Consider the following 57,671-nt stretch of genomic DNA (forward strand, 5'->3'; position numbering starts at 1 on the left):
CTCTCATGGTGTGACGGGCGGTGTGTACAAGGCCCGGGAACGTATTCACCGCGGCATGCTGATCCGCGATTACTAGCGATTCCGACTTCATGTAGGCGAGTTGCAGCCTACAATCCGAACTGAGAACGGCTTTAAGAGATTTGCTAAACCTCGCGGTCTTGCGACTCGTTGTACCGTCCATTGTAGCACGTGTGTAGCCCAGGTCATAAGGGGCATGATGATTTGACGTCATCCCCACCTTCCTCCGGTTTGTCACCGGCAGTCTTGCTAGAGTGCCCAACTAAATGCTGGCAACTAACAACAAGGGTTGCGCTCGTTGCGGGACTTAACCCAACATCTCACGACACGAGCTGACGACAACCATGCACCACCTGTCATTCTGTTTCCGAAGAAAAAGTCCTATCTCTAGGATTGTCAGAAGATGTCAAGACCTGGTAAGGTTCTTCGCGTTGCTTCGAATTAAACCACATGCTCCACCGCTTGTGCGGGCCCCCGTCAATTCCTTTGAGTTTCAACCTTGCGGTCGTACTCCCCAGGCGGAATGCTTATTGTGTTAACTGCAGCACTGAAGGGCGGAAACCCTCCAACACTTAGCATTCATCGTTTACGGCGTGGACTACCAGGGTATCTAATCCTGTTTGCTACCCACGCTTTCGAACCTCAGCGTCAGTTACAGACCAGAGAGCCGCTTTCGCCACTGGTGTTCTTCCATATATCTACGCATTTCACCGCTACACATGGAGTTCCACTCTCCTCTTCTGCACTCAAGTCTCCCAGTTTCCAATGCACTACTCCGGTTAAGCCGAAGGCTTTCACATCAGACTTAAAAGACCGCCTGCGTTCCCTTTACGCCCAATAAATCCGGATAACGCTTGCCACCTACGTATTACCGCGGCTGCTGGCACGTAGTTAGCCGTGGCTTTCTGGTCAGATACCGTCGAAACATGAACAGTTACTCTCATGCACTTTCTTCTCTGACAACAGGGTTTTACAATCCGAAGACCTTCTTCACCCACGCGGCGTTGCTCCATCAGGCTTTCGCCCATTGTGGAAGATTCCCTACTGCTGCCTCCCGTAGGAGTTTGGGCCGTGTCTCAGTCCCAATGTGGCCGATCAACCTCTCAGTTCGGCTACGCATCATTGCCTTGGTAAGCCTTTACCCCACCAACTAGCTAATGCGCCGCGGGCCCATCCGAAAGCGGTAGCCGAAACCACCTTTCACATAAACACCATGCGGTGTTCATGGTTATGCGGTATTAGCACCTGTTTCCAAGTGTTATCCCCCTCTTTCGGGCAGATTGCCCACGTGTTACTCACCCGTTCGCCACTCAACTCTTTATCGGTGAGTGCAAGCACTCGGTGATAAAGAAGTTTCGTTCAACTTGCATGTATTAGGCACGCCGCCAGCGTTCATCCTGAGCCAGGATCAAACTCTCAATTTAAAGTTTGTGACTCTTTATTTTTACTAGCGAATTGACTTCGCAAAATGTTTATTTGCTCTTATCTCTTAGATAAGAGACCCTGCACATTTGCTTATCGAAACTTTGTTCAGTTTTCAAAGATCTACTTGATAGATACAATCAACATAATCATTATATCATATCATCAATTGTCTGTCAAAAACTTTTTAAAATATTTTTAAGAAGTTTTTTCAGACGACTTATTTATCTTATCAAAAGCATTAACTCTTGTCAATAAGAAAATAATTTATTTGTTATGCTGTAACAAGTCAGCTTAAATATAATATCATGTGATCAAACTCAATGTCAACATCTTTTAATTATATTTTTGATAACTGCTCTGTATCAGCAACTTTTATAGTATAACAAGCTTTTATAACTATCGTCAATAATTTTTTCAAAAAAAGTAAATTTTTTTATTTTCTCATCTACAATAGGTGTCATATCATCAAAAAGAATATTAATTTCTACACTCTATTAGTAGTTGATCACTGTTCCAACTGCATTTTACCATCTAAAAATGACCTCTGAGCACACTACTATTCGCTCAGAGGTCATCGACCACTTTATTTTAATTCTGGCGCATCTGTTGTATATAGATCTTGCGTTGACTTGCCATTATTTTTCATCAAGACACTTGTCGGTGTCTTTTTTTGCGTTTCCTTGAGTTGTTTCATAACATCACTATACTTGTAGTTGTATTGTGTTTTATCGACTTTCTTAAAGTCTGATGGTGTATAGAAACGTAAAAGGTCGCCAGTAACGATCTTATCTGAAAGTGATAGCTGCTCATCAACAAAAGCTGTTTGAGCTTTTACCTCTTGCTTTTGTTCTGCCGTCAATTTGTCTGTAACATTTTCACCTTTATCATTATAGATCGTACTTCCGATCTTCGTAAATGTTGGCGAAACAAAGTCACCATTTCTAAAGGCAACGGTTTGATTTCGATCTTTAGCCAAAAGATCATTTCCAAGTTGGATCGTGTCTGTATTTTTGATACCTAATAGATCTAATAATGTCGGCATTACATCGATCTCACCACCATAAGTGTGATCGATCCCACCCTTTAAGCCATCCATATGGATCATAAACGGTACTTTTTGGAATTGTGCAAGATCATAGCTATTTACACTTTCCTTACCTAATAATTGGGCGATCGCCTTCTTATGGTTATTTGAGATCCCATAATGATCACCATACATCACGATCATCGAATTATCATATAAGCCTGCTTTTTGCAAATAAGCAATAAATTCACCAAAAGCATCATCTAAGTATTTCGCTGTTTGAACATATCCATCGACCGTACTATCTCCAGTCGTCGTTTTTTCGATCGTTTGGTTTTGTTTATCTAGCTCATACGGATAATGATTCGTCACTGTGATCAACTTAGCATAGAACGGTTGAGGTAATTGTTCAATATATTTAACAGATTGTTGTAAAAACAATTTATCTTTTAGGCCATAGCCAATGCTATAGTTTGTCTTGTTTTTATAGTAGTCTTCACTGAAGAAATATTGATACCCCCATGATTTATAAGTATTATCACGATTCCAAAAACTACCAACATCTCCGTGAAAAGCTGCTGTCGTATAACCTTGTTGGTCTAGGATCGCAGGCATCGCTTGGAAGGTATTACTTGTCCCATAAGATGTCATGACCGAACCAGACGGAAGACCATAAAGTGAGTTCTCTAACATCGTCTCAGCATCAGAAGTCTTTCCCTGCCCAACTTGGTGATAAAAATTATCAAACGACAATGTATTTTGATCACTATAGAACTTATTGATATTTGGTGTGACCTCTTTACCATTTACTTTATAGTTGATCATAAACTGTTGGAAACTTTCCAGATGGAAAACAAAAACATTTTTCCCTTTGGCTTTACCATAGTACTCTGGATTGACTTCGGTCTTGTTTTCCTTAATGAATTTAAGAACTTGATCAAGGTCACTACTACTTGCACTTGCTCGTGTCGCACTTTGTTTATGTGTTTGGTAAGCATTATAGCCAGCATAAAAGTTCAGTCCTAAGTATTTGACGATATAGTTATTATCAAAAGTTCTCGTCAATAATTGTGGACGATCTTTTTCAGCCAGACCTAGATTGACTGCAAACAAAGCACAAGCAAGCCCTGTTATCCCAAGTGGATAACGATATTTGACTGGACGCTTGTCGATCTTGATGATCTTAAATGCTAACAATAAAACAAGCACGATCACGTCTAAAAAGACTAATAGATCGCTAGCATGCAAGATCTCACCAATACTCAAAGTTAGGTTATTTGAGACTGAACCAGATGACTTGATGATCCCTAAGGACAAGAAGTCTGAGAATTCACGATAATATAGAATATTAGCAAATAACCAAAGAGATGCTAATAGATCCATGATCATCATGATCCAATAGGACTTTTTCCCTCTAAAATAAAGGGCGATCCCCAAGAGCAAGATCCCTAGTGGCAGTGGATTTAAGATCAGTAGTAATTTTTGGGCGCTGTTTGTGATCCCTAGACTGAACTTGTTTACATAAACAGCATAAGTCTTGATCCAAAATAGTACCAATGTTAGCACAAAAAAACCAGTGCGTGTATTAAGTCCGTCACGAACTTTCCTTAGTACTGAACGCATCTAATTGCCTCCAATTTTGATATTTAATTGTCTCTGCGTCAAATTATAGATAATCTTCTAAAAAAAGAAAACCTCTTATATGAAACTTAAATTAAGTTTAATCATTTAAAAGGTCATAGATCTCCATCGCTGCTAGATCAATATCATCAAAATCGAATTTTTGTTGTGTTGCTAATTCTTCTAATTCGAAAGTATTAGTTGCTGGATCGTATGTCACAAAGCCACGTTCTTGGCCATCACGTTCAAAACGACGAGATTGCACTTCGTTTCCTTCGACTTTGGTCATCGCATCTAATCTTTCGATAATTGCAACAAGTTGTGAATTTTCCATAGGTATGTTTCTCCTCTTCATTAAATGGGCTATCTGACCCATCATTTGATATATCTTAGCAAATTATATACTAACACACCAGATATGATGAAACAATTCAAAAACAGAATTATCATCCAATGTTTGAACTAAATATTTTTATTATATTTTTGTGGTGTGATCACTAAAGCGACCATGCCCCCAAACATAGCTAAGTAATAAGTGATCACGCGCCAAATGATCATCGCTAAAACGAGTTTGCTCCCACTATTGACAAAAGTTGAAAAAATCAAAGAAAAGCTATACTCAGCTCCACCAGCCCCACCAGGGATCGGGAACAAAGAGATGACCATCACGATCAACACATGTAAAGTCATCACTAACAAAATACTAGCGTGATCAACGTGCAAGGCTAATAAAATAAAGTACGGAATGATGTAGTAGAAAAACAGTTGCACTAAAGTCACTAGACTCACTTTGAATAACAGCCGATAATTTGACTTAAGCTCCAAACTTTCAAGATAAAAAGTATCGATCTTTTCATTGACCAATGTTTCGATCCGCGCATATCTTTCACGCGATATAAACCTTTTGAACGGCTTCAAACAAAGATTGAGCGCCTTTTTAGTAAAATCATACCAATACATCACAAGTAAAAGGCCCAAGATCACAGCTAAATGGATCAAAAAACCAAAGATCAACAAAAAGCCCATCACATGTAATTTATCAGCGATCAGATGAAATCCTAAAAAAAGACAGACGATGAAGTTCAAAACGATCATCGACTGATAAACGACAAATTTCATCAATAAGATCGAAGTTGCCCGCCCTGCATCTACACCTGATTGGAGCAAAGCAAAGAGTTGTGCTGGTTGCCCTCCAGAAGAAAAAGGTGTGATCCCGTTGAACAAAGCTTCGATCAACGGGATCCGAAGCGCATCTTTTAGTGAATATGTTGGGAATTGTCTTTTTAACAAGATCTTAACAACAAAACCTTCACATAAAACCGACAACAACATACAAATAAGCGCTACTGCTAACCACCCATAATGTAAGTGAGCTAATTCTCCCAAGATCGTACGATATGAGATGTCGCGGATCGAATAAAAAAAGATCCCGATCCCGATCAATATCATCGTCGCAAGCGCAAACTTATTTTTTTTAGACATATTTTATTTCCCCACTTGTTTTTGATAGTATTCAAGCCAGATCTTTGCTAAACGATCTTCAGAGTAAAATTCAGCAGCAGCTTTAGCTTTTTGTGTCAGATCAACCAATTTTGTTTGATCTGTTTTCAAAGTCAACAGTGTCTTTTCCATTGCGATCCGATCTTTACAACCAGCGTAATAACCTGAGATCACACCTTGATAGAGATCTAGTTCTCGTAAAACAACTGGAGTCTCGCAACTAAATGCTTCCAAAACACTCATCGGAAAAAGTTCATTGTACGAAGGCAACAAAAAAACATCAGCTAAATTATAGTATTCATTCATCGCTGTGCGTTCAACGATCCCAGGAAAACTTAAATTTTCAGGCGGATCAGCGATCACTTTTTTTAATTCGGCATATCCATCAGTGATCACTCCAAAAGAAAAACCTCCGACCCAGATGAATCGTAATTCTGGATTTGCCTTAGCCAATTCGATGAAATCAAAAACACCTTTTCGTTCTTGAACTTGACCGACCCCTAAAACAACAAAGTCATCTTCCTTAAGGCCTTGTTGTTTGCGCAATTGTGCTTTTTGTGTTTGCGAAAGTGGATAAAACTCTTCTTTAGATACAAAGTTAGGGATATACGTGATCTTTTCACGTGCGATCCCGTAGGCTTCTAGTTTAGGAATAAAAGTCGGATTAACAACGACTAATGCATCCATCCGCTTGTAAAAAGCGATCACATAACGATAAAGGATCTTTCGCGCAAGCCATGGGAGCTTCAAACTTCCCTCTAACGTTTCAGGCAAAAAATGAACATAACCGATCTTTTTCCCTCTTTTCTTTGAAAAAGTCGAAAAGAAAAAATTTAGATCGATCGTATGGTAATGGCTGATATCAGCGCGTCCTTTTTGATTAACAGTGATCTTTAATTGTTCAGGATAGTACTTATTCAATAACTTGATCAGCTCAGTATACGCACTTCCCACACCTTGACCTTTGACCTTTGTCGCAGATGAATACATGTGAACGTTTAGCATTTGACTTACTTCCCACTTCCTTTAATATTTCAACTGAGTTCTTTAGAATGGTTTGAACGGCTCATCTTAAGATATTGACTCCTGCTTTGCTCATAAAATTCAATGATCCGTTCTCCAAAGTTATCAGCCGAGACCTCACTTAACTTTTGCTCTAAAACTTCAGAATATCCTTTTGAGACAGGCGCTGATAAATATGCGCCCGTTTTTTCGATAAATTCTTCATCCGTTTCAAAAACCGCTCCTAAAGCTGGATCATCTAACAACTTCTCTGTATAGGGGCTCTTATACGCAATGACCCTCGTTCCAGCAGCTAGCGCTTCGATATACGTCAAACCTTGTGATTCCGAAATAGAAGTCGAAACAAACAGATCTGCCGCACGGTAAAACTCACCGACATATTTATTTTCGATCTCGCCCGTAAAAATAACATCTGTCGTCAGTCCCAATTCTTTGACCTGTGCTTCTAAACTCTCACGCGCAGGTCCATCACCAACGATCAAAAGCTTGACACCTGTGACCTTTTCTCTGATAGTCTTAAAAGCTGTGATCAATTTATCGATATCTTTTTCAAAAGCTAGCCGACTCAATGTCAGTAATAGAGGCGTATCAGCTGCGATCTGATATTTTTGCCGAATGCTATTTGAGGCTGATGTTTGCGCTTGAAAACGCGTTAAGTCTACTCCAGTCGGAATGACTGTGATTGGTTCTTTGACGCCATAATTTTCAAGTGTCGTCAAAACACGTTCACTTGGAGCAACGATCCCGCTCATTTTTTCACAAAATGAACACGTCATCAAACGAACATGGACTGGTTTTAAAAGTTTTCCTTTTGCAACATAATGTAAATAATCTTCATACATCGTGTGATAAGTATGCACACACGGTATCTTTAAAGCCTTAGCTACAAATTTCCCGATCAATCCCATCGAAAACTCTGTTTGTGTATGCACGATATCTAAATTCAATTCTTTTGCAACTTGATAGGAGTGAAATAACCCTCGAACTGCAATGCGTCTATCGGTAAATGAAATAAACGGAATACTAGCAAAACGGAAAATATTTCGTTCATAAACATTTTTTTCCACTTCAGGATCAGTCGTTGTAAAAATATATACCGTGTGGCCTTTACGTTCGAGCTGTGCCCTTAGTGTTGCTATCGAGGTCGCCACACCGCTGACCTGGGGATAGTACGTATCTGTAAATATGCCGATATTCACAAGCATCCTCCTTAATTAGTTTATCAGTTTTAATTATATGTTTTTGATAATTCCTTTGCAATGTTCTACCTTTTAGCAGTAAAAAACATAGCTATTCTTAATATTTTACCAAAAATTATTTTTAAAACCACCTGATTTGCCATTTCACCAATAAAACAAAAAGAGGCTAGAAAAAACTCTAGCCTCTTTTTGCCAACGTCTATGTCGTTATTTTGTGTATTCTTCCACTAAAGCAACGACTTCTTCAGTTGTTTCACAATCTTCAACTGCTTTAGTTGCTAATTCTTTCATCTTGTTAGCATCGAGTTTCTTTAATAAACTTCTTGTCTTCAAGATCGAAGTAGCACTCATTGAAAATTCATCTAGCCCTAAGCCAAGCAAAAGTGGTACTGCCACTTGGTCTCCAGCCATTTCACCACACATACCAGTCCATTTACCTTCTTTATGTGAAGCATCAATGATGTTCTTGATCAAGCGAAGGATCGATGGATTGTATGGTTGGTACAAGTAAGAAACGCGTTCGTTACCACGATCAGCCGCCATCGAGTATTGGATCAAGTCATTTGTACCAATACTGAAGAAATCAGCATACTTAGCCAACTTATCAGCGATCATTGCAGCAGCTGGGATCTCCATCATCATTCCGACTTCAATATCGTCTGAAACTGGTACACCAGCCGCGATCAAGTTTGCTTTTTCTTCTTCAAAGATCGCCTTAGCATCTTTGAATTCTTTGACGGTCGCGATCATTGGGAACATGATCGCTAGACGGCCGTAGTGTGAAGCACGTAAAAGCGCACGTAATTGCGTTCTAAAGATATCTTGACGATCAAGCGAGATCCGGATCGCACGATAACCTAAGAATGGATTTTCTTCTTCTGGTAATGGTAAATATGGCAGATCTTTATCTCCACCAATATCCATCGTCCGAACAACGACTTGCTTGCCATTCATACCTTCAACAGCTTCTTTATAAGCTTCAAATTGTTCATCTTCAGATGGAAGCTCACTTGCATCCATGTATAAGAACTCAGAGCGGAAAAGTCCCACTGCTTCAGCGCCGTTTTCGACCGCACCGACAACATCTTTTGGTGTCCCGATATTTGCACCTAAAAGAACTTCTTTGCCGTCTTTTGAAACAGATTTAGCATCTTTTAATTGTTTCCATTCTTCTTTTTGAGCTTTGAAATCAGCTGCTTTTTGTTCATATTGAGCTAATTGGTCAGCACTAGGATCAACGATCGCATCGCCTTCGATCCCATCAATGATGACCATTTGCCCTTCGGCGATCTCAGTTGTTGCAGAACCAGAACCTACAACAGCTGGGATCTCAAGTGTCCGCGACATGATCGCAGAGTGCGATGTTCGCCCACCGATATCGGTAATGAAGCCTTTAACGAAGTTACGGTCTAACTGAGCTGTATCTGAAGGTGTCAGATCATGAGCAACGATCACGACTTCTTCATCGATCAAAGCTGGGTTAGGTAGAGTGACTCCTAATAAATGACTCATCACACGTTTTGTCACATCACGAATGTCACCAGCACGTTCTTGCATATAAGCATTATCAGTCATGCTTTCAAACATTGAGATGAACATATCCGTTACGCTCTTTAGAGCCGCTTCGGCATTAACTTTTTCATTTTGGATCTTGTCTTTGATCTGACCAAGCATTTCTGGGTCAGCTAAGATCGTTAAGTGCGCTTCAAAAACTTCCGCTTCTTCAGCACCTAAGTTTTGAGCCGCTTTAGCTTTGATGGCTTCAAGTTCGCCTTTTGATGCTTCAACTGCATCATCTAGACGTTTGATCTCAGCTGCAGGATCATCAATGCTTTTTTCAGAAAATGAAAGATCGGGTTGAACGAGCATATATGCCTTAGCAGCTGCGATCCCATCGCTTGCTGCGATCCCTTTCAACATTTTCGTCATTATTCAGCAAGTCCTTCCTTAGACATTGTTTCTGTAATAGCTGCGATAGCTTCAGCTTCATCAGCACCATCAGCTGTGATAACGACATCAGCGTTTTGACCAACACCTAATGACATAACACCCATGATGGACTTCAAGTTAACTGATTTTCCTTGATATTCTAATGTGATATCAGAGTTGAATTTGCTTGCAGCTTGAACTAAAAGTGTAGCTGGGCGTGCGTGGATACCTGTTTCTGCGATTACGTGAAATTCTTTTTTTTCCATTGTGGATCATGCTCCTTTAAATATAAATAAGTTTGTGAAGTTCTACAACTTATGAAAATAAGCCGTTCTCATGCGTAGTAATTCGCTTACATTAGCGAGAACCTAAAAGCGCTTCACTTGCTATAAAAAATAATACCATGAATTATTTAACAAGACAAGCGCCCACCTCAGTAATATTTAAAAATATTTTTAGGCTTTGTTATTCCGAGCGTTCGTAGTGATAACGTGCACCCCCGCCTCGCTTAGCTGTACCAACGACATTTTTGCGGTAGTTAAAATTCATTAAAATTTTTTGAAACTCCATAAACTCATCCGTATCGATCTCAAATTCCTCGATCTGACCAGTGTGTAATTCTTCAAGTAGCTTTTGATAATCTTTTGCCATTTTCACTTTACCCCCTGTACAAGATATTATCATATTTAGCTTGATTTTTTTACTTGCACTTCTTTAAAAAATTTGTATAATAGAGCCATAAAGGTCAAAGTTGGTCAAACTTTTTTTGACACTTGCCCAAAACTATCTATAGAAAGGTCGTGTCTGACTTTGTTATGTCAAAACTGCCATCAAAATCCGGCAACACTGCATTTAACTGCTAATATCAACGGTACAAGAACTGCGGTCGATCTTTGTCAAAACTGTTACCGCGACTTGAAAGCTCGTTCTAATAGTAATGAACGTTTAAATAATATGATGCAAGATCCATTTGGATACGATCCTTTTGGCGATCTCTTGCGTAATTTCAATCAAGAAAATCAAAGAAATATGGAAGCAAAACGAGCTGCTCAGCCAAAACCGGCTGGAGCAGACGGTAATATTTTAGACAAATATGGACTCGATCTCACCAACGAAGCGCGAAACGGTAATATCGATCCTGTCATCGGCCGTGACAAAGAGATCGCCCGCGTGATCGAGATCTTAAATCGGCGCACAAAAAATAACCCCGTTTTGACTGGGGAAGCTGGGGTCGGAAAAACAGCTGTCGTGGAAGGCTTAGCGCAAAAGATCGTTGACGGCGACGTTCCCCAAAAACTTCAAAACAAAAAAGTGATCCGTTTGGATGTCGTCTCCTTAGTACAAGGTACTGGGATCCGGGGTCAATTCGAAGAGCGTATGCAACAGCTGATGGATGATCTGAAACAAAAACAAGATATCATCCTCTTTATCGATGAGATCCATGAGATCGTTGGCGCTGGGAACGCTGAAGGTGGCATGGATGCTGGTAACGTCTTGAAACCCGCTTTAGCTCGAGGCGAATTCCAATTAGTCGGAGCGACGACTTTAAATGAATTCCGCACGATCGAAAAAGACGCCGCTTTAGCCCGACGCTTACAACCAGTTCAAGTGGCGGAACCTTCAAGTAAAGAAGCACTTGCGATCTTACATGGGATCCGCGATAAATACGAAAAATATCACCAAGTCAAATATAGCGATGAAGCTCTCCAAAGCGCCGTTACGCTTTCAACACGCTACATCCAAGATCGTTATCTTCCCGATAAAGCGATCGACTTATTAGATGAAGCTGGTTCGCGGAAAAATCTCACTTTACGACCTTTTGATCCAAGCGAGTTGCAAGAAAAACTTGCTGATGCTGAATTGAATAAACAACGCGCGCTCGACGCCGAAGATTATGAAAAAGCAGCCTTCTTCCGTGATCAAGCTGTCAAATTCAAAGAACATTTAGCTAACAACGAGCAAAATGGTGAAGCTCCAACTGTGACTGGCAAAGACATGGAACAGATCGTCGAAGAGATGACCAAGATCCCAGTTGGTGAGCTCAAAGAAAAAGAGCAACAACAATTGCGCACTTTAGAGCAGACGCTCAAAGAAAATGTGATCGGCCAAGATCTAGCGGTCGAACGAACCGCTAAAGCGATCCGTCGCAACCGGATCGGGTTCAATAAGACTGGGCGTCCGATCGGTTCGTTCTTATTTGTTGGCCCAACTGGGGTCGGAAAAACTGAAGCTGCGAAACAATTAGCCCTTGAACTCTTTGGAACAACAGATGCGATGATCCGCTTTGATATGAGTGAGTACATGGAAAAATTCTCAGTCTCTAAATTGATCGGTTCACCTCCTGGATATGTCGGTTACGAAGAAGCTGGGCAACTCACCGAACAAGTTCGGCGTCATCCATATAGTTTGATCTTGCTTGATGAGATCGAAAAAGCGCATCCCGATGTCATGCACATGTTCTTACAGATCTTAGACGACGGGCGTTTGACTGATTCACAAGGTAAGACAGTCAGCTTTAAAGATACGCTCATCATCATGACAAGTAATGCTGGTTCAGGCGATCCGATCGCAAGTGTCGGCTTTGGGGCTGGTAATGAAAAAACAAACTCTCAGATCTTAGACAAACTGACTAACTACTTCAAACCAGAATTCTTGAACCGTTTTGACGATATCATCGAGTTCAACGCTTTGACAAAAGCCGATCTCAGTCAGATCGTCAAATTGATGTTAGCCAAAGTCGATCAAACACTTGTCGACAATGGCATGTCACTTCACGTCAGTGATGAAGTGATCGAAAAACTCGTCGAACTCGGTTATGATCCAAAAATGGGTGCTCGTCCTCTACGTCGGACGATCCAAGAAGAGATCGAAGACCGGGTAGCTGACTATTATTTAGATCATCCAAAAGAAACAAATTTCAATGCTACTTTAGTCGATGGTCAGATCGTGATCAACGCTTAAAATAACTAAAGAAAACGTGACATAAGTAAAAAGACATCTTCAAATTCCAACATTCGGAATTTGGAAGATGTCTTTCTTTATTCTGAAAATACTAGTTTTTAAGACTTTGCAATGTAAAGTAACAATGAATAATAATGATCTAGCGGTAGTTTTTATTATATAATATGAAAAACTACTTATGTCACAGACCCTTTTACATATTAAAAAATAAGGTCCCAACTCCAAAAAGCACCATCACTAAAAATAAAAAAATACTACCTCGGCGATCACGCGCTGAAAGTTCATAATAGCTAAAGGTCCCAACTCCAACTTGAACTAAGATCGGCGACCAGACAAAAGTCATTTGAAAAAGGTCTAGCGCTAACAAGTCAGCGGTATTAGCCAAGCTAAGTGCCAAAGATAGCGCAATAAATAATGCTTCATTATTGCCTTTTTTTGAAAGTTTCAATACTAGGCTACAAACTAAATAGATCACTCCAAAAGAAATAACTGAATAGAGTAAAACGAGCAAGATCTGGAAGATCAAAAACTGGAGTGAACTCAGCGCAAGTTTGTTCTGCACATAAAGAAGCTCTTTTTGGGGGCGAACTGTGAGCAACATAAAATACGATACGAGCTGCGTGAAGGGAACACTTGTAAAGATTATGAGTTTATACCATAGATTTAATTTTTCTTCAGCCATGCTTTTTCCTCCCTAAGATGTCGTGAATATCAACTTGAAGAGCCTCTTTTAAGGTAAGCGCATGCGAAACTACGATGATCGGACAGCATTTCTTTTCCTGTAAAATACATAATTGTTCTAAAATAAGTGCAACACTTTCACGATCGATCCCATTTAAAGTTTCATCCAAAACGATCAGGCTATATTGCGTTTCAGAAAACAGCAAGGATAGCCCCACCTTATTTTGATTTCCAAGTGAACTTTGCGCGTATAAAGTTTCTAGATATTTTTCTTCTCTAAATAGAGGTAAAAAATTCTCTTCATTTAAATTGACCCCTAAGATCTGGGCACTAAGCTCGATATTATCTCTTAGATCTAAATACGGCAAGCCGATCCCAACATCAGTCAAAAATAAGAGTGGCCGTTTGGCATAACTATTTTGTACTTGACCTGTTACCTTACGATCGAATCCAGCAATAATTTTTAATAAAACTGACTTGCCACTACCATTTTCCCCATTAAGTTGATAGAGCCGATCTGAAAATTCATAATTGACGTGTGTGAAACTGAAATCTTTAAGTTGTTTTGAAACATTTTCCAACCTGATCATATGTTGCCCCTCCTTTTTATATCAACTGACAAACCCTAATAACGAAACTAGAACTAAAAGTAGATACTCTTCCCAAAAATACGGACGCTTCTTTTTTAGAACGCTGATATCTTTTTCGAGATAAGTAGCGTAACTCAAAAGTCCTACTAGATAAGTTAAAACTAAAATAAGTTGTCGCATGTAAAAAACTTTATAACAGACTAAAATGAATACTGTGATCCCAAGTAAAACAATGCAATGTAGCGTTTGATACATGACATTTCCATAAAATAGCTTTAACCATTTGTGCTTACTTCCTTGTAAAAATAGCGCACGGGCACAAAAATTTGTATCTTTAGTAAATAAGAGCTGCAAATAAAGCAAACATTCAAATAAGAAATATAGGGCGACAAGTGGTAAGACACTATTAATCATTTTAAATTTATCCGTTAACCAGATATATATGAGCACTAAAATAAACTCAAATAATTTATCTAAAGTTTTATCTCAAAATGTACTTGTGATAAAAGCCAAGCTCAAAGTGGGCATCTTTTTTAAAGCTTTTTCTCCAACGTCCATCTCATCTTTGTCAAAGATCAGATATATCGCGACAAGTAAAGCCACAAACGCTAAACAGCGGATAAACGTCAAATTTTTAGGACTGACAAACTGCAAATATAAGCTACCTGCGATAAACACGTAGGCACAAAGCTTTAAACAATAACGTTTAAAAGATACTGTTACGGCTACCAAAACTAAAGAATAAGCCCCTGTAACTAAATAAAATTCCCAAAAATATGCTGTGTCTGGTGTAAGTAAGCCCCAAATACAGTAGCTACCTATAAACACAAAATAGCTCGCTAATAGCGGATCAAATATCAATACTCTAAAAAACGGTATTTAAAATAGCTCCGATAATTCTGACGATATATCAGTGGCATCCGGATGGTCATTCTCTGGACCAGCTGCAGTTCATAACCTAACAAGATATATGTTATTCCTAAAGTTACAAGACTTTTAGCATAGAGCTTAGTAAATAAAGTTACACTAAAAGCCAAACTCACTCCGATCAAGCCCAAACAAAGAAGGTATCCATAAAACAACCAGCGCAGATCACTACGTTGCTTTAATTTATAGCGCCAAGCAAAACTTTGAACTAAAGCCCGTCTCATATTTCCCCCTACTACACAATTAGAATAACTTTAATATTTTAATTATAATCAAATTTATTTTATGTATATCCGCATTTTACAACACCAAAACAGCGTACGCAACTTATTTTTACTTAGAAACATCAACGATCTATAAATTATATATTTATAATTTAAGATACCATTCACCCTACACTGATCTTTACTTTTCATAAGGCAAATTTTTCAAATAATCATCTCAATAATTTTTTAGCTATTTCAGTTTTTTTCTTTTTATTATTACTAAATGATAGTTTATAATTAGTATTGGAGAAGAACTTTGTTGACTTTAGTCGACAAACATTTGCAAAGGGGGAAATTGATTATGATGCAACTAATAGACGTAACTAATAGTTATTCGCGGATGATCCACCGCGAATTGATCGAATCACCCGCGCATTTCATCAAAGTCTATACGCTTGGGAATTCAAAAGTCGTCTATAAAAAGAAACACGCCTTTTCACAGATCGTGATTACAAATAAACTACGACCGATCACAAATAAAGAGGTAGACCTTGTCAAAGAAAAATTATTAAAAGATAAAGCATCCCAAGCAACTGTAACGCGTGGTGAAAAAGCTGTTGAAATAGTCGTAGACCACTGATCGAAGTCACTTGCTTTCAAAAAAGGAAAGTGAGTGGCTTTTTTTTCGTTATCTCAAAAATTACGACATAATTTTGTGCAATCATTTTTGAGATACGGTATAATTGACGTGATATAGTAAAGGGATCAGTGAATAATTCTTCTTTTTTGAGCATATTTGGATAAAAGAAAAAAATGTGAAATCCGATATGTTTTAACATGACCTTAGTCACCATCCCTTTGAGTAACACCTAAACTTTTAGGTTAGAGTCTAGAAAATGATGATCAGCATCATTTTCCTGCACTATCAGAGTTAGCCTCTTTTATTTTGTGCGCGCGATGCTGGTAGTAATAAAACTAGGAAAGGAAAAGCTATATTTCTTTTATTTATTCACATGATATAGTAGGCGAGCAGAGTTGGCACATAGACCTAAATCAAAACATAAAAAAACATCACCACGCTCACGTTATGCTAAGCGCAGTTCTATCGCCCCCTTTGATCCAGTTGGGCTGATCAGACCAGCTGCTCTTCCACGCGAAAAAATCGCGCCAGCTAAAGAAGATATCGCACCTGAGCCTTTAAAAAAACAAACGACTCCGATCTTAGAAGAAAAAGTCAAACAAACGACAACTTTACGCAAAAAAGCCACTTCACAAGATTCAACTGTGATCCTCATCTATCAAGATGAAGATCAAAAGTTTTTAGCTTCCCCCCAGATCATTTCTGGTAAGCGCCATGAACCGATCAAATTCACTTTTAAAGATTTTGATGGTTATAATTTTATCCGCGTCGATGGCTTTACCCGCGATTTTGTTTTACCTTACGCCGCGATCACATTTACGTACCGCAAAAAAGATGCTGGTAATATTTGGATCTTTTGCCAAGATATCGATGACCGCCATTTTTTGCAAAAACCAACTTTTGTCAAAGGTAAAGTCGGTGAATCCTTTACCCTTTCTGCCCCAGCGATCAGAAACTATACGCTTTTGCGTGCTCGGGGCTTGACTAGTGGGATCTTCACATATGATCAGCAAGTCGTAACATATTTTTATCGGCGTGACGTTTGGAAAGAGGTCGAATATACACCACGTTATCTCAGATTCAAGACTGCCGTCCAAAGTCTAGATGCGCCTGATGGGCATTTGACAGAAGTCGTTTTAGCCCCAGGAACTGTTTGGCAAACATTTGAAACGATCACGACTGATAACGAGCAACGTTGGTATTGCCTCGGAGGTAATCTTTGGGTCAAATATGACATTGAAGCGATGGAACTTCTTGATAAGAAACCAACTACTTTAAAACCACCTGCTTCTGACCTCAAACTACCCAACACGATCACCTTACAGCATAATGCCATGATCGACTTTATTCCTGAAGGTCAGTTAGTCTTATATGATAAACCGTTTGGGCAAAAGATCGGCACGATCTCAGACGGACAGATCGTCAATTTAACTGGTCGGATCAGGATCGATGGAATGCTGTGGTTTGAAGTCAATGGTCTTGGTTGGACGATCCGAGAGTATTTAGACCTTGATCCGTGATAAAACTAAAAATGCTAGCAAACTTTAAAAAGTTGCTAGCATTTTTTTATAGTTTAGCTGTCAGTTTAACGTCTGGATATTTGTCCATGAACCACCGTTCGGCAAATTGATTTTCAAATAAGAAGAGTGGCGCACCAAAACGATCTTTTACAAGTAAGTTCCGCGAACTTGACATCTTTTCATCTAATTGTTCTGGTTCGATCCAGCGGGCGATCTTATTGCCCATCGGCGTCAGCACGACTTCTGAATTATATTCATTGGCCATCCGGAATTGGAAGACTTCAAATTGAAGTTGTCCAACTGCACCTAAGATGTAATCGCCTGTGCTATAGCTTTGATAAAGTTGGACGGCTCCTTCTTGAACTAGTTGTTGGACACCTTTATGGAACGACTTTTGTTTCATCACATTTTTAGCGGTCACGCGGGCAAAGAGTTCAGGCGTAAATTGTGGTAATTTTTCAAAAGCTAACGGTTTTTTCCCTGTATAGATCGTATCTCCGATCTGGAAATTACCTGTATCATATAGCCCGATGATATCCCCTGCAACCGCTGTTTCAACTGTTTCACGTGAATCAGCCATAAATTGCGTTGAATTTGATAAGCGGATCTTCTTGCCACTGCGTTCTAAAAAGACATCCATCCCTCGGTCAAATTCACCAGAACAGATCCGGACAAAAGCGATCCGGTCGCGGTGATTTGGATTCATATTCGCTTGGATCTTAAAGATAAAGCCTGAGAATTTTGGATCATCAGGTGCGATCTCTTCACCACTTTGCGTCTTATGCGCACTTGGTGCAGGCGCAAATTCTAAATAAGCATCTAAAAAGGTCTTGACCCCAAAATTAGTCAACGCCGAGCCAAAGAAGACTGGCGTCAATTGTCCATTTGCGATCTTTTCGGCATCAAATTCATTACCAGCATCTTTGACAAGTTCGACTTCTTCTAAAACTTGTTGGTAAATGCTATCTTCTTTGAGGGGATCATCACCTTTGATCTCACCTGTTTCATCGAGCTCTAAAAATTGTTGACCTTGATCTTCGCTACGGTAAAGTTCGATCCGGTTATTGTAAATGTCATAGATCCCTTTAAGACCTTTCCCCATCCCGATCGGCCAGTTCATCGCATAAGCATCGATCCCTAAAACTTCTTCTAATTCAGCTGTTAATTCAAGTGGTTCACGTCCATCACGGTCGAGCTTATTGATGAAAGTAAAGATCGGGATCCCCCGCATCTTACAGATCTGGAAGAGTTTCTTTGTCTGTGGCTCGATCCCTTTAGCTGAGTCAATGACCATCACGGCTGAATCGACCGCCATCAATGTTCGATACGTATCTTCGGAAAAATCTTCGTGCCCCGGAGTATCTAAAATATTGACTCGTTTGCCTGCATAATCAAATTGCATCACTGAACTTGTAACTGAGATCCCACGCTTTTTTTCGATCTCCATCCAGTCAGATTTAGCAAAATTTCCACTTTTTTTAGCTTTAACAGTTCCTGCTTGTCGGACAACGCCCCCAAACAAGAGCAATTGTTCTGTGATCGTTGTCTTCCCGGCATCAGGGTGAGAAATGATCGCAAACGTGCGACGTTTAGCGACTGCTTCCTTTAATTCTTCTTTATTCATATTGACCTCACAGTATATTTTAAATATCAAATATTATCTTACTTGAAAAAAAGGCCGGTTTCAACACTAAGTGCTAGACCGACCTCAAGCTTATTCTTCTGTTGCAGTAAAACACGCAAGAACTTGCGTGATCCGAGCATCATCTACGATCTCTTTGGTTTTTAGCGTCAATGTCTCATCGACTTTAACTGTTAAAACTTCACCGTCATCAGGGATCTTTCCTGTTTTAGCGATGATATAGCCTGCGATCGTATCGACATCATTTATCGAAAGGTCTGTGCCAAATTCATCATTGAATTCATTTAGCGTCATCTTTCCTTGGACAAGATACGTTTTATGATCGACTTTTTTGACGAGTTTGTCTGGTTCATCTGACTCATCATCGATCTCACCGACGATCTCTTCTAAAAGATCTTCTAAAGTCGTCAAACCCACGACACCACCGTACTCATCTAACAAGATCGCCATCTGATTTTGCGTTTTTTTCATTTGATATAACAATTCATCGATCGGCATCGTTTCAGGGACAAAGAATGCCGGGCGCATGACTTGACGGATCGTTAACCGCTCAAAGCCATAGCGACGAGCATATTTCAAAACATTTTTAAGATGCACGAGCCCGACGATATTATCCTTATCTTCATGATATACGGGGATCCGCGAATAATCCATTTCCAAAATACTATCGATGTTACGATCGTTATCATTTGTGATATCGATCATAAATGCATCTGTTCGTGGGACCATGACCTCGCGGGCCGCTTTATCGTGTAAAGATAAGACCCCACTGATCATTTCATACTTATCCGGATCAAGTGCGCCTTCGCTCCGCTGTTCTTCAAATGTTGTCACTAATGTATCCAATAATTCATCTTCTGGCGCACCAGCCTTAGCTGCTTGAGCATTGAGCTGGTCTTCGAGCAGCAAAAGCGGTCTAAAGATAAACTGTGCACTTGTCTTGAGCCAGCGTGTACGTTGCAAATAGCACCTATGATTTTTCTCAGTCAGCATCTGGGCCAATAAAGCCTGCCACAAATAAAGTCCTAGACAACTACCAACTAAGCTCAAACATATTTTTAACGGATCTTTAAAAACAAAAGATCCATTTAAACCGCTGTAAAACACTAAAGCCCAGGTAAATTGAGCAAAAGTCAATGCGCGCTTAGCACTTAACTCACTAAACTCGCTTTTTTCAAAATTCAAAGCAAATTTACTTACTGTATTTAAACTAAAAAAGATCAGAGCAATAAAGCTCAAGACGCCCCATAGAAAATTCACATCGGGATCTTCCATTAAAATTCCCCCTATTTTGGTACATATAAAGTTTCACCAGCTGTCAATTCAGTACTCGATCCAAGGTTATTCAACTCTTGGATCTTTTCCACAGTTGTCGCATATTTAGCTGCTAATGACTCAAGCGTATCACCATCTGCCACATTGATCGTTTGTGTGTTAGCCCGCTCAGAATCTAATTTAGCTTGGCTTTCGCTACTTGCTTTTTTTGCACTTTCTGAAGCTTGCTTACTTTTTTCACTTGCTTCAGAAGCTTTTTTAGCACTCTCTGAAGCTTGACTTTCGCTAATACTTTTACTTGCAGCTTGACTTTCACTTGCTTCCTTAGCACTCAAAGCTTTACTTTGACTGATACTATTGGAAACTTTAGCTGCTGAACTCGCCTTAGCCTGACTTGAACTGACTTTATCAGCTTGACTAAGTGTTTGTTGTCTTTCACTTTGATACCAATAAGCTCCACCCAATAATAGCACTAAAATAAGTAAGATCGCCGCCAAAAGTGGACCTTTTTTCTTCTTTTCTAGGACTGTTTCTTTCCCTTTATCTAAACTAACAGGATCATCGCCTCGGTCAACAAAAAATGCTTTACGCATCCGCGGTTCGTCTTTGCGAGTATATCCATGTTTAAATTGTTCACTTTTGAAAATTTCATAGATCTTATTGACATCAAAGCGCACTTGATCACGTTGCTTTTCAGCTAAGTATTCATTTTTCTCTGGTAATGATAGATTGATGAACCAATCACACGCATACTCATATTGGCGCACCACCTCAGTCGTAGCACCAAAATCTTGTAAAAGTCCAAACTGTAACCAAGCGGTCTGTTCACAAAGCGTTTCGATGATCACTGGTCGAACTTCGGCGATCATAAACGAAATTCCAGCATCTTTTAACTCTTGGATCTTTTGGACGACTTTAAAATAAAAATTACGATCAAGTGGTGATAAAACTTCATCTAGCAAGACTAATTCTGGTTCAATAAATAACGCGATACTGACAGCTAAACGCGCTGTCATCCCAGCAGAATAATCACTGACTGGTCGATAGATCCATTCTCCGATCTCTGAGAAATCAATGATCCCGTTAGTAAGATGATCTCCTTTGAAGTTATCTACTTTTGCATTTGTGATCGCTTGGCGAATATTCTCTAACCCAGTCTTACTCTCATCTAAAGTATCTAACGCAACATATGTTATTTTATTTTTTGTAGTGATGAAGCCTGTTGTTTGCTTATCTTTTCCGCCGATGATCTTTAACAAAATATCTTTGCCAGAACCATTATCACCGATCAACCCGATCGCTTCTCCATCGTTGACTTTTAAATCGATCCCACGTAGTTCCCACAATTTTTCATTTGTTTCATTTGGGCGCCGATCTTTTTTGTCGACTAATAAAGAAACTCCTTTTGTAATATATTTTATTTCGATTTTTGCCATTTTCTTTTCACCTATAAAACCTAAAAAACACTGATTTAAAAAATATTGAACTAACTCTCATAGTACAAAATTGCTTTGAGAGCGTCAACTGGAAACCTCATTCAACTTGATAAAATAAAGCGACTTTAATATAATTGTTAACGTTGTTTTACAACAAAATCAAAGAAGTCGAGGTCTTTAGTTTGAAAAGTTTTTATCAACGCTATCAAAACTTCTTTTCCTACACTCTTTTTGGCACACTAGCAGGGGCTTTAAATATCATTTTATTTCACCAACTAGAACAAAAAGGCCTAAATTATCTTTTAGCTAATATCATCGCCTATCTCATCGCACTTCTCTTTACTTTTATCACAAATAAATATTTAGTTTTTGAGACTAAACACCATTCACTTGAACAAACTCTACGCGAATTGATCGCCTTTTTACATATTCGCTTTCTCTCATTTTTACTAGATCTTGGGTTAATGTTTTTAGGCGTCCAAGTTTTCTTATTATATAAAGATCTAGCTAAATTACTCGATCAGATCGTCTGTGGGATCTTAAATTATTTTTTCAGTAAATGGCTTATTTTCAATAAAAAAAGTGCTTGAGCCTTGACTCAAGCACTTTTTAGTCTACGATTTACGTTTTCCGATAACTTCTGACTTACTATCGCGAGTCATCAAGCTACCGATCTCTTCTTTAATATCTGCTTTATTGTAGAGGACGTTATAGATCGCTTCTGTGATCGGCATCTCGATATGTTCATCACGAGAAAGATCATAAGCAGCTTTCGCAGTATTGATCCCTTCAATGACCATTCCCATATCTTCGATCACTTGGTCAAGCGGTTTGCCTTGCCCTAGTTGTTCACCACAGCGCCAATTTCGTGAGTGCACTGAAGTACATGTAACGATCATATCACCCACACCAGAAAGACCCATAAAAGTCAATGGACTAGCACCATAGGCCATTCCTAAACGTGCAACTTCAGCTAACCCGCGCGTGATCAAAGCTGCTTTGGCATCATCACCATATCCTAAACCATGTAAGATCCCGGCTCCGATCGCGATCACGTTTTTAAAAGCTGCGCCAGTTTCGACCCCAACGACATCATCGTTAGTGTAGATCCGAAGATAATCGTTTGTAAAGAGATCTTGCACTTTTTTCGCTGCTTTTTCATCGGCACTAGCAGCTGTGATCAACGTGATATCTTTTTTCGCCACTTCTTCAGCATGGCTCGGACCAGATAAAACAGCGATGTTAGAACAGTAGCGATCCGTCAACTCTTCATGGATGATCTCTGAGATCCGCTTATGTGTTCCGATCTCAAGACCTTTGCTAGCATGGATCACAAGTGGCCGTTGATTCAATTTAGCCAAAACTTCTTTTAGTTGTTTTGCGACAAGACGTGTGACCTTAGTCGGAACGACAAATAAGATCGCATCAGCGCCGTCAACAGCTTCTTCTAAGTCGGTCGTTGTGTAAAGTTTGTCAGAATACTTAAATCCCGGCATGTATCGTTCATTTGTATGCTTTTCATTAAGCTCAGCAGCCTGCTCTGCTACATTTGTATAAAGCGTAACGTCATGACCATTTTCAATTAACACGCTCGCAAGAACACTGCCCCACGAACCTGCACCCAACACTGCTATTTTCTCTGTCATAATATACATCCCTACTTATAAGATATTTTCAATACATTTTCAAAATACCACAAATTTCAACTACTCGCAACCAAGATCATAGGTCTAACGTTTAGGATCTTGTAATTTCCAAATGTCATATAAATAAACGACTACAACTTTTGTCACTGCATACGCTGGGATCGCTAAGATCATCCCTAAGAGCCCAGCAATATTTCCAGCAGCTAATAATATCATAATGATCGTCAGTGGATGAATATCTAAACTCTTGCCAATAACATTTGGATAGATGAGATTTCCATCGACTTGCTGTACAACAACACAGACAACGATCACTAAAATAACTTCTTTAAATGATAGCGATAACGCTATAAAGATCGCAGGGACTAGACCGATATATGGTCCAAGATACGGAATGATATTGGTGATCCCAGCAAACATCCCGATCAATAAAGCATAGGGGATCCCGACTAAACTATAACCGATCGCCGAAAACGTCCCAACAAATAAGCATTCGATCACTTGCCCAGAAATATATTTAGCGATCGTATCACTCATTTTGACTAATAACTCAGCTACAGCATCAGCACGATTTTTAGGTAAGACTTTTTTTATATTTGGTAAAAGCTTAGGCCCATCTTTTAGCATATAAAAGAGAACAAATGGTACTGTGACGATCGTGATCGTTACGCTTGTAACTGCCCCGATCATCGAACCGATACTTGTTGTCAAAGAGCCCATGAAGCCTTTCAAGATCCCATTTACTGAACCTTTGATATTATCTAAATATTCAGTAAGATCGATCTGATCAAACCAACTCGGCCGCTTAGTATTCTTCGTAAGCTCTGTCAAATATACTTGTAATTCGTTTAAATAGCGTGGAGTCCGTGCAACTAGTTGTTCAACTTGGTTAGCTAATTTTGGCACTAAGTAAGCCGCAGCTAAACCGATAAGCACGAAAAAAAAGATAAAAACTAAAGTGACCGCTAACGTTCGCCCAACTTTGAAACGCTTATAGCGGATCCGCATCAAAAGATTGACGAGTGGATTTAACGCATAGAATAGGAAACCTGCGATCAAAACAGGCATAAATAACGTTGAAATAAAGATCCCGATCGGTTTAAAAATAAAATCGATCTGCGTACAAACAAAAACTAAAAGTGCTAATAATAACAGTTCTAACGTCCAATACAGGAGACGCGTCCTTTTTTTCTTATCTAACAATTTTCTACCCCGACTATACCAAATGCAGTGTAGCATAAAGCATGCTACTTCAAAGAAATATAGACTTCCTTCCTTATTTTTTATTTTTATAAACGCAGAGAGCCTTTAAAATCCACAGCATCTAACCTACATTTTTCTTTTTATTAGATACAAAGCACAGCTTAGCTCTATTATAGCTTCTAAAAAAGGCTGCGAACTTCATCGCAGCCTTTAGCTATAAACAGACACTTACTGCCGTCGCGACAATTCTAGATAGCGGTTATACCAGATCTCGACATACTCCTTTGAAAAAGGACCTTTACCATGTTCGATCCAGTCAACTAATGTTTTTACATTATGCTTTAAGATCTGATCAGTCTTAGCCGGATACTTCCACTTTGCACTATGCTCTTCGTATTCATCTACATCGAGCAAACGTTTTTCCCCATTGGGAAAGACTTTAACGTCCAGATCGTAATCTATATATTTTAGTGCCTCTTTGTCTAAAACAACTGGTGATGCTAAATTACAATAATACGATACGCCATTATCGCGGATCATCGTAACGATATTGAACCAATAATGTTTATGAAAATAAACAAGAGCTGGTTCACGGGTGACCCACCGCCTACCGTCAGCTTCGGTGACTAGTGTATGATCATTGCAACCTATCAGAGCATTTTCGCTCGTCTTTAACACCATCGTGTCGCGCCATGTTCGATGTAAGCTACCATCGTGTTTATAACTCTTGATCGTAATAAACTCGCCTTCCTTTGGTCCTTTTGAATGACGCATAATATTCCTGCTTTCTCTAAAACACGGGTGTCTCTACACCAATATCATTTTAATTATACCAAAGATTTAGCTTATTGCCTATGCTATCTCACTGGAACATCTTACCGGCGTTTAACTAATTTAACAACACACTCGACCCGTGCAGTCTGCGGAAACATATCAACAGAACGAATATATTCAACATCGTATACTTTAGTCAAATCAACTAGATCACGTGCTAAAGTTGAAGGATTACACGAGACATAGACGAATTTAGCTGGTGCATAGTACAAGATCGTTTGGATCAATTTTTTATCCAGACCAGTTCGAGGTGGATCAACGACTAAAGCATCAAAACTAAATCCTTCTGCGATCCACTTTGGCAAAATATCTTCTGCTTGTCCGACTTCATAACGCGTCTTAGGTAAGCCATATTTTTGTGCATTTTTTTGTGCATCTGCGACCGCTTCAGAAATAACATCCATCCCTCGTACTTCTTTTGCATTTTGCCCAACATAAGCGCCGATCGTTCCTACACCGCAATAAGCGTCGACAAGTGTTTCATTTGCTGTTAGATCCAAAGCTTTTTTGACTTCATCGTATAAGACTTTCGTTTGTGGCGGATTCATTTGAAAGAATGCCCGAGCCGAAAGTTCAAAGGAGAGCGGTCCTAAAGTTTCAGTGATCGTTTCTTGGCCAGCAAGTAAAAATGTCTCTTCTCCCCAGATCAGTGAAGTTTTCTTTGGGTTGATATTTTGCATAACTGAGATCACTTCAGGCAAAAGCTGTTTTAGATCAGTTAAAAAACCGTTTTTTTGTGGAAATTTCTTACTAGTCGTCACTAAAACAAGTTGAGCTTTACCTGTAGCAAACGATTCACGTACAACTAAAGTTCGCACAAGACCAGTGTGCTTTTGTTCATCATAGATCGAAATATGCCATTTTTCTAATAAGCTCAAAACTTGACGAATGATCTTTAACGTCAAAGGACGTTGGGTCTCAAAAGTCGGTAGATCAACGAGTTGGTGACTATTAGCTTTATAAAGACCTGCGATCAGACCGGTTTTAGTTTGCCGCACTTGAAACTGTGCTTTATTTCGATAATGATACGGTTCTTTCATTCCTAAAGTTTCTAAGATAGGATAAGTTTGATAGCCTTTAGGTCGAAATTTTGCTAATGCTTGTGCAATAACATCTTGCTTAAACTTCAATTGTTCTGGATAAGCGAGATGCTCAAGTTCGATCCCTCCGACATCATATTTATCGACAGGTTCTACACGATCAGGGCTTTTCTTCTTGATCTTTAACAGACGCGCTTCGAGATATTTGGGTCGCGCCTGAACGATCTGCGCTAAAACGACTTCACCTGGAAGTGCCTTAGGAATAAAAACGATCTTTTTTTTATAATATCCGATCCCTTCTCCATTGATACCTAAACGTTTGATCGTCACAACAAATTTTTGTCCTTTTTTCAAAATAACTCCAGGTGCTTGTTTTTTTGTTTGTACCAAAACTTTTTTCCTTTCTTTGAAAGCATATAATAGTTCAAACCACTTGGTCTGATCCATAATATAAATAAAGACGGCCTAGCTTGATCGTAAAGATCATTTCATCTAAGCTAGAATAACGCTTATCATTATTTCTGACCGTTATTTTCATTTTCTGCCTCTTTTAAAGCTTTTTTGATCTTCTTTCTTCTACTTGCGTACCTTCGGGCAACAAGCTAATGCTCTCTTAAAAAATTTATGGTTGTTCTGTTTTTTATTGATCGATCCTGCTAATATAATGACCTCAATATGATATTAGCAAATAGATGTCTAAATAACTCAAGACCAACGCTCCTTTTTTGATATTTGACATCAATTCCAAAAACGCGTAATTCAAAAGAAAGATCACGAGTTTTTGCTTTATTTAACATCTTAAATACAAAATTTTGCCCGAGCATATCGCCCAGAAGGTAACTTTGTAACTTTTAAAATGCCATCTTTTCGCTACCTTAACAAAGTGGAGCGACTGCTTTATAATAACTGTATTACTTCATTTGTGCTTATAATATGTTTTGATATAAAATAGCGATTTTAATGAGATTCAGCCGGAAATCCCGTGACTTTAGTCATGGGAATCAAGCTCCGTAAGGAGCTTTTTTCATCTCATTGTATTTTTGATCGTTTATATATTTCTCAACTACTTCTTTACTCATATTACCTAATGTGCTCATGTAGTAACTAGGCGACCATAAATGACCACCCCAGTATCGGGACTGCCGAATTTCCGGGTGTCGACGTAAGAAAATAAAGGCACTTCTGCCTTTGAGCGCTTTGATGGCGCTAGTCGGTGCCTTGCTAGGCGGAAAGCTAATTAAGACATGAACATGGTCAGGCATAACTTCCATTTTCTCGATTAAGATTTCGTTATCCTCGGCTACTTGCCATAGGATATCCTTCATTTCGTTTGATAACTCATCAGTAGTAAAAGTTTTATGACGATATTTAGTAACCCAAATTAGATGGAAATGGAAGTTATAGATATATCGTCTGGTATATACTGCGTCTTTGATTTTATCTTTACTCATTTTATTTACCCCTATATTTATTATCATTGACATATGATACAATATCATTATATCAATTAAGGAGGTGAAATTAAATGAAGTCAATGGCAAAAATGCAATATCATTATGGCCTGAAAATGCGTTGCTACCCTAGTGACCAACAAAAGCAGTTGATTAAAATTAACAGTGACGCTAGTCGCTTTATCTATAACGAAATGGTTGCGATCGGTAAGGAACTGATGCAACTTCGCAGAGTTAAGTTATCGATTGACACAGTCCAGGAGCGTATTAAGCAACTAACTATGCGTCAAAACGCTAAACAAATGTCTAATCACTATCAATTTTTAGAAGATAAACGAATTGACAGTTTGGCGAAAGCTAATGCCATTCAGAACTACCGAAAAGCTTGGAATGCTTTTCGGAAGATTCACACTGCTGGTGTTCCTAAATTTCATCGAAAGAGTTATCGCTGGCGTTATCAAACCAATTGTCAATACCCAGGGCAAAAGACTGCGTTGCTAACTAACGGTACAGTATGTTTTCTAGATAATAGCCATATCAAAGTACCTAAAATAGGATTGTTACGTGTTGCCGGTTCCCAAGCACGTCTCTTGAGGAGAATGTGTGAGACTAGAATTGGTACTGTGACATTGACTAAAGATCCAGCGGATCACTTCTTTCTATCAATGCAACTAGCTTCAGATGAACCTTTTGTTAAAGTGTCCAAGGCTAATCACGGACATATTGGAATTGATCTTAATACTGATAATTTCTTAACCGATAATGAAGGTAACACAGTTCCTAATCCACGATATTATCGCACTATTAAAGGTAAATTAGCTAAAGAACAGCGTATTCTATCTAGACGACAACGGCGTGTCAAAAAAGAACATCGTTCTTTACGCGATAGTAAAAATTATCAAAAGCAACGCTTGTTAGTTGCTAAACTCCATGCCAAAGTAATGAACCAAAGACATAATTTTCTCCAACAAATCTCTACTGCACTAATCAAGAACCACGATTTAGTAGTAGCTGAGGAGTTGCGTAGTAAGAATATGCTCAAGAATCATGCTTTAGCGCTTAGTATTTCTGACGTTGGCTGGCGTTCCTTTCTCGGCATGTTGGCTTATAAAGCAGATCTATATGGTCGACAATTTATCACAATCAGCCCAAGAAATACTACACAAACATGTCACAATTGTGGCTTTGTGATGGGTACTAATGGCACGAACAAACTAACGTTAGCTGATCGAAAATGGACGTGTCCGAACTGTGGTATTCATCATATTCGTGATTGGAATGCAGCTAAAAATATTCTGGATAAGGGAATTGCTAAATTATCCTAGCTTATCTGTCCCTATGGCAACCTGGGGACATAAAAGGCGTTGGTAATTAGACGACCGCTACTTGATTGCAACCTTGGTTGGTCAAGCAAGTTGTCCCTATCTACGCAAATTGTGGTCTGAAATCCACGAGGATTTTCGGCTCACAAGCCATTGACTTTAGTCAGTGGTGGTTGACTTAACTATACCATATCCAAGGAAGGAAAGATCATATGCCTAAAAAAATAACTTCGATCGCTGTGCAAAAAAAAGCCGGACGTTTTAATGTCTTTTTAGACGGGCATTACGCCTTTCCAGTCAGTGAAAATACTTTGATCAAATACCGCCTTGCCAAAGGAATGGAAATTTCTGATAATTTGATCGAAGTTTTAAAAAAAGAAGATCAGTATCAAAAGGCTTATAGTAAAGCCTTAGATCACTTGAGTTATCAACTACGAACAGTCAAAGAGATGAAAACATATTTAAAAAAACTCGCTATTCCTGAACATGATATAACACGGGTCATTATCACTTTGACAGAGGCTAAATATTTAGATGACCTCAACTATGCTAAAAGCTACGTCCGAACTAGCGCAAAAACGACAGATAAAGGACCAGTCGTGATCACTCAAAAACTTAGACAAAAAGGAGTCGCCTCTGATTTGATCGAAGAGGCTCTACTCGAATTTGATTTTGAGCAACAAGTCACAAATGCACTTAAAGTGGCACAAAAAACAGTTGCTAAAAACCATAAGCTTTCTTTTCAAGCTTTAAAAAATAAGCTTTATCAGACTTTGTTAGCAAAAGGTTTTCCAAATCAAGTCATCGACGGCGCACTAGCCGAGCTTGAGCTCGAATTAGACGAAGAAGCTGAATGGGATACATTAGTCGCCCAAGGTGACAAACTCTGGCCCCGTTACCGCCGTTTAGCTGAGCCAAAGCGTTCCTTAAAATTCAAGCAGGCTCTCTACCGTAAAGGTTTTTCGTTGAGTTTGATCGATGAATATTTAGCTACACTAGAATTTGAAGAGTAAAAAAAAGTTGCGTTCAGAGCGCAACTTTTTTATTTCTTTTTAAAAACACGCTTGACCTGCTTTTTAACGGCAGTGTCTGTAAAATGATCCAACGCTCCTTTGGCTTTGACTCTACCACCATATAATTCTTCAAGGGAAGCATTGATCACGACTCCAAGCATGATCACATAAGCACTGTAATTTAACCACAGCAATAAAACAATAAAAGTCCCAAGCGTCCCATAACTTAAAAAAGAGCGCGCAAAATAACGAACGTAGATACTAAAGACTTGCGTCAACATCATCCAGCCTAATGTTGCTACGACTGCCCCAGGCCAAATATATTTTAGATGAACTTTGGCATTAGGCACTAAAAAATATAAAATAATAAAGATCAAAAAAAGTCCTAACACTGTCGTTGGCCATTTTAACTGGCTAAATGTCGTCAACCAGTCTGCTGGTAACTCAAATAGTGGTGTAAGATGTTCTAAAACAAGCTGACCAAAACTATAGATCACAAAGAAAATGATCAACATGACTCCGATAAAGATCATGATCAAAAATGATAAGATCCGTTGTGTGACTACACCTTGATCTTTCCCGACATCATACGCTTGATTAAAAGCTTGTTTCAAAGCATTGATCCCCCGACTTGTTGCCCATAATGTCACAAGCCCACTGATCGAAGCAACACTTCCCGAAGCACCAGTTTGTAAAAATTTAGTGATCAGTGGCTCTAAAGTCGTGTAGATCGATCTGGGCATTGCCATTTCAAGATACGGAAGCACGGCATCAACTTCTAGGCGTAACAACGGGAGAATATTTCCAATAAAAATGACCATTGGAAAGATCGTCACTAGCGTATAATATGCGATCACGATCGCCGTACTACTAACGTTAGCCCGCTTAAAATTTTTTTGAAAAAGTTCGCTAAAACGTGCTAAACGTTTTTTAGTTGTTGCTAGGTCTAATTTCATCTACTTGGACCTATTCATCTGTATCAGATCGAGAAGCTTGCGAACCTACCGTTTGCTCAGTTTGAGAGGTCGGCGTACTTTCTTCCTCTGCCCCAGTTTCATCTTGATCGCTATAAGACGAGTCAGTCGCCACAGAACTTTGTGAGGTAGTAGCGGCCCCTGTATTGGAGCTATCAGTTTCTGCTGGTCTTTCTCCATTGTCTGGAATTTTTAATACTTCGCCAGCAGCCACGCGTCCATTAGCAGGAAGATCATTTATTTGGATCAGATCTTGAACACTCACCCCATAGCGCATGGCGATCGCTGTCAAAGAATCACCAGAACGCACCGTATAGTTTACGTACTCTGTAGTTTTTTTACTTTCTTTCAAACTACTTGCTGAACTCTTTTTTTGACTAGACGGATCTTCTTTTTTTGAAGTTTGACTGCTTTGCTTTGCTGGACCATATTTTTTAGCAGCTAAGGCCTTTTGTTTTTCATACTCTTCTTTTTGATATTTAGCACTATCCCCAAATGTATTGATCACTCGACTTTTGATCGTTTCATTTTGCCAAGCAAGAGCACTCAGTAAACCTACACAAAACACGCCAAGTAAAATTTGTCCTCCTACTTTAAGTTTTTTGTGTTGTTTATGTTTTTGATGTCTTTTTGTCATGTGATCCCTTCCCTTCTTTTTTAAATAAAAAAGTTGGGGGCTTATGCTACCCCCAACTTCATGAGCTTTACTTGAGCGTTTTACCAAGTTCCTTGATATAAGCTTTCAATTCATCTTGAACTTCTGGATGACGGAGCCCAAATTGAATCGAAGTTTTAAGATAGCCAAACTTATAACCTACATCGTAACGTTGCCCTTTAAATTCATGAGCAAAGACACGTTGGATCTTATTCAAACGATCGATCGCATCTGTTAATTGGATCTCATTGCCAGCACCTGGCTTTTGTGTTTCAAGCATTGTGAAGATCTCTGGCGTCAAAAGGTAGCGTCCAATGATCGCTAAATCAGAAGGAGCCTTATCAACGTCTGGTTTTTCAACAAATTGCTTTACGTCATAAAGACCTGGTTTTGTCTCTAATGTTGGATCAATGACACCGTACTTGTTAACTTCTTCATGTGGCACTTTCATAACGGCTAACGTTGACGCATGTGTTTCGTCATAGCGATTCATCAATTGTTTTGTCAATGGAACTTTATCTTCCATGATATCATCGCCTAACATAACGACAAACGGTTCATTACCGACAAAGTCTTTTGCCATCAAAACAGCATCTCCTAAACCACGTGGATGCGATTGACGGATAAAATAAAGGTTGATATCTGTTGTCTGCTCAACTAAACGCAAAAGGTCTTTTTTACCTTTTTCTTTTAAATTTTGTTCGAGCTCTGGTACCGAATCAAAGTGATCTTCGATCGGACGTTTACCCTTTCCAGTAACAACTAAAATATCTTCGATCCCTGATTTCTTAGCTTCTTCAACAATGTATTGGATCGTTGGCTTATCAATGATCGGCAACATCTCTTTGGCTAAAGCTTTTGTTGCAGGTAAAAATCTTGTCCCTAACCCAGCGGCTGGAATAACTGCTTTTCTTACTTTCATTAAAGTGTACCTCTTTTAAAATTTAGATGTCTTAATAAAACACCCGAGTATTCTAAAAATATTATACCAGTATCAGTGATATTTACAAGTCCTATACCTATTAGTCCTTTTTATACAGATATTTAGCATCGATATCAGGATCTTGTGAGGTTAAGATCTTAGGACCATCTTTAGTGATCACGATCGTATGCTCATATTGGCACGATAAACTTCCATCTGCCGTACGTGCGACCCAGCCATTTGGATCACTCATATCAGCTTGCCAGCTACCAGCATTGACCATCGGTTCGATCGTGATCGTCATCCCTTCGCGCAAACGCACACCTTTACCAGCTTCACCAAAATGAGGGACATTAGGGCTCTCATGCATCGTTGGTCCGATCCCATGTCCGATAAATTCGCGCACATCACCATAACCATTTTCATCTTCGACGTATTTTTGGATCGCAGCTCCGATATCACCGATCCGATTTCCGACTTTAGCTTGCTCGATCCCTAGATAAAGTGCTTTTTTAGTCACTTCCATCAAACGTTCAACTTCGGGTGTCGCTTTACCAACAACATAACTCCAGCAAGAATCGCTCATTGCTCCATGATAGTTGACGACCGTATCGACTTTGACAAGATCGCCTTCTTTTAAGATCAAGTTCTTACGCGGAAAACCGTGGCAGATCTCGTCATTTACACTGACACAAGTTGCGTATTCATAACCTTCAAATCCGATCTGTTCAGCGATCGCATCATGTTCTTTAAAATACTTCCGCGCAAACTCTTCGATATCCCAGCTAGAGATCCCCGGTTTGATCAGGTCACGTAAGCCAACGTGCATCCCAGCTAAGATCGCACCGGATTTAGCCATTTCTTCTATTTCACGTGGTGATTTGATCGTTATCATAATATTTTTTGCCTAAAATGTGCCGTTTGGGAAAATTAGGCTTCCTTTCTAAAAACTTGATTTAACTGGATAAAACAGCGACTGGCGACACATTTACTTTCCCACAGTTAAAAATTACCTAACTCCTATATTATACAACAAGCTCACAATTTTTTCGTATTCATCTCACAAAGATTTTTGTTTGGCTAATATTTGGTATAATATTTGTGAATCTTTAATCTATGAAAGAAGGAACTATATTATGGCTACTGCTAAAATCGTTTTTGCTACGATCACAGGAAACAATGAGGACATTGCTGATATCATCGCCCAAGCGCTTGAAGAAAAAGGCTTGAGCGTCAGCGTTGAAGAGATCTCCCAAGCCGATCCAGCTGACTTTGAAGACGTCGATCTTTGTGTTGTTTGTCCTTATACTTATGATGAAGGCTCTCTTCCAGATGAAGGTCTTGATTTTTATGAGGAATTAGCTGAAGTCGATCTCAGTGGCAAAGTCTTTGGAGTCGCAGGTTCAGGTGATACTTTTTATGGGGAATATTTTGGTGTTGCAGTCGATAAATTTGCCACTGCCCTTGAAGCTGCTGGAGCAACTAAAGGCGCCCCCAACTTAAAGATCAATTTAGCCCCTGATAGTGAAGAAGACATCCAAGCGCTAGATGATTTTGCAGCAACATTAGCACAAGCAGTTATCGCTTAAATCAAGTTAATCTAACGAAAGGAATCGCCAGGACCTTCTGGCCAAACAAAGATCGTGGAATTTTCATTTACTAAAAAAAAGAACTCACACCTTTATTTGACATATTCGTTAGCTTTTCTCATCGTTGCCTTTTTTGTTTACGGCACGTATTTGATCACTGGTCATGCCTTGATCTGGCATCTTGATGGTGCAAATCAACATTTACCATTATTAGAAGAGTATCGGAGCTATCTACACGCTTTTTTTAAAGATCCAAGTACAATAAGTACATGGTCCTGGCACTTTGGGCTCGGGAGCGACGTTTTTCAAGTCTACTCTTATTACACGCTAGGTGACATCTTTATCTACCCGCTCTTACTCTTGCCAGCTAAAGCACTTGTCACAGGCTATCAGGTAATGATCGTTATTCGGTTGTATTGTGCAGGACTTGCTTTCTGCTACTTTGCCAATCATTTTGAGTTCGATCGTTTTACGATCACTGGCGGAGCATTAGTCTATCTTTTCAATGCTTTTTTGCTCTATTCAAATGTGGCACAACCGTTTTTTACAACACCATTCATTCTCTTTCCTTTGATCATTGTTGCACTTGAACGAACTTTACAACAAGGAAAGATCGGGCCACTGATCCTCGTTTTTAGTTGGATGTTGATCAGTAGTTTTTACTTTGCTTATATTTTAGGGATCGGCGCGATGCTTTATTTAGGTTTGCGCTTTGGTCTGACGTATCGTAAAAAGATCAAAACTTTAAAAGCTCGCATCCATCTTTTAAGTAAATTAGCCCTTGCCACGGTGATCAGCTTACTTTGTTCTAGTTTTCTCCTTGTTCCAGAGATCATCGCTGTCAAAAATTCAACTCGTTCAGGTGGTGTCTTTGCTAACGGGTTAAACGTTTACCCACTCTATTATTACTTAGCTTTGCCAAGCCAGTTGATCAATGGAGCTAACCGTGACTTTTATTTTTGGAGTGCGCTTGGTTTTTCAAGTATCGTCTTTTTTGCGCTTATCTACATCATTTTGCATAAAAAGACGTATCGTCTGACCTTTTGGGCCTTATATCTTAGTTTTATCATGTTGCTCTTACCACAATTTGGAGCACTTATGAATGGGCTGATGGCCCCTTCGAACCGTTGGACATTACTCAGTTGCTTACCGATCGCTTTTGCAGTCTGTGTTTTGCTCAAAGATCTGCGATCACTTTCAGAAAAAACTTTGCGGATCTTTTCTTTTGCCCTCGTTGGCTATGTGACTTTTATCGGTCTGACCTATCTTTTCCAAAATGATGAAAAGCTCTTTGTCCCGATGATCTTTTTATTTGTCTTTTGGGCTCTACTTGGCAATGCGAATAAAAAAAAGACGCCCCAAAAGTTTCTTTTGAGTGCGATCTTATTAAATGTCTGTCTCAACGCGATCTATTTTGAAGCCCCCTTTAACGGAGGCTATGCTGCTGAGATGTTACCACTAAAAGCTTATGAAACTTTAAAAACTAAACGCTTTGCAGGATTGGAAAAAAATTTACCCGATCCTAAAGACGATTTTTATCGGATCTCTACGTTGAGCAAAAATTACAATTTAGGTTCAAACTATCACCTATATAACGTTTTGGGCTCCAAACTCTATTCGATCAATTCATATTATTCTTTACAAAATAAAGCACTTAGCGACTTTGCTAATGCTTATCAAAACGCACAATATGAAGCTAATATCCCCCTAGGACAATTATCAGATCGAACTATTTTGAATAACTTTTTAGGGGTCCGTTATTTATTTACTCAGATCAATCAACCTAATGCAACTAAACTTCCTTATGGCTATCAACTCGTGCAAACGACGCCAAAGATCAGTGACGCCAATGGTGACAGTTCAAAAGACCGTCAAACTAAACTTTATCAAACTAGATCAGCGTTTCCACTCGTTTATTTCCAAACTAAAGTGTTGCCAACGACTGAAGCCAAAAAACTTTCGGCTACAGAACAAGAGCGAGCTTTGCCTCTTGGAGTCGTTGTTTCACAAGCTGCTACTACTGGTTTAGCTAAAGTCGATCAAAAACAGTTGCGCTCTGAAGTGCAAGAGCTTCCTTACCAATTGATCTCGAGCCGTGGTAACGTCGTTTCACCAAATGAGCTAGATAAACAGGATTCAGAGCAAACGTATACGCTCGTTTTACAACTTCCAAAAGAACAAACTATCAGTGGTGAGTTGCAACTTGATCTCTCACATATCAAATATGCCCCGTATACTTTAAAAAAACAGCTTGCTTTAGAAGAACAGCAAAAGGTAAGTGATCTGACCCAAGGGCTATTGGAACAAAACAAACTTTTAACCAGTTATAAATATTTCCGCTACCACATTTTACAAGGGTCACCAGATAATAGTTTCTCCTTGAGCGTCAGTTCACCTTTAGGGAGTGAAAAGCTCTTTCAACCAAAACAAAATGCTCTCTCTTTTTATAAAGTCGTAACTGCAGGTACTTTAAATCTTGGTTACTTTGAAACGCTCCCGCAAACTTTGACGTTGACACCATCTAAGTTAGGTAACTACCATTTTGACTTAAAAGTTTACGTTCAAACTTTAGGTCCAACTTATGTAAAGCAAGTTAAAGAGCTACAAAAGCACGCTCTCCAACAAATCAAACTGACCCCAACTGGACTTTCAGGGCAGATCAAAGTCGACCAAGCTGGGATCTTAACATCTTCGATCCCCTATGCTAAAGGTTGGAGCGTTAAAGTAGACGGTAAAAAACGCCCTGTTTTGAAAACTAACCATGCTTTTGTCGGTGTACGTTTAACAAAGGGAAAACATCAGATCCGCTTTAGTTATACGATCCCAGGACTCAAGTTAGGAGCCTATCTTTCACTTAGTGGACTCATTTGTTTAGGCTTCTGTCTTATCTTTGAAAAATATTATTTCAAACGATCAGGCCAATAAAAAAGACTTCCCTTAGAGGCAATGTCATTAAGTTAAGCCTACAGTACTAAAGATTAGATATTGAAAAAGAGATCAGAAACATATTTTGTAGTTATCTGATCTCTTTTTATCACGACAAATAAGCTGATAGTTAATCAAATTTTTTTATCAGCACGTTCTTTTATGTTATTCTGTAGTTGAATCCTGATGCTTTTCTTCTGCTGGATGATCTTTTATAATGCCGACCATTCCTGATTGGAAGAATATTTTTAGAAATATAGGATTCTAACCGTTTTGGTGGGGATTTTCCTCTAATAAAAGATCTACACAGTCTCACAGCGACTGTAAAATTAACTTTATATTGATATGATCGAGCCTTTTCTTGGAGTGATACATGATCTATGATCATTTGGGTGAAATTGTACACTATAAGTTTAGCGTAGATCTCTTGAAGGATCCCCACTATTTTTTTAGCGTGAAAGTTCAATAATCCCAAGGTATGTTTCAATGTCCTGAATGCTGTTTCTATCCCCCAACGTAAATGGTAAAGCTTTTTTAGTTTCCAAGCTGGATATGAACTTTGATTTAGATTAGTTACTACAGTCACATCCTTGTCTTCGGATACAGAAAAACGTACTATTCTAAATTCAAGTGAATAAAATTCAGTTGGGTCAGCTTTCTTGGTTTTTTGTGATAAAAAATCGAAGGTCACATTGGCCGGTATAAATCTATAAGAATTACGTTCTCTAAATAATTCCTTAGTTTCTCTAGTTTGTTTACGTGTTAATTTTAGTGTGAAATGTTTATCGAATTGGCGTTCATCTGGAAGTGCTATTCCACTGATCACGCCATTGTTGTTTCGTACTCTGATCAAGAAAGACCAACCTTTTTCTTGGATGTGCGCTAAGGTATTATAAGATTCATATCCTCTATCGCCAATAATGAGCGCCTTAGGGATTTTAGAACGAGCGATCATTTTATTCAAGGCATTGCGCTCATTATCCATACCTTTTTGGACGATCACATCTGTATAAATTTGTTTGTCTAAGTCAAAGAGTGCGTTAAGGTGAAGTAAATTATAAGCTTTGCGACCATTTGGAGATGGAAAATAAGAGCTTTTATCAGTTGGATCAGTTGGGATATGAATACTAGAGCCATCGATAGCTAGGATCCTGATTTGACTTTGAGTGTTTTGTGATAATCGATCGGAAAACAGATGGAAGAATTTTTTAAACGCCTCAGCTTTTACTTTATATCTTTGTTGTGTAAAAGCTGAAACAGTGAGTTCCGGTATACCTCCTGTTAGTTGTGATAATTCACTTAGAATAGTCCCGCCACCCATTGATAGAATATAAAGTAGCGTGTCTTTAAAAACAAGTTTTCTCTGACGTATAAAATCACGTTTGGGATCGACAACATATTTTTCTTTTTCTTGGTCGATCGAGTCAAGGGTAGTTAAAAATAACTTTTTCAGTTGTGCTATATTCATAATGCTCACCTCCGTACATTAATAATCTCTATTAACGTCATAGATGTCAAAAAAGAGAGCTTGTATCAAATTTCTAAATTGAAATTTGATACAAGCTCTCTTAACTTAATGACATTGCCCTTAGAGGAAGCCTTTTTTATTTTAGATCACTAGGACGAGCAGTGCGTTTGCCAAAATAATACTCGATCGCTGCGATGATCCGTTGACTAGCTTTTCCATCTCCATAAGGATTTTTAGCTGTCGCCATCGCTTGGTAAAGCTCTTTATCTTCGAGTAAAGCTAACATCTCTTTTTTTACGATAGCTTGTTTAGTACCAACTAATTTCAAAGTCCCAGCTTGAAGCCCTTCTGGTCGTTCTGTCGTATCTCTTAAAACTAAGACTGGCTTGCCTAAAGATGGTGCTTCTTCTTGAACACCACCTGAATCACTCATAATAAAATAGCTTCGGGCTGCTAAATTATGAAAATCAACGACATCGAGCGGATCGATCAAATGAACTCGTTTGATCCCATCTAAAACTTCATGTGCGATTTTTTGGACAGTCGGGCTCAAATGAACTGGATAAACGATCTCAACGTCAGAATGCGTCAAAACAACATCACGTAAAGCTAAAAAAACTTCGCGCATTGGTGCGCCTTGATTTTCTCGGCGATGCATCGTCACTAAAATAAGCTTTTGCTCAGGCGCGATCTGCTCCAAGATCGCATGTTGATAATCGTCAGTTACCGTCTGTTTTAAAGCATCGATCGCTGTATTTCCTGTCACATAGATCTTCTCTTGTGGATGGTTTTCTGCCAAAAGATTTTTTTTACTTTGCTCTGTTGGTGCAAAGTAAAGATCGGTCAAGACATCGGTCATCTGACGATTCATCTCTTCTGGATAAGGGGAATACTTATTCCAAGTTCGCAAACCAGCTTCAACGTGACCGATCGCGATCTGATTATAAAAAGCAGCTAAACTAGCAGCAAACGTTGTAGTCGTATCGCCATGGACCAAGATGATATCTGGTCTTTCTTTTTTGATGACTTGATCTAATTTATCCAAAACATTTGCGGTGATCTCAGTGATCGACTGATCCTTTTTCATGATATCTAGATCATAGTCAGGTGTGATCTTAAAGATCGCTAAAGCTTGATCTAACATCTCACGGTGTTGGGCCGTTACAGTCACGATCGTTTCAAATTCAGCCTGTCTTTTTTGTAGTTCTAAAATAAGTGGTGCCATCTTGATCGCTTCTGGTCGCGTTCCAAAAACAGTCATTACTTTGATTTTTTGCATGAGAATCTCAATATCGCCTACAGACGATACTTTTTCCTTTCTAAAGATCAATTTAGGTCTATTATAACAAACTTCCGATCTTATGCTATGATAGTACAAGAAAAGTTTACCTCGATCCAACTTCGAGCTAGTGGTAAAGCAAACCTTTAGAAGGGGGGGCTATGTGTCTGGATCACATTTAGCTCACACATAGCATCAAAAATATGACTCTACCAAATTTCGAAGAAAAATTAGCCCGCTATGCGCATTTGATCGTTAAAATGGGTGTCAATATCCAACCTGGACAAACTGCCATTTTATACATCTCAGTGACCCAACAGAAATTAGCCCATCTGATCGTTGCTGAAGCTTACGCTGCTGGTGCTAGCGAAGTGCTCGTCAAATGGAACGATGAGTATTTGACACGCCAATTTTTACAGCATGCACCTCTTAAACGTTTAGAAACAACACCGAAGTATCAAATTGCCGAAGCTGATTATATCGTTGCTAAAAAAGCAGCCCGGATCTCCGTTATCTCTGAAGATCCAGATGCCTTAAATGGACTTTTACCTGAAAGGATCGCTACTTACCAAAGTAGCCGTGGCAAGGCTTTACAACAAGTTCGCCAAGCTACGCAAAATAACGACTTGACTTGGACAGTCGTTGCTGCAGCCGACGAAGCATGGGCCAAAAAAGTCTTTCCTGAGCTTGCTCCTCAAAAAGCAGTTGACCGTCTCTGGGAAGAGATCTTTAAAACATGTCGGATCGACACAAAAGATCCTCTGAGCGCTTGGCAAGAACATGAGCAAGCCCTCCAAAAAAGAGCAGCTTGGCTCAATCAAGAGCAATTTGTCGCTTTACACTACACTTCGCCTAAAACAGATCTTATAGTTGGCCTTCCTAAAGATCATCATTGGGAAGCTGCTGGAAGTGTTAGCCAAGAAAAAATCAAATTTTTAGCTAACATGCCTACTGAAGAAGTTTTTACCGCAGCTGATAGCCGCCATATCGATGGTTATGTCACTTCGACTAAACCATTGAGTTATGCAGGCCATATTTTGGAAGATATTCGCTTTACTTTTAAAGATGGCCAAGTCGTTGATGTCCAAGCAAAAGACCATGTCGAGATCTTAGAGCACCTTTTAGAAACTGATGCCGGCGCGCGTTCTTTGGGCGAAGTTGCGCTTGTCCCCGATCCTTCACCGATCTCACGCTCAAAGATCATATTTTACAATACACTCTTTGACGAAAATGCAAGCAATCACTTTGCTTTAGGCTCAGCCTATCCATTTAGTATCCAAGGTGGAACAGATATGACACCAGACGAACTACGCAAACATGGGCTAAACATCAGCCAGACGCACGTTGACTTTATGGTCGGCTCAAACACAATGAACATCGATGGGATCAAAGCTGACGGCACTAAGATCCCTGTCTTTCGGCAAGGTGATTGGGCAAATTGATCTATAAAAAAGGAGCTCGCGCTAGTGAGCTCCTTTTTTTATAGATCAGTCGATCAATTTTCCTACTTTAGTTAACTTTGCTAAAACACTTTTCTCGTGGGGAGCATGCTTGATCGCTTCACTTAGATCTTGCCCGGCATGATTACCATGGTGGGTCCCGTCTTTCCAAGCTGAGATATTGGTGACATCATAAACGATCCCATCAACTGCTACATAAGCTGGCCGACCATCACGACCATCAAACTTAGCTAAACTTTTTCGATCAAATTCTTTTTCCATCGCTCTTTTTGCTATATAAAATGTGAATCAAGCTACTTTGAAAACTCTGTGAGGAAGAAATATAGCGTTCCTTTCTTAGTTTTAAACATATTCTAAGCTCAGTTGCTCAAACGCTCAACTTTTGAGCTAGCACTCCTACTTTAGACGCTTTGCTTCACATTTTATCTTTCTCACAAGTGCTAGAGTATGAGTCAGTACGGTCAACTAATATAATGTTGATCCCCTCTTTACCCTACCACAGTTTAAAACAACCACCAAACCTTTTGATCTTTCACCCTAAAAGTACGACCCGCACTAAGAGATAGCTCCCTACAAACAAGCAAAAGATCCCAATGATCATTAAGATGAGCTTCATTATAAAAGAACTGCGCTCACGCATATTATAAGCACTGATGATCATCAATAATCCAAATAAACAAAGTAACAAAATGATCAAAATCGTTGAGAGCCGCATCTTGATCCCGGCTACATAAAATATGGGATTATGTAGAACAAAATGTCTAAGCCCCACATAATCAGAAAGAAATATAGCTTTTCCTTTCCTAGTTTTATTTACTACCGTCAACGCTAAGGTTCCCATATTCTAATAAGCGGGAAATGTGACATTGACTAGCTCTGTTAGTTTAGGGTGTGACCACCCCGTCATATTTTCTGATTTAATAAAGCTAAAAGATCAGCTACTGCATTTTTATCTCGATCCGTGATCGCACCACACTTAGCATAACATTGCAGCTTTTTAGAAGTACATGTACCATTTGTATTTTCTTGACATCTAGATCTTCTATCACGTTATAACTTGACTCTCGGCTATTTTTCTTAATAACCCTTTATTCACAACACGTTTTCTAGCTGATTTTCTTTGGTAATCCTTGATACGTTTATAGAGTCGCTTCAAATTTAGCTTCATAACCTTAATGAATTAGCAGCACTGATCTTTTAGGATCATTCATGACATAAGTCCCACTCCATATTTTTTCTTTCTCATAGGTGTTATGCCATCAAAAAAGATATTATTCTATATTTCCATTGACCGTTGCTTCCTTCAGATCCACTAAAAAGTTTATCCATCAATGATTATAATACTTTAATTCACTTTTTTTCATTAAAATTCCTTTAATTACACAAAAAAAGAGAGCTACTTTCGCATCTCTCTTTTGACCGTTAACTGATTTAATTTTAGTACCAGCCCTTTTGTAACCAATGTTGCTTAGCATTTGACCATGAGCCATAGCGTGATGTTACGTAGTTGTTAGCAACACGTTCTTGGTTTTCAGCTGAGTAATCACCATTTAAATATGAAGCAGATAATTGATATTTACCAATGTATTGCCCGTTAGAAACTGTGTAAGAACCACCAGATTCTTTGTTAGCGATCCATGCACGTGCTTCATCTTCATCATTGCTCAAAGATGTTGTAGCTGAAGCATTTTGGGTAGCTGCTTGGGCTTGAACTGCTTGTTGCGCTTGAGCTTGCGCCACTTGTTGGGCTGCTTGAGCTTGGATCGCTGCTTGTTGCGCTGCTTGCGCTTGGGCTGCTGCTTGTTGGGCGGCTACTTGCGCTTGAGCTTGGGCTGCTTGTTGCGCTGCTGCTTGGGCTTGAGCTGCTGCTTGTTGTGCTGCTTGCGCTTGCGCTGCTTGTTGTGCTGCTACTTCTTGCGCAGATGGTTGTGCAACTGCTGTGGCTGTCGTTGCTACTGGTTGCGTTTGAGCTTCACCATTTTCGCCGACTTCGATCGTTTGCCCTGGGAAGATCAAGTTGATATTTTCTAAGTTGTTTAATTTTTGAAGAGCATCAACTGTTGTGTTGTGGCGAGCTGCAATGTGTGAAAGAGTATCACCTGCTGAAACTGTAACTGAATCAGCATTAGCTGCTGCTGCTGTTGCTGCTGAGAAACCTAAGACCGTCGCGGCTGACAATAAAACTTTATTTAACTTCATAAATAATATTCACTCCTGTAAATTTCTGTTCATTTTTCTTATCTAATTTAATTTCTTAATCTATTTTCAAGTAATACTTGCTTTAGCCCCTTGCGAGCTAACAATGAATAGTATACGGATGTAATGTGACATTGAAGTACCATTTATTTTACTCAAAATAGATTTTTTGTAATTTTTGTAACATAACGTAATATTTAGTAATATAACTCGGCTCAAGCATATTCTTTAGCAAACACTAAACGCGTTATATCGGAAAGCAGCACTCTTTCCTCTTTTATGACAAAAAAACAGTTTTTTTTCGCTTCTGCGCTGAAATTTTTCGCAAGAATTTCAAAAAAAAATTTTTTTCTAGAATAAAATAGCAAAAAAAGGTCATTTTCCGCATTTTTTACTCGTTTTTGTTACATTCATGAAATAGTGTAACACCCAAAAGAACAAGCGTTCGCTTAAGCTTTAAAAATAAAAATAACGTAATGGTCATTTGACCACTACGTTATTCTCACTTTTTTTCATGTCGATGTTTGCGGTAAAATTCGATCCCCGCTGCCCCTAAGACAACCACACATAAAATACTTACCCCTAAACGTACGACATTTCCATTAAAGATCGCTTCGCCTCCATAAGCATAAAGAAACGATGTTGGTATGACTCCAATGATGATACATAGTAGTTGCTTTTTAGAACTTATCTTCGATTTAGCACCAAAATAGTTAACTAAAGATGAGGGAATGATCGGGATCATATAGCCTAAGATCAAAGCCAGCATCTTATTTTTAAAATGCGCAAGTCGCTCAAATAAACGATTTGGTCGCTTATGTTTATGGTCTGGTTCACGCTCATCGCTAAATTTTCTAAAAAAGCCAGCAACTAGTGAATTGCCTAAAGTATTCCCCGTAATGTTGAGCAGTAATCCTAAAAATGGCCCAAAGCAAACACCATTAAAAATACAAATAACAGAACTCGAGAGGGCTGGTACCGCTGAAGTCAATGCTGTCAACAAGATCAAGAGAAGCGCATCTTTAGGACTTCTATCGCGGAAAGTTCGCATCAACAGTAACTTATCTTTATCTGGATCAAAAAATTGCATAAATTGTGCGGAATGCTCTAAAAAGAAAAGGTATAACAAAACGCTCACTAAAACGACACCAAGAATACTTGTTACATAGATCGCAGTTCTACGCCTTATTCGTAATTTTTTCATTTTTCCACCCCAATATCTTCGTTAATTTTAGTGTAACAATTAATTGGTCCTAGTGCTAGCTTGAGCTACAATAAAAAAAGGGCCAAAAAGATCTTGACCCTTTTTCTACCTATATATAGGTAAGTTTTTAATATACACCTTGTGCTTCCATCGCTTGTGCAACTTTTTTAAAGCCTGCAATATTTGCGCCTAACACAAAATCATCTGGCCGATCATACTCTAAAGCTGCTTCTTTAATATTATAGTAAATATTTTGCATGATCTGTTTCAATTCTTCATCAGTTTTTTCAAAACTCCAACTCAACCGCTCTGAATTTTGACTCATTTCAAGTGCTGAAACAGCTACTCCACCTGCATTGGCTGCCTTTCCAGGTACAAATAATACGCCTTGCTCTTGCAAGTATTTTGTCGCTTCCAGCGTTGTCGGCATATTAGCGCCTTCTGCAACGGCATAGACTCCATTTGCGACTAGTTGTTTAGCATCAGCTAAAGTCAATTCATTTTGCGTCGCACATGGAAGTGCAATGTCAGTTTTTACGCTCCAGACCCCACGCCCTTCATGATATGTAGCACTTGGTCGCTTAGCAACATATTCAGTCAAACGAGCGCGTTTGACTTCTTTTACTTCTTGTAATAATTCAACATCGATCCCCGCTTCATCATAGACCCAACCACTTGAATCTGAGCAAGTCACAACTTTGGCACCTAAAGCTTGAGCTTTTTTGATCGCATAGATCGCAACATTTCCTGCCCCTGAAACAGTGAGCGTTTTGCCTGCTAATGAACTGCCATGATCTTTGACTAATTCATCAACTAAATATAATAACCCATAACCAGTTGCTTCTGTCCGTACTAATGAGCCACCAAAAGCAAGTCCTTTACCAGTTAGCACACCTTCATACGTTCCTTTTAGGCGTTTGTATTGACCAAAAAGATATCCGATCTCACGCGCACCAGTACCGATATCACCAGCTGGAACATCGATATCAGCTCCGATATAGCGTGCTAATTCAGTCATGAAACTTTGACAAAATGCCATGATCTCACGATCCGAGCGTCCTTTTGGATCAAAATCACAGCCACCTTTTCCGCCCCCGATCGGTAGACCAGTCAAAGCATTTTTAAAGATCTGCTCAAAGCCTAAAAACTTGATGATACTTAAGTTAACTGAAGGATGCAACCGCAAACCACCTTTATAAGGTCCGATCGCATTATTGAATTGGACCCGATATGCGTTATTGACTTGCGTTTGCCCCTCATCATCGACCCATGCAACGCGGAAAAGCAACTGACGATCAGGTGTCGTCAAACGTTCTAACAAAGCTTCTTTACGATAATGGGCCTCATCTCGTTCGATAACAGGGCGCAATGATTCTAAAACCTCTGTGACCGCTTGTTTGAATTCTGCTTGTTCTGGATACTGCCGTTCGACACGTGTTAAAATTTCATCTACATATCCCATTTTGATCTACGACTATTAGCTTGATGTAAAACACTCATTAGCGTCTAAGCATCTAAAAAGTTCTAATAGCTTATCCTTTCTCTATATTTTCACCATGATCCACATCCGCTTCTCATTGGTAGTTAGTTTAATATTCTAATTTTACATTAATATAGTATCTAGATTCAAGTTTTGTGTCCTAGCAAATTTTATTATTATTGTTTTAAGACTATATTTGAACCTAAGTTGTCAAACTTGTGTTATTCATTTATTTTAGCTAAAATAAATACTATAAAAAAACATATAAGGAGGTGAGAATCATGTTAAAAGAATTTAAGGAATTTATTTCTCGCGGAAGCGTCCTCGATCTTGCAGTCGGTGTTATCATCGGTGGAGCATTTACCTCGATCGTAACTGCACTTGTTAAATATTTGATCAATCCATTTTTAGGACTTTTCCTTGGTAAGATCGATCTTTCTAATTTAAAATTCACGGTTGGTGAAGCAACTTTTAGGATCGGAAGCTTTTTGAATTCTGTGATCGAATTTTTGATCATTGCTTTTGTTGTCTTTTTGATCATCAAAGCAGTCAACTCTGTTTTACCTAAGAAAGAAAAAGAAGAAGAAGTCCCAGATGTTGAAGTCGAACTTTTGACTGAGATCCGTGACCTCTTAAAAGAAAAACGCTCGTAAATTCGTTTATTGAGCTTGATCACCATGGTCTTCTATGTGCTTTTCTCAAGTACTAGAAGATTTTTTTTTGAAAAAATCAAGTTCACTTTTTTACTTAGTTTACGGCAGACAGCACTCCTTGTTACACTATTAAGTAAGATAAACTTTACAGGGGGATAAAAAATGAAAAAACGACTCGTACAAACACCTTGGTTTTACTGGATCGTCTTCTTTGTAGCTTTAGAACTGATCGCGATCTCAGTCAATTATTTTTACGCACCGATCAATATTGCTGCTGGGGGAGCCACTGGGATCGCGATCTTAGTCGATGCTGCTTTTGGGATCGAACGTTCTTTGACAGTCTTGATCGTCAACCTACTCATGATCCTTTTAGCCTGGATCTTTTTAGACAAAAAAACCGTTAAAAATATTATCGTCGGTAGCTTTAGTTTACCACTTTTAATGTATCTTACACCGAGCCAAAAGATCATAACTGACGATCTTTTGGCAGTCATCGTGGGGGGCGCTGTTTTTGCTTTAGGAGTCGCTGCCCTATATCGGATCAATGCTTCTAGTGGCGGGACCACAGTGCCACCGATGATCTTTAAAAAATACTTTCATTTGAACCCAGCCTTTTCGCTTTTAGCGATCGATATGCTCGTAACGTTTTTTAATATTTTTGTTTCTGGTCTAAACGCTTTTTTCATGGCTTCCTTTTCGTTAGTCATTACTTCGCTTGTTATGCGCTATACCGAAGCTGGACTTGACCACAAATATCAAGTCCAAGTAATGAGTCAAACAAAATTACCTGAGATCAAACAAATGTTAGAGTCAGAAGATCACGCGATGACGATCTTTAATGTTCGTGGGGGCTACTCAGCTAATGAAAAAGAATTATTGATGGCAGTCATTGATAATCAAAGTTATGGTCCACTACTAGCAGCTGTTCACGATATCGATCCTGATGCTTTCATCATCGCTTCAAATGTCGTCAAAGTCCATGGCGGAACTTTTGGGATCTAACTTGCCAACTGCCTCTAATAGGCAGTTTTTATTTCAGCCTATGTTGACACAGTGTCACTTTTGGTGTTATGGTTAAAACAACAACAGAAATGAAGGTGTTATCTCTATGGTCTCACAGACTTTTAAAAATCTCTCTGCTACTAAAAAAGAGCGGATCTTGACTGCTCTTTTACACGAATTTACTGCACATCCACTCAAAGAAGCAAAAGTCGCTCCGATCGTCAAAGAAGCTCAGATCGCTCGCGGTGCTTTTTATAAATATTTTACTGATCTAAACGATGCCTACGCTTATTTATATCAGCAAGCGCTCCTTGATGTGCATGCCCCTTTTTCTCGGAAAATGACTTTATCAGAAATGGAACACGCTACTCGTGAATTTATTACTAAAGCAACAGTTAGCCCTTACTTTGAATTTCTACGCCTACATTTGACAGTCAATGAAAAGCCTTTAGCTGTAAAAGAAAATAAACCTTTACAGCCAACTAAAATCTGGGCCGCAATGACTTTATGTCACCAAACGATCCGCGAAGCTTTGGCCGACCCTACTTCCCAAGAAGACTATCTTCTTCGCCTCGAACAAAGTCTAGCGTTACTTTCAGAAAGGAAGTCTATTTAATGTATTTAGCCGTAAAAGAGATCAAACATGAAAAACTGCGCTATTCTCTGATCATCGCAATGGTCATTTTGATCAGTTATCTGATCTTTGTTTTGACTAGTTTAGCTCTAGGGCTTGCAAAAGAAAATACTTCAGCTATTGATAGCTGGAATTTCAACAAGATCGTCTTAAATAAAGATGCTGATATCAACTTACGCCAATCACTTTTGACCAAAGAACAGACTGAAGCATTCAAAACTGATAAAAAAATAGCTTTCCTTGGCCAAGCCAATATCGTCGTCAAAGAAAAAACTCATCCACAAGTTTCTGCAACTTTTATTGGGATCAAACCAGATCAATTTCTTTATCAAGAATTAGAAGTAAGTGCTGGTAAAAAACCGACCCGCGCTGATCAAGTCATCGTCGATTCCTCTTTTGAAAATAAAGGTTATCACCTAAACGACAAGATCTATTTCAATTCGCAAGAAAAACCTTACCAGATCGTAGGCTTTACTAAAAATGCAATGTTAAATGTCACACCTGTCGTTTACGGACAACTTGAAGCTTGGAGCGCTTTGAAAAATATCACACCTAACTTCAGTGCTAGTGCGCTTTTAACAAAAGAAACGCCCAAAGAAGCGCTCGCCCCTGAACTTAAAGCTTATTCTAAACAAGAGCTGATCGAGCAACTTCCTGGTTATGAAGCTCAAAATAAAACATTTACTTTTATGATCGCCTTTTTGATGATCATCTCCTTGATCGTGATCGCTGTTTTCTTATACATCATCACGATCCAAAAACTTCCAAACTATGCTGTTTTACGCGTACAAGGGATCTCAAAGAAAGTTTTGATCGAAAATACTGTTTCTCAAGCCATCCTCTTAGTTCTCGCTGGTCTTTGTGGTGGTTCGCTCTTAACTGGGCTCACAGCCCTCTTTATCCCTGCAAGTGTCCCAATGGCTTTCGACTTGAAGCTTTTGAGCTTGATGGCGCTCTTATTGCTTTTGATCTCGATCTTAGGGTCATTTGTCTCGGCAAATACGATCGCCAAGATCGATCCAACTAAAGTTTTGGGTAATTAAGAAAGGATGTCTGGCAATGGCAATTATTAAATTTGAGCACGTCAATAAGTTTTATGGCACTGGTCTCGCCAAAGTTCATGTTTTACATGATGTTTCTTTTTCTGCTGAAAAAGGCGAATTTATCTTGATCTTAGGTCCTTCTGGTGCAGGAAAAAGTACTTTTCTTTCGATCGCTGGTAATCTCTTAGCCCCAACAGACGGTGAAGTTTGGATCGATGGCAAAAATATCACGGCTTATACTGAAAAAGAGCGCGAACGTCTCCGCTTAGAAAAACTAGGCTTTATCCTCCAATCACATGCCCTTGTCCCCTATTTGACAGTCGCCGAGCAATTCGAACTCGTTAAACGCGTCAAAAAAAGTGGTAATTTAACAAAGCAGCAGTTGCAAGAGCTTTTAAGCTCACTTGGGATCGCAGAACTTCAAAATAAATACCCTAGCGAACTTTCTGGCGGTCAAAGCCAACGTGTTGCGATCGCTCGGGCTTTATATACTGATCCAAAGATCATCTTAGCCGATGAACCAACTGCTGCCCTTGATAGTAAACGCGTTTTAGTCGTTGGCCAATTACTCAAAGAACTCGCGACAAAACAACAAAAAACTGTGATCGTTGTTACCCATGATCTTCGTTTGACTCAAGTTGCTGATAAAGTTTATCAGATCCTTGACGGTCACTTGACTTTACAAAAATAAAAGGAAAAACGCATCTTTCATTTTTTAGAACGATGCGTTTTTAGTCAACTAAAAAATTCTCTAGTAAGTACTTGCGACTTGTTTGACGATCACACAGTCAGCAGCTTGTTTTTCAAAAAACATCTCGATCTGTAAAGACCAAGTTGCTGGGCCTGTCCCCCAGATCCGATTCTTGACCTGACTTTGTCCGATCAGAATTGCTTTAGTCCCTTCGATCTTGAGATCTTTGATCGCTTTTTCATGCTAAGAATAGTACGTCATCTCCCCGTCTCGATCTGAGTCAACCACTCAGAGACTGGTTGCACATAGCCCGTCATGTGGCCTAAGACTGTATCTGGTTTTAATAATTTTCAAGCGTAGCCGTATCTTTTGCGACCATCGCTTGATCAACTTGGCGATATTTAGCTTTTAAGAGCTCTTCATCAGACATCATGATCCCCCTCGTTTGTTTCCTTTAATTATACAAGCTATCTTAGCAAAAGTTCCTAGACTATTTTTAGATAACTGATAGAATTATTTCCTCAACCAAACGAGCGGATTTTGAGCGGATTTTTTCACTTAAGTTTATAGACTCGATCTCGGGTCGACCCCGTAACTTGGAGTAACCCAAGATCTACAAAGCGCTTTAAGTAGCGACGGGCAGTAGCTGCACTAAGACCCGTGAGCGCTTTAGCATCACTGTTAGTGATCTGTTGATTTTTTTTCAAATACGCTTCAATTATTTGGTAGAGCTCAAGTTCTCGCGGTTTTAGATCTGTTACAATATTTCTAACAGTACCTTTATTCACTCTTATTTTATAATTTTCCAAAGTCTCTAAAATATCTTGTAGCATAAATTCGATAAAAGCAGTGGAGTCATTGGTCGTGTTGCTAATAGTCAGGGCATCATAGTATCCTTGTTGATGTTCATAAATAACCGATTCGATCGGGACCCATTCAAAAAGGCGGTTCCATTTACTCAAGATCAAACTTTGCCATAAGCGCCCCATTCGTCCGTTTCCATCTTCAAACGGATGAATGATCTCTAACTCGAAGTGAACGATACAAGATTTAACAATGTCTGAAATTTGACTTTCTCTAGCCCATTGAAATAATTCACGGATCAGTTCTGGAACAAATTGCGGTCTAGCTCCGATATGCACGACCGTTCCGATTGAATCATAAACCCCAACATCGCCTGATCGAAATCTTCCTGGATGCTTTACGAGTCCGTTTGTTAGTAAATAATGCGCCAGTAAGAAATCCTCAACATCATAAGGATCTAATTTAAAAACCCGTTCATAAGCTTCATATGCATTTTGTACTTCGTGAATATCTTTAGGTGGTCCAAGTACTCTATCACCAGCAATAATTCCCGTTACTTGTTCTAGTGTCAAACTATTATTCTCGATCGCAAGTGATGATTGGATCGAACGGATCCGATTCTCTTTACGCAAATGTAATTCTCGTTTTTCAAATGAAAGTTCTGTTGTCAATACAGAAATTCTCTGAACCAAGTTCAACATTTGCGTGGTTATTCGATAATTTGGTCGCATATCTTTCATCTCTTTTCCAAGAACTTTTGTATGTAGCTCACATTCTGAGTGCTATAAAAAAACTATACTTCTTTATTATTATTTTATCTCAAAAAACTGCCGATAAGTTCTCTAAATTTATGGACTTCTAAAAAATCTAGGTCAAAACAAAAAAACGCACTGCCCACCAAAGTGAGCAATGCGTTTGAAACGTTGATATAACAGAATATTAACGTTTTGAGAATTGGCTAGCCTTACGAGCTTTCTTAAGACCAGGTTTCTTACGTTCTTTCATACGTGCATCACGTGTCAAGAGACCTGCACGTTTCAAGACGCCACGGAAGTCTGGATCTACTTCAAGCAAAGCACGTGCGATACCATGACGTGTAGCGCCAGCTTGACCTGAGAAGCCACCACCATGAACATTTACCAATACATCGTATTGATCTTTTGTTTCTGTGGCAACGAATGGTTGAGCCATAACTTCGCGTAAGTTTGCAAATGGAATGTATTCTTCTGCAGATTTGCCGTTCATTGTGATCTTACCTGTACCAGGAACTAAGATCACACGTGCAACTGAGTTTTTACGACGGCCTGTGCCGCGATATTGTACTTGTGCCAAATTCGTTTCCTCCTAGATTAAGTTTGTGATGTCTAATACTTCTGGGTTTTGAGCAGCATGCTTGTGATCTGCACCACGGTATACGTGAAGCTTCTTAGCTTGTGCACGACCAAGAGTACCCTTTGGAAGCATACCTTTAACAGATAATGCGATCAATTTTTCTGGGTCTTTTTCACGGTAGTCACCAGCTGTCCGAGCTTTCAAGCCACCTGGGTGGTTTGAGTGGTGGTAATAGATCTTATCTGTTGCTTTACGACCTGTCAAAGCAACTTTATCAGCATTGATGACGATCACAAAGTCACCTGTATCAACGTTTGGTGTAAAAGTAGGTTTGTTTTTACCACGCAAAACAGATGCCACAACTGTGGATAAACGTCCCAAAGGAACATCTGTAGCATCTACGACATACCATTTACGTTCTACTTCGCCTGGTTTTGCAATATATGTTGTACGCACGTTTATTTCCTCCATTTAATGTATACATGTTTGACAAACAATAAGTTTAACGGGGCTTACTGTGGGGCAAACAATACCAAATACTATATTACGATTTTTTTTAGGTATAGTCAATTATAACTTTTAAGAAAACTTCAAATCAAGCCTAATTTCTATTCTTCTGTCGGATAGTAGACTTTTTTTAAATAAAGTCCACTTGCTGGAGCAGTTTCCCGGCATTCATTACGATCTTTGACTTCATACAAACGTAAGAAATCATGTACTGGGCGTTTACCGTTGCCGATCTCAAGGAGCGTGGCGACCATGATGCGGACTTGATTGTATAAAAATCCATTGCCGTAAAATTCAAAGATCACTTCGTTTTGCTCCTGATCTTCACGCACAGTTGCTTCATAGATCGTGCGCACGTGGTCTTTTGTCTGACTGCCAGAAGCAACAAAACTTGAAAAATCATGTGTGCCAACGACATCTGGCAAGGCTTCTTTGATCCGCTCGATATCTAATGGATATTTATAATGCCCCGTGTAAAAACGTTTAAATGGATCAGTGAACCACGAGCGACTCACTCGGTACATATAGCGCTTGCCGTGTGTCGTAAACCGCGCATGAAAATCGTCACTGACGATCTTACACTCTAAAACCTCACAATCAAGTGGCAACATTGAATTTAACCCCCGCAACATCCCTTGTGCTGAGATCTCATGGGGAAAATCAAAGTGGATCACTTGCCCTAAAGCGTGCACGCCTGCATCAGTGCGACCTGAACCATAAACAGTGATATAGTCATCAAGTTTGCTCATCTTATTGAGCGCTTTTTCTAAGACAGATTGGACGGTCCGTTGCTTTGGTTGTGTTTGAAACCCCGCAAAATTCGTACCATCATAAGCTAAAGTTATCATATAGCGTTGTGTCATCTAACTAAATTCCTCAATTTCTCAAAAATAATAAACCTAATGTCAAAGCCAAAAAGACGCCTAAAGCAATGGTATCGCGTAAATGCCATGTTTGCGCACGATATTTGGTCCGCCCTTCGCCTCCACGATAGCCTCGTGCTTCCATCGCCGTCGCAAGCTCTTCAGCCCGTGAGAGCGCACTGACAAATAACGGGATCAAAAGTGGGATCACAGCTTTGATCCGATCTTTCAAACTCCCGGCACTAAAATCGACTCCGCGCGAACGTTGGGCATTCATGATCTTAGTCGTTTCATCCATCAAAGTCGGCACAAAACGTAAAGCGATCGAAAGCATCAACGAGATCTCATAGACAGGAACTTTGAGCTTTTTAAGCGGCTTTAATAACGATTCAGTCGCATCGGCGATCGCAAGCGGAGGAGTCGTCAAAGTCAATAACGTTGAAATGAAAATGATCAACACAAAACGACAAAAAACAAAGACGCCATTGACTAGACCAAACTGCGTCAACGAAAATGGTCCCCATTGCCAATAAACAGGTCCACCGCGGGTAAAAAAGACTTGCAGTAAAACGGTAAATAAGATCAACCAGATCAACGGCAAAAGTCCTTTGATAAAATAGCGTAAATCGATCTTTGAAAGCAAAACAAAGATCAATGTCGCTCCAGTCAATAAAAGATAGCTTTGCCAATTATTACATAAAAAGATGATCAAGACAAAGTAAAAACATAAGACTAATTTTCCCCGCGGATCAAGCCGATGGATCAACGAATCGCCTTGGAGATAACGGCCTAATAAAAGTTTATCCATCTAACTCACCTGCCTTTAACTTTTGCGCTAACGTTTGCGCAAGTTCTTTTTCGGTCAAAGGAAGTTCTGGAAAAACAAAGCCTTTTTTTTGCAATTTAGTCGCAAAAGCTGTCGTTTGCGGTAAACTCAAATGATGTTCTAAAAGCCAGTTTGGATCTTTGAACAGTTCTTTTGGCGTTGTATCGGCGATCAAATGCCCTTCTTCTAGCACTAAAACATGCTCGGCATAATTAGCGACATCATTCATCTGATGCGTCACTAAAATGATCGTTAACCCTTCTTCTTGGTGGAGACGTTTGAACATCTCCATCATTTCGACGCGTCCACTTGGATCAAGTCCTGCTGTCGGTTCGTCTAAAACTAAGACTTTGGGCGACATCGCTAAGATCCCAGCGATTGCAACGCGACGCATCTGTCCGCCTGAAAGTTCAAATGGTGAGCGCTCTAAGAGACTCTCATCTAGATGAACGAGTTTTGCTTTTTGGCGTGCGATCTCGTTAGCTTCTTCTTCGGTTTTTCCAAAGTTTTTCGGGGCAAATGCAATATCTTTTAAAACCGTCTCTTCAAAAAGTTGTGCTTCTGGAAACTGAAACACGATCCCGACTTCTCTACGCAATTCCCCGAGCTCTTTATTTTTTGTTTCGGCAGTGATCTTTTTGCCATTGATCGTTAAAGAGCCTGCCGTTGGTCGTAAAAGGCCGTTTAAGTGTTGTAAAAGCGTAGATTTACCACTTCCAGTGTGTCCGACTAAAGCGGTAAAGCTTTGATCAGCGAGCGTAAAACTGATATCAGCCAGCGCCTTTTTTTCAAGAGGCGTTCCTATTTGGTAAGTATAGCCTAATTTTTCGAGATGTATCGCCATAACCAATCCACCATTTCCTTTTCTGTTAAATATTCTTTTGGAACTGTGATACCTAACTGTGAAAGCTCGTGTTTTAAACGTTCTTGATAAGGGACGTCTAATCCTAGCGCCAGCAATTCATTTCCACGTTCAAACACATTTTTAGGGGTGTCATCTTGGATGATCTGACCATTATCTAAAACGATGATCCGGTCAGCTAAGGCAGCTTCGTCGATATCATGTGTGATCGAGATAACGGTAAAATGCTCTTCTTGATTCAATTTTTTCATCAAAGAAACGATCTCTCTACGTCCTTCAGGATCAAGCATACTCGTTGACTCATCAAAGATCACGATCTTAGGGCGTAACGCTAAGACACCTGCGATCGCAACGCGTTGCTTTTGCCCGCCTGAAAGCCGGACTGGCTCATATTTGGCAAAGCGTTCCATTTTGACAGCTACTAACGCCTCTTTGACGCGCTTTTGCATCTCTTCGCGCAAAACGCCACGATTTTCAAGGCCAAACGCGACATCCCCTTCAACATCAGCTCCGACAAATTGGTTATCTGGATTTTGAAAGACCATTCCGATCTGTTCACGAATATCCCAAATATTTTCTTCATTTAAAATTTTTCCATCAACTTTGATCGTTCCAGACTGTGGTGTCAAAAGACCGTCGATCAATTTAGCTAAAGTGCTCTTGCCACTGCCATTATGTCCGATCAAAGCGACCCATTGGCCAGCTTCGATCGTCAGATCAACGTCATGTAAGACCTTCTTTGCCTGCTCTTCACCGTATGCAAAGTTGAGTTTTTCGATCTCAATAATTGCGCTCATTCTTTTTTCCTATCTGTTTGACGTACTTTTTGATTACTATTATACCATGCACAGAAAATTTCTCTCTTGCTTGTTTTGTTAAATAATTTGACCTATAATTATCACCGTTAGAAAAGAGGTCATTTTTATGAAAAAGATCGGGATCATCATCGGAAGCACGCGTCCTGGGCGTAAAAGTCCCCTGATCGCCGAGTGGTTTTACGCTAATCTTTCCCATCCAGAATTAAATTTTGAGGTCATCGACTTAAAAGATCATCCCTTACCTTTTTTAGATGAGCCCCAAATGCCCCAGACTGGGATCTATACAAAACAGGCGACTAAAGCTTGGAGCCAAACGATCGCTGCACTAGATGGCTTTATCTTCATCGTGCCTCAATATAATTGGGGCTATCCTGCCGTCTTGAAAAATGCCTTAGACTATCTTTACCAAGAATGGCAAGGCAAACCAGCTTGTTTAGTCAGTTTTGGCGGACACGGTGGAACGCAAGTCCAACTTGCTTTGCGCCTTGTGTTCCAAGGCCTAAAAATGCCCGTCACAGCTGTAGCTCCTCAGATCAGTTTAGCCCCAAGTGCAAGTGAAGCTGAAGCACTCGAAACTTTAGAAGCTTACCGCCCACTGTTACCCGCACTAGCGATTGAGTTTTTGCGTTTGACTAAATAAAAAATAAGATCGCAACTTCTCTTTAGAGGTCGTGCGATCTTATTTTTATTTTTATCACACTTTAGCTAAAGCCTCTTTGATCGGTGTTTGGCCACTTCGCATAGAAATGACTTTCTTTTTCGTATTATCAAATTCAAGCAATAACGCTAAAGTTTTCGCTACATCAGAGATCGGATTAGTAGCGACTTTTCCTGTGCCTAATGTGATTTTTTCGGTTCCAGGCTCTTCTGTCAAAGCAGTTGGTTGTAAGATCGTATAGTCTAGGTCGGTCTGGTTGACTAAATAGTTATCAGCAAAAAATTTAGCCACGTTATAATTCATGATCTGTTCTAAACCTGGTCGATGCCAGAATTTTGGTTCAAGTGAGTGCACTGAACTCAACATGATATAGCGTTTGATCTGATTTTTTTGAGCTGCTTGCATCGTTTTGACAGCCCCAAAAGCATCAGTTTGTAAAAGATCTTTGCCACGTGAACCAGCAGTAAAGTAGACCACATCTTGGTGTCCGATCAATTCTGCTAATTCAGCGACGTCTGCATGTAGATCTAGTTTAACTGCTGTCACATGGGGATCATCTTTTAAGCTGACATTTTCAGGATGGCGCGCTGCCGCCGTCACTTCATGGCCATTTTCAACTAATGCTTTGATCAATTCAGTCGCAACACGTCCTGAAGCACCAACAACAAAAATCTTCATTTAGATCACGGTCCTTTCTATTT

56 protein-coding genes and 1 rRNA gene (2 of these 57 running past the window's edge) are annotated in these 57,671 nt (G+C 39.4%); 15 read left to right on the forward strand and 42 right to left on the reverse strand.

Features of this window, described 5'->3' with window-relative positions:
- From QFX10_RS01110 to ykzS, 9 genes are all read right to left on the reverse strand, one after another.
- Positions 1–1,442: ribosomal RNA gene (locus tag QFX10_RS01110) — 16S ribosomal RNA — on the reverse strand; it reaches 123 nt to the left of the window's first position.
- 584 nt (positions 1,443–2,026) lie between these two features.
- The gene (locus QFX10_RS01115; protein ID WP_280606413.1) at positions 2,027–4,090 is read right to left on the reverse strand and encodes an LTA synthase family protein; all 2,064 of its coding nucleotides are present in this window, start codon (positions 4,088–4,090) and stop codon (positions 2,027–2,029) included.
- A 97-nt stretch (positions 4,091–4,187) separates the two neighbouring features.
- Positions 4,188–4,421, reverse strand: coding sequence for a YkuJ family protein (locus tag QFX10_RS01120; protein WP_280606414.1), 234 nt, complete (start codon positions 4,419–4,421; stop codon positions 4,188–4,190).
- A gap of 128 nt (positions 4,422–4,549) precedes the next feature.
- Positions 4,550–5,569: a lysylphosphatidylglycerol synthase transmembrane domain-containing protein gene (locus QFX10_RS01125; protein ID WP_280606415.1), complete on the reverse strand. Its 1,020-nt coding sequence runs from the start codon at positions 5,567–5,569 to the stop codon at positions 4,550–4,552.
- Positions 5,570–5,572: 3 nt separating this feature from the next.
- Positions 5,573–6,592, reverse strand: coding sequence for a glycosyltransferase family 4 protein (locus tag QFX10_RS01130; RefSeq protein WP_280606416.1), 1,020 nt, complete (start codon positions 6,590–6,592; stop codon positions 5,573–5,575).
- Between the two features lie 29 nt (positions 6,593–6,621).
- Positions 6,622–7,809: a glycosyltransferase family 4 protein gene (locus QFX10_RS01135; protein WP_280606417.1), complete on the reverse strand. Its 1,188-nt coding sequence runs from the start codon at positions 7,807–7,809 to the stop codon at positions 6,622–6,624.
- 207 nt (positions 7,810–8,016) lie between these two features.
- Positions 8,017–9,738: a phosphoenolpyruvate--protein phosphotransferase gene (gene ptsP, locus QFX10_RS01140; protein ID WP_280606418.1), complete on the reverse strand. Its 1,722-nt coding sequence runs from the start codon at positions 9,736–9,738 to the stop codon at positions 8,017–8,019.
- Positions 9,738–10,004: a phosphocarrier protein HPr gene (locus tag QFX10_RS01145; protein WP_280606419.1), complete on the reverse strand. Its 267-nt coding sequence runs from the start codon at positions 10,002–10,004 to the stop codon at positions 9,738–9,740. Before QFX10_RS01145 ends, ptsP begins: the two co-directional genes overlap by 1 nt.
- Positions 10,005–10,203: 199 nt before the next feature.
- Positions 10,204–10,389 carry a protein YkzS gene (gene ykzS / locus QFX10_RS01150; protein WP_280606420.1) on the reverse strand — a complete coding sequence of 62 codons (186 nt, stop codon included), beginning with the start codon at positions 10,387–10,389 and terminating at the stop codon, positions 10,204–10,206.
- 159 nt (positions 10,390–10,548) lie between these two features.
- Between ykzS and QFX10_RS01155 the strand changes: the two genes are divergently transcribed.
- On the forward strand, positions 10,549–12,699 hold the full coding sequence (locus QFX10_RS01155; RefSeq protein WP_280606421.1) for an ATP-dependent Clp protease ATP-binding subunit: 2,151 nt from the start codon (positions 10,549–10,551) through the stop codon (positions 12,697–12,699).
- A gap of 193 nt (positions 12,700–12,892) precedes the next feature.
- On the opposite strand, the gene QFX10_RS01160 is transcribed toward QFX10_RS01155, so the two are convergent.
- The 5 genes from QFX10_RS01160 to QFX10_RS01180 form a co-directional block, all read right to left on the reverse strand.
- Positions 12,893–13,381: a hypothetical protein gene (locus tag QFX10_RS01160; protein WP_280606422.1), complete on the reverse strand. Its 489-nt coding sequence runs from the start codon at positions 13,379–13,381 to the stop codon at positions 12,893–12,895.
- A complete protein-coding gene (locus tag QFX10_RS01165) occupies positions 13,374–13,970 on the reverse strand; it encodes an ATP-binding cassette domain-containing protein (RefSeq protein WP_280606423.1) in 597 nt (198 codons plus the stop codon). The genes QFX10_RS01160 and QFX10_RS01165 overlap by 8 nt, the downstream gene beginning before the upstream one ends.
- Before the next feature lie 21 nt (positions 13,971–13,991).
- Complete coding sequence (locus QFX10_RS01170) at positions 13,992–14,384, reverse strand: hypothetical protein (RefSeq protein ID WP_280606424.1); 393 nt, start codon at positions 14,382–14,384, stop codon at positions 13,992–13,994.
- A gap of 72 nt (positions 14,385–14,456) precedes the next feature.
- Positions 14,457–14,798, reverse strand: coding sequence for a hypothetical protein (locus tag QFX10_RS01175; RefSeq protein WP_280606425.1), 342 nt, complete (start codon positions 14,796–14,798; stop codon positions 14,457–14,459).
- 29 nt (positions 14,799–14,827) lie between these two features.
- A complete protein-coding gene (locus tag QFX10_RS01180; RefSeq protein ID WP_280606426.1) occupies positions 14,828–15,121 on the reverse strand; it encodes a hypothetical protein in 294 nt (97 codons plus the stop codon).
- A gap of 346 nt (positions 15,122–15,467) precedes the next feature.
- On the opposite strand from QFX10_RS01180, the gene QFX10_RS01185 reads away from it, so the two are divergent.
- On the forward strand, positions 15,468–15,743 hold the full coding sequence (locus QFX10_RS01185) for a DUF1827 family protein (protein ID WP_280607214.1): 276 nt from the start codon (positions 15,468–15,470) through the stop codon (positions 15,741–15,743).
- A gap of 395 nt (positions 15,744–16,138) precedes the next feature.
- Positions 16,139–17,263: a MucBP domain-containing protein gene (locus QFX10_RS01190; protein WP_280606427.1), complete on the forward strand. Its 1,125-nt coding sequence runs from the start codon at positions 16,139–16,141 to the stop codon at positions 17,261–17,263.
- 46 nt (positions 17,264–17,309) lie between these two features.
- Here QFX10_RS01190 and QFX10_RS01195 read toward each other — a convergent pair whose 3' ends face one another.
- The 3 genes from QFX10_RS01195 to QFX10_RS01205 form a co-directional block, all read right to left on the reverse strand.
- Entirely contained in the window at positions 17,310–18,887 is a 1,578-nt protein-coding gene (locus QFX10_RS01195) for a peptide chain release factor 3 (RefSeq protein WP_280606428.1), read from the reverse strand.
- 90 nt (positions 18,888–18,977) lie between these two features.
- Positions 18,978–20,180, reverse strand: a complete 1,203-nt coding sequence (locus QFX10_RS01200) for a hemolysin family protein (protein WP_280606429.1) — start codon at positions 20,178–20,180, stop codon at positions 18,978–18,980.
- An 11-nt stretch (positions 20,181–20,191) separates the two neighbouring features.
- Positions 20,192–21,616 (reverse strand): ATP-binding cassette domain-containing protein, encoded by a 1,425-nt coding sequence (locus tag QFX10_RS01205; RefSeq protein ID WP_280606430.1) that lies wholly within the window; start codon positions 21,614–21,616, stop codon positions 20,192–20,194.
- A 182-nt stretch (positions 21,617–21,798) separates the two neighbouring features.
- Here QFX10_RS01205 and QFX10_RS01210 point away from each other — a divergent pair, with 182 nt between their 5' ends.
- Entirely contained in the window at positions 21,799–22,206 is a 408-nt protein-coding gene (locus QFX10_RS01210; protein ID WP_280606431.1) for a GtrA family protein, read from the forward strand.
- A gap of 24 nt (positions 22,207–22,230) precedes the next feature.
- Here QFX10_RS01210 and QFX10_RS01215 read toward each other — a convergent pair whose 3' ends face one another.
- The 5 genes from QFX10_RS01215 to tnpA all read right to left on the reverse strand — a co-directional run bounded on the left by QFX10_RS01215 (position 22,231) and on the right by tnpA (position 27,790).
- Complete coding sequence (locus QFX10_RS01215; RefSeq protein ID WP_280606432.1) at positions 22,231–23,262, reverse strand: NAD(P)H-dependent glycerol-3-phosphate dehydrogenase; 1,032 nt, start codon at positions 23,260–23,262, stop codon at positions 22,231–22,233.
- 84 nt (positions 23,263–23,346) lie between these two features.
- Positions 23,347–24,465: an AI-2E family transporter gene (locus QFX10_RS01220; protein WP_280606433.1), complete on the reverse strand. Its 1,119-nt coding sequence runs from the start codon at positions 24,463–24,465 to the stop codon at positions 23,347–23,349.
- A 228-nt stretch (positions 24,466–24,693) separates the two neighbouring features.
- Entirely contained in the window at positions 24,694–25,239 is a 546-nt protein-coding gene (gene ntdP / locus QFX10_RS01225; protein WP_280606434.1) for a nucleoside tri-diphosphate phosphatase, read from the reverse strand.
- Positions 25,240–25,340: 101 nt separating this feature from the next.
- Complete coding sequence (gene rlmD, locus QFX10_RS01230; RefSeq protein ID WP_280606435.1) at positions 25,341–26,729, reverse strand: 23S rRNA (uracil(1939)-C(5))-methyltransferase RlmD; 1,389 nt, start codon at positions 26,727–26,729, stop codon at positions 25,341–25,343.
- A gap of 611 nt (positions 26,730–27,340) precedes the next feature.
- A complete protein-coding gene (tnpA, locus tag QFX10_RS01235) occupies positions 27,341–27,790 on the reverse strand; it encodes an IS200/IS605 family transposase (protein ID WP_280606436.1) in 450 nt (149 codons plus the stop codon).
- Positions 27,791–27,864: 74 nt separating this feature from the next.
- On the opposite strand from tnpA, the gene QFX10_RS01240 reads away from it, so the two are divergent.
- Complete coding sequence (locus QFX10_RS01240) at positions 27,865–29,115, forward strand: RNA-guided endonuclease InsQ/TnpB family protein (RefSeq protein WP_280606437.1); 1,251 nt, start codon at positions 27,865–27,867, stop codon at positions 29,113–29,115.
- Between the two features lie 209 nt (positions 29,116–29,324).
- The gene (recX, locus tag QFX10_RS01245; protein ID WP_280606438.1) at positions 29,325–30,125 is read left to right on the forward strand and encodes a recombination regulator RecX; all 801 of its coding nucleotides are present in this window, start codon (positions 29,325–29,327) and stop codon (positions 30,123–30,125) included.
- Between the two features lie 29 nt (positions 30,126–30,154).
- On the opposite strand, the gene QFX10_RS01250 is transcribed toward recX, so the two are convergent.
- The 4 genes from QFX10_RS01250 to map all read right to left on the reverse strand — a co-directional run bounded on the left by QFX10_RS01250 (position 30,155) and on the right by map (position 33,571).
- Positions 30,155–31,081, reverse strand: a complete 927-nt coding sequence (locus QFX10_RS01250) for a YihY/virulence factor BrkB family protein (protein WP_280606439.1) — start codon at positions 31,079–31,081, stop codon at positions 30,155–30,157.
- Between the two features lie 10 nt (positions 31,082–31,091).
- Positions 31,092–31,736: a LysM peptidoglycan-binding domain-containing protein gene (locus QFX10_RS01255; protein WP_280606440.1), complete on the reverse strand. Its 645-nt coding sequence runs from the start codon at positions 31,734–31,736 to the stop codon at positions 31,092–31,094.
- A gap of 67 nt (positions 31,737–31,803) precedes the next feature.
- Complete coding sequence (gene galU / locus QFX10_RS01260; protein ID WP_280606441.1) at positions 31,804–32,676, reverse strand: UTP--glucose-1-phosphate uridylyltransferase GalU; 873 nt, start codon at positions 32,674–32,676, stop codon at positions 31,804–31,806.
- Positions 32,677–32,776: 100 nt separating this feature from the next.
- Positions 32,777–33,571: a type I methionyl aminopeptidase gene (gene map / locus QFX10_RS01265; protein ID WP_280606442.1), complete on the reverse strand. Its 795-nt coding sequence runs from the start codon at positions 33,569–33,571 to the stop codon at positions 32,777–32,779.
- 241 nt (positions 33,572–33,812) lie between these two features.
- Between map and QFX10_RS01270 the strand changes: the two genes are divergently transcribed.
- The gene (locus QFX10_RS01270) at positions 33,813–34,265 is read left to right on the forward strand and encodes a flavodoxin (protein WP_280606443.1); all 453 of its coding nucleotides are present in this window, start codon (positions 33,813–33,815) and stop codon (positions 34,263–34,265) included.
- A gap of 54 nt (positions 34,266–34,319) precedes the next feature.
- Entirely contained in the window at positions 34,320–37,190 is a 2,871-nt protein-coding gene (locus QFX10_RS01275; RefSeq protein WP_280606444.1) for a YfhO family protein, read from the forward strand.
- A 160-nt stretch (positions 37,191–37,350) separates the two neighbouring features.
- Here the strand turns inward: QFX10_RS01275 and QFX10_RS01280 are convergent, their stop codons facing one another.
- Together QFX10_RS01280 and wecB are read right to left on the reverse strand one after the other, a co-directional pair.
- On the reverse strand, positions 37,351–38,658 hold the full coding sequence (locus tag QFX10_RS01280; protein WP_280605492.1) for an IS4 family transposase: 1,308 nt from the start codon (positions 38,656–38,658) through the stop codon (positions 37,351–37,353).
- A gap of 136 nt (positions 38,659–38,794) precedes the next feature.
- Positions 38,795–39,937, reverse strand: coding sequence for a non-hydrolyzing UDP-N-acetylglucosamine 2-epimerase (gene wecB, locus QFX10_RS01285; RefSeq protein WP_280606445.1), 1,143 nt, complete (start codon positions 39,935–39,937; stop codon positions 38,795–38,797).
- 203 nt (positions 39,938–40,140) lie between these two features.
- Here wecB and QFX10_RS01290 point away from each other — a divergent pair, with 203 nt between their 5' ends.
- Entirely contained in the window at positions 40,141–41,379 is a 1,239-nt protein-coding gene (locus QFX10_RS01290) for an aminopeptidase (RefSeq protein WP_280606446.1), read from the forward strand.
- Between the two features lie 45 nt (positions 41,380–41,424).
- Here the strand turns inward: QFX10_RS01290 and QFX10_RS01295 are convergent, their stop codons facing one another.
- From QFX10_RS01295 to gdhA, 5 genes are all read right to left on the reverse strand, one after another.
- Positions 41,425–41,658, reverse strand: a complete 234-nt coding sequence (locus QFX10_RS01295) for a cytochrome b5 domain-containing protein (RefSeq protein ID WP_280606447.1) — start codon at positions 41,656–41,658, stop codon at positions 41,425–41,427.
- 271 nt (positions 41,659–41,929) lie between these two features.
- Positions 41,930–42,112, reverse strand: coding sequence for a hypothetical protein (locus QFX10_RS01300; RefSeq protein WP_280606448.1), 183 nt, complete (start codon positions 42,110–42,112; stop codon positions 41,930–41,932).
- Positions 42,113–42,834: 722 nt separating this feature from the next.
- Positions 42,835–43,596, reverse strand: coding sequence for an aggregation-promoting factor (gene apf, locus QFX10_RS01305; protein ID WP_280606449.1), 762 nt, complete (start codon positions 43,594–43,596; stop codon positions 42,835–42,837).
- A 499-nt stretch (positions 43,597–44,095) separates the two neighbouring features.
- A complete protein-coding gene (locus tag QFX10_RS01310; RefSeq protein WP_280606450.1) occupies positions 44,096–44,797 on the reverse strand; it encodes a TVP38/TMEM64 family protein in 702 nt (233 codons plus the stop codon).
- A 127-nt stretch (positions 44,798–44,924) separates the two neighbouring features.
- Positions 44,925–46,259, reverse strand: a complete 1,335-nt coding sequence (gene gdhA / locus QFX10_RS01315; protein ID WP_280606451.1) for an NADP-specific glutamate dehydrogenase — start codon at positions 46,257–46,259, stop codon at positions 44,925–44,927.
- Positions 46,260–46,558: 299 nt separating this feature from the next.
- Here gdhA and mscL point away from each other — a divergent pair, with 299 nt between their 5' ends.
- The 5 genes from mscL (at position 46,559) to QFX10_RS01340 (ending at position 50,300) form a co-directional block, all read left to right on the forward strand.
- Positions 46,559–46,930, forward strand: a complete 372-nt coding sequence (mscL, locus tag QFX10_RS01320) for a large-conductance mechanosensitive channel protein MscL (RefSeq protein WP_280606452.1) — start codon at positions 46,559–46,561, stop codon at positions 46,928–46,930.
- A gap of 162 nt (positions 46,931–47,092) precedes the next feature.
- Positions 47,093–47,932, forward strand: coding sequence for a YitT family protein (locus QFX10_RS01325; protein WP_280606453.1), 840 nt, complete (start codon positions 47,093–47,095; stop codon positions 47,930–47,932).
- 106 nt (positions 47,933–48,038) lie between these two features.
- A complete protein-coding gene (locus tag QFX10_RS01330) occupies positions 48,039–48,548 on the forward strand; it encodes a TetR/AcrR family transcriptional regulator (protein ID WP_280606454.1) in 510 nt (169 codons plus the stop codon).
- On the forward strand, positions 48,548–49,609 hold the full coding sequence (locus QFX10_RS01335) for an FtsX-like permease family protein (protein ID WP_280606455.1): 1,062 nt from the start codon (positions 48,548–48,550) through the stop codon (positions 49,607–49,609). The genes QFX10_RS01330 and QFX10_RS01335 overlap by 1 nt, the downstream gene beginning before the upstream one ends.
- A 16-nt stretch (positions 49,610–49,625) precedes the next feature.
- Positions 49,626–50,300 (forward strand): ABC transporter ATP-binding protein, encoded by a 675-nt coding sequence (locus QFX10_RS01340; RefSeq protein ID WP_280606456.1) that lies wholly within the window; start codon positions 49,626–49,628, stop codon positions 50,298–50,300.
- Positions 50,301–50,854: 554 nt separating this feature from the next.
- On the opposite strand, the gene QFX10_RS01345 is transcribed toward QFX10_RS01340, so the two are convergent.
- From QFX10_RS01345 to QFX10_RS01375, 7 genes are all read right to left on the reverse strand, one after another.
- A complete protein-coding gene (locus QFX10_RS01345) occupies positions 50,855–51,835 on the reverse strand; it encodes a Fic family protein (protein WP_280606457.1) in 981 nt (326 codons plus the stop codon).
- Between the two features lie 208 nt (positions 51,836–52,043).
- On the reverse strand, positions 52,044–52,436 hold the full coding sequence (gene rpsI / locus QFX10_RS01350) for a 30S ribosomal protein S9 (protein WP_280606458.1): 393 nt from the start codon (positions 52,434–52,436) through the stop codon (positions 52,044–52,046).
- Between the two features lie 12 nt (positions 52,437–52,448).
- A complete protein-coding gene (gene rplM / locus QFX10_RS01355; protein WP_280606459.1) occupies positions 52,449–52,892 on the reverse strand; it encodes a 50S ribosomal protein L13 in 444 nt (147 codons plus the stop codon).
- Between the two features lie 152 nt (positions 52,893–53,044).
- Positions 53,045–53,806, reverse strand: a complete 762-nt coding sequence (gene truA, locus QFX10_RS01360; RefSeq protein ID WP_280606460.1) for a tRNA pseudouridine(38-40) synthase TruA — start codon at positions 53,804–53,806, stop codon at positions 53,045–53,047.
- Positions 53,807–53,819: 13 nt separating this feature from the next.
- Positions 53,820–54,614 carry an energy-coupling factor transporter transmembrane component T family protein gene (locus QFX10_RS01365; protein ID WP_280606461.1) on the reverse strand — a complete coding sequence of 265 codons (795 nt, stop codon included), beginning with the start codon at positions 54,612–54,614 and terminating at the stop codon, positions 53,820–53,822.
- Positions 54,607–55,476, reverse strand: coding sequence for an energy-coupling factor ABC transporter ATP-binding protein (locus tag QFX10_RS01370; RefSeq protein ID WP_280606462.1), 870 nt, complete (start codon positions 55,474–55,476; stop codon positions 54,607–54,609). Before QFX10_RS01370 ends, QFX10_RS01365 begins: the two co-directional genes overlap by 8 nt.
- Positions 55,452–56,291 (reverse strand): energy-coupling factor ABC transporter ATP-binding protein, encoded by an 840-nt coding sequence (locus QFX10_RS01375; protein ID WP_280606463.1) that lies wholly within the window; start codon positions 56,289–56,291, stop codon positions 55,452–55,454. The genes QFX10_RS01370 and QFX10_RS01375 overlap by 25 nt, the downstream gene beginning before the upstream one ends.
- Positions 56,292–56,418: 127 nt before the next feature.
- On the opposite strand from QFX10_RS01375, the gene QFX10_RS01380 reads away from it, so the two are divergent.
- Positions 56,419–56,952 carry an NADPH-dependent FMN reductase gene (locus QFX10_RS01380; RefSeq protein WP_280606464.1) on the forward strand — a complete coding sequence of 178 codons (534 nt, stop codon included), beginning with the start codon at positions 56,419–56,421 and terminating at the stop codon, positions 56,950–56,952.
- 54 nt (positions 56,953–57,006) lie between these two features.
- On the opposite strand, the gene QFX10_RS01385 is transcribed toward QFX10_RS01380, so the two are convergent.
- Positions 57,007–57,648, reverse strand: coding sequence for an SDR family oxidoreductase (locus QFX10_RS01385; RefSeq protein WP_280606465.1), 642 nt, complete (start codon positions 57,646–57,648; stop codon positions 57,007–57,009).
- 17 nt (positions 57,649–57,665) lie between these two features.
- Positions 57,666–57,671: the 3' end of an FAD-dependent oxidoreductase gene (locus QFX10_RS01390; protein ID WP_280606466.1), read on the reverse strand. Its footprint extends 1,326 nt past the window's final position; the window shows 6 of its 1,332 coding nt (coding positions 1,327–1,332); its start codon lies off the right edge, out of view — the gene reads right to left on this strand; its stop codon occupies positions 57,666–57,668.

Origin of the sequence: Ligilactobacillus faecis (assembly GCF_029889745.1) — a bacterium.
GTDB lineage: Bacteria > Bacillota > Bacilli > Lactobacillales > Lactobacillaceae > Ligilactobacillus > Ligilactobacillus faecis.

Coding starts and splice junctions, on each gene's coding strand:
- QFX10_RS01125 (WP_280606415.1), bottom strand. CDS start 5,569: ATGTCTAAAAAAAATAAGTTTGCGCTTGCGACGATGATATTGATCGGG.
- QFX10_RS01330 (WP_280606454.1), top strand. CDS start 48,039: ATGGTCTCACAGACTTTTAAAAATCTCTCTGCTACTAAAAAAGAGCGG.
- gdhA (WP_280606451.1), bottom strand. CDS start 46,259: ATGGGATATGTAGATGAAATTTTAACACGTGTCGAACGGCAGTATCCA.
- QFX10_RS01170 (WP_280606424.1), bottom strand. CDS start 14,384: ATGATTAATAGTGTCTTACCACTTGTCGCCCTATATTTCTTATTTGAA.
- galU (WP_280606441.1), bottom strand. CDS start 32,676: ATGAAAGTAAGAAAAGCAGTTATTCCAGCCGCTGGGTTAGGGACAAGA.
- QFX10_RS01250 (WP_280606439.1), bottom strand. CDS start 31,081: ATGAAATTAGACCTAGCAACAACTAAAAAACGTTTAGCACGTTTTAGC.
- mscL (WP_280606452.1), top strand. CDS start 46,559: ATGTTAAAAGAATTTAAGGAATTTATTTCTCGCGGAAGCGTCCTCGAT.
- QFX10_RS01290 (WP_280606446.1), top strand. CDS start 40,141: ATGACTCTACCAAATTTCGAAGAAAAATTAGCCCGCTATGCGCATTTG.
- QFX10_RS01295 (WP_280606447.1), bottom strand. CDS start 41,658: ATGGAAAAAGAATTTGATCGAAAAAGTTTAGCTAAGTTTGATGGTCGT.
- QFX10_RS01345 (WP_280606457.1), bottom strand. CDS start 51,835: ATGCGACCAAATTATCGAATAACCACGCAAATGTTGAACTTGGTTCAG.
- QFX10_RS01180 (WP_280606426.1), bottom strand. CDS start 15,121: ATGAGACGGGCTTTAGTTCAAAGTTTTGCTTGGCGCTATAAATTAAAG.
- QFX10_RS01335 (WP_280606455.1), top strand. CDS start 48,548: ATGTATTTAGCCGTAAAAGAGATCAAACATGAAAAACTGCGCTATTCT.
- ntdP (WP_280606434.1), bottom strand. CDS start 25,239: ATGCGTCATTCAAAAGGACCAAAGGAAGGCGAGTTTATTACGATCAAG.
- QFX10_RS01120 (WP_280606414.1), bottom strand. CDS start 4,421: ATGGAAAATTCACAACTTGTTGCAATTATCGAAAGATTAGATGCGATG.
- QFX10_RS01325 (WP_280606453.1), top strand. CDS start 47,093: ATGAAAAAACGACTCGTACAAACACCTTGGTTTTACTGGATCGTCTTC.
- QFX10_RS01195 (WP_280606428.1), bottom strand. CDS start 18,887: ATGAATAAAGAAGAATTAAAGGAAGCAGTCGCTAAACGTCGCACGTTT.
- QFX10_RS01310 (WP_280606450.1), bottom strand. CDS start 44,797: ATGAAAAAATTACGAATAAGGCGTAGAACTGCGATCTATGTAACAAGT.
- QFX10_RS01145 (WP_280606419.1), bottom strand. CDS start 10,004: ATGGAAAAAAAAGAATTTCACGTAATCGCAGAAACAGGTATCCACGCA.
- map (WP_280606442.1), bottom strand. CDS start 33,571: ATGATAACGATCAAATCACCACGTGAAATAGAAGAAATGGCTAAATCC.
- QFX10_RS01380 (WP_280606464.1), top strand. CDS start 56,419: ATGAAAAAGATCGGGATCATCATCGGAAGCACGCGTCCTGGGCGTAAA.
- recX (WP_280606438.1), top strand. CDS start 29,325: ATGCCTAAAAAAATAACTTCGATCGCTGTGCAAAAAAAAGCCGGACGT.
- ptsP (WP_280606418.1), bottom strand. CDS start 9,738: ATGACGAAAATGTTGAAAGGGATCGCAGCAAGCGATGGGATCGCAGCT.
- ykzS (WP_280606420.1), bottom strand. CDS start 10,389: ATGGCAAAAGATTATCAAAAGCTACTTGAAGAATTACACACTGGTCAG.
- QFX10_RS01270 (WP_280606443.1), top strand. CDS start 33,813: ATGGCTACTGCTAAAATCGTTTTTGCTACGATCACAGGAAACAATGAG.
- apf (WP_280606449.1), bottom strand. CDS start 43,596: ATGAAGTTAAATAAAGTTTTATTGTCAGCCGCGACGGTCTTAGGTTTC.
- QFX10_RS01215 (WP_280606432.1), bottom strand. CDS start 23,262: ATGACAGAGAAAATAGCAGTGTTGGGTGCAGGTTCGTGGGGCAGTGTT.
- QFX10_RS01255 (WP_280606440.1), bottom strand. CDS start 31,736: ATGACAAAAAGACATCAAAAACATAAACAACACAAAAAACTTAAAGTA.
- QFX10_RS01300 (WP_280606448.1), bottom strand. CDS start 42,112: ATGCGGCTCTCAACGATTTTGATCATTTTGTTACTTTGTTTATTTGGA.
- QFX10_RS01115 (WP_280606413.1), bottom strand. CDS start 4,090: ATGCGTTCAGTACTAAGGAAAGTTCGTGACGGACTTAATACACGCACT.
- QFX10_RS01205 (WP_280606430.1), bottom strand. CDS start 21,616: ATGGCAAAAATCGAAATAAAATATATTACAAAAGGAGTTTCTTTATTA.
- tnpA (WP_280606436.1), bottom strand. CDS start 27,790: ATGAGTAAAGATAAAATCAAAGACGCAGTATATACCAGACGATATATC.
- QFX10_RS01130 (WP_280606416.1), bottom strand. CDS start 6,592: ATGCTAAACGTTCACATGTATTCATCTGCGACAAAGGTCAAAGGTCAA.
- QFX10_RS01365 (WP_280606461.1), bottom strand. CDS start 54,614: ATGGATAAACTTTTATTAGGCCGTTATCTCCAAGGCGATTCGTTGATC.
- QFX10_RS01160 (WP_280606422.1), bottom strand. CDS start 13,381: ATGGCTGAAGAAAAATTAAATCTATGGTATAAACTCATAATCTTTACA.
- QFX10_RS01340 (WP_280606456.1), top strand. CDS start 49,626: ATGGCAATTATTAAATTTGAGCACGTCAATAAGTTTTATGGCACTGGT.
- QFX10_RS01375 (WP_280606463.1), bottom strand. CDS start 56,291: ATGAGCGCAATTATTGAGATCGAAAAACTCAACTTTGCATACGGTGAA.
- QFX10_RS01240 (WP_280606437.1), top strand. CDS start 27,865: ATGAAGTCAATGGCAAAAATGCAATATCATTATGGCCTGAAAATGCGT.
- QFX10_RS01385 (WP_280606465.1), bottom strand. CDS start 57,648: ATGAAGATTTTTGTTGTTGGTGCTTCAGGACGTGTTGCGACTGAATTG.
- QFX10_RS01370 (WP_280606462.1), bottom strand. CDS start 55,476: ATGGCGATACATCTCGAAAAATTAGGCTATACTTACCAAATAGGAACG.
- QFX10_RS01280 (WP_280605492.1), bottom strand. CDS start 38,658: ATGAATATAGCACAACTGAAAAAGTTATTTTTAACTACCCTTGACTCG.
- QFX10_RS01165 (WP_280606423.1), bottom strand. CDS start 13,970: ATGATCAGGTTGGAAAATGTTTCAAAACAACTTAAAGATTTCAGTTTC.
- QFX10_RS01200 (WP_280606429.1), bottom strand. CDS start 20,180: ATGGAAGATCCCGATGTGAATTTTCTATGGGGCGTCTTGAGCTTTATT.
- QFX10_RS01185 (WP_280607214.1), top strand. CDS start 15,468: ATGCAACTAATAGACGTAACTAATAGTTATTCGCGGATGATCCACCGC.
- wecB (WP_280606445.1), bottom strand. CDS start 39,937: ATGCAAAAAATCAAAGTAATGACTGTTTTTGGAACGCGACCAGAAGCG.
- truA (WP_280606460.1), bottom strand. CDS start 53,806: ATGACACAACGCTATATGATAACTTTAGCTTATGATGGTACGAATTTT.